This is a genomic window from Priestia sp. 10L35, from assembly GCF_056395685.1.
This window is the reverse complement of record NZ_JBFTKA010000002.1, coordinates 919894-977564: the sequence shown is the minus strand read 5'-3', so window position 1 is coordinate 977564 and position 57671 is coordinate 919894. Positions and strand designations below refer to the sequence as shown.

58 protein-coding genes and 1 pseudogene (2 of these 59 only partly in view) are annotated in these 57671 nt (G+C 35.4%); 46 read left to right on the top strand and 13 right to left on the bottom strand.

Translation table 11 applies throughout. From position 1 onward, the window contains the following. The 14 genes from AC1DEF_RS10940 to yfmH all read left to right on the top strand — a co-directional run. Positions 1-122, top strand: partial view of an HMA2 domain-containing protein gene (locus tag AC1DEF_RS10940; RefSeq protein ID WP_097823732.1) — the 3' end only. The gene continues 163 nt to the left of window position 1, outside the view; the window shows 122 of its 285 coding nt (coding positions 164-285); its start codon lies off the left edge, out of view; the stop codon is at positions 120-122. 18 nt (positions 123-140) lie between these two features. Then, positions 141-674: an HMA2 domain-containing protein gene (locus AC1DEF_RS10935; protein ID WP_097823731.1), complete on the top strand. Its 534-nt coding sequence runs from the start codon at positions 141-143 to the stop codon at positions 672-674. Further along, positions 674-2788, top strand: a complete 2115-nt coding sequence (locus AC1DEF_RS10930) for a heavy metal translocating P-type ATPase (protein ID WP_230184778.1) — start codon at positions 674-676, stop codon at positions 2786-2788. Before AC1DEF_RS10935 ends, AC1DEF_RS10930 begins: the two co-directional genes overlap by 1 nt. Beyond that, complete coding sequence (locus AC1DEF_RS10925; protein WP_029714746.1) at positions 2760-3350, top strand: HMA2 domain-containing protein; 591 nt, start codon at positions 2760-2762, stop codon at positions 3348-3350. The genes AC1DEF_RS10930 and AC1DEF_RS10925 overlap by 29 nt, the downstream gene beginning before the upstream one ends. Before the next feature lie 65 nt (positions 3351-3415). Then, positions 3416-3640: a hypothetical protein gene (locus AC1DEF_RS10920; RefSeq protein WP_011106165.1), complete on the top strand. Its 225-nt coding sequence runs from the start codon at positions 3416-3418 to the stop codon at positions 3638-3640. A 694-nt stretch (positions 3641-4334) separates the two neighbouring features. After that, entirely contained in the window at positions 4335-5102 is a 768-nt protein-coding gene (locus AC1DEF_RS10915) for a hypothetical protein (RefSeq protein ID WP_097823729.1), read from the top strand. A 13-nt stretch (positions 5103-5115) separates the two neighbouring features. Next, positions 5116-5904 (top strand): hypothetical protein, encoded by a 789-nt coding sequence (locus AC1DEF_RS10910; RefSeq protein WP_097823728.1) that lies wholly within the window; start codon positions 5116-5118, stop codon positions 5902-5904. Between the two features lie 50 nt (positions 5905-5954). After that, on the top strand, positions 5955-6098 hold the full coding sequence (locus tag AC1DEF_RS10905; protein ID WP_176521239.1) for a hypothetical protein: 144 nt from the start codon (positions 5955-5957) through the stop codon (positions 6096-6098). A gap of 114 nt (positions 6099-6212) precedes the next feature. Beyond that, positions 6213-7967, top strand: a complete 1755-nt coding sequence (asnB, locus tag AC1DEF_RS10900; RefSeq protein WP_176521237.1) for an asparagine synthase (glutamine-hydrolyzing) — start codon at positions 6213-6215, stop codon at positions 7965-7967. 27 nt (positions 7968-7994) lie between these two features. Continuing rightward, complete coding sequence (locus tag AC1DEF_RS10895; RefSeq protein WP_097823726.1) at positions 7995-8807, top strand: multinuclear nonheme iron-dependent oxidase; 813 nt, start codon at positions 7995-7997, stop codon at positions 8805-8807. 18 nt (positions 8808-8825) lie between these two features. Next, entirely contained in the window at positions 8826-10007 is a 1182-nt protein-coding gene (locus tag AC1DEF_RS10890) for an aKG-HExxH-type peptide beta-hydroxylase (protein WP_097823725.1), read from the top strand. Between the two features lie 49 nt (positions 10008-10056). Continuing rightward, entirely contained in the window at positions 10057-11337 is a 1281-nt protein-coding gene (locus AC1DEF_RS10885) for an MFS transporter (RefSeq protein WP_176521235.1), read from the top strand. Continuing rightward, positions 11334-12635 carry an EF-P 5-aminopentanol modification-associated protein YfmF gene (gene yfmF / locus AC1DEF_RS10880; protein ID WP_097823723.1) on the top strand — a complete coding sequence of 434 codons (1302 nt, stop codon included), beginning with the start codon at positions 11334-11336 and terminating at the stop codon, positions 12633-12635. Before AC1DEF_RS10885 ends, yfmF begins: the two co-directional genes overlap by 4 nt. Next, positions 12613-13875: an EF-P 5-aminopentanol modification-associated protein YfmH gene (gene yfmH / locus AC1DEF_RS10875; protein ID WP_097823722.1), complete on the top strand. Its 1263-nt coding sequence runs from the start codon at positions 12613-12615 to the stop codon at positions 13873-13875. Before yfmF ends, yfmH begins: the two co-directional genes overlap by 23 nt. Positions 13876-13922: 47 nt before the next feature. Here yfmH and AC1DEF_RS10870 read toward each other — a convergent pair whose 3' ends face one another. Beyond that, entirely contained in the window at positions 13923-14039 is a 117-nt protein-coding gene (locus AC1DEF_RS10870; RefSeq protein WP_176521233.1) for a DUF5412 family protein, read from the bottom strand. A gap of 299 nt (positions 14040-14338) precedes the next feature. Here AC1DEF_RS10870 and AC1DEF_RS10865 point away from each other — a divergent pair, with 299 nt between their 5' ends. Further along, a complete protein-coding gene (locus AC1DEF_RS10865; RefSeq protein WP_097823721.1) occupies positions 14339-14818 on the top strand; it encodes a hypothetical protein in 480 nt (159 codons plus the stop codon). A gap of 770 nt (positions 14819-15588) precedes the next feature. Here the strand turns inward: AC1DEF_RS10865 and AC1DEF_RS10860 are convergent. Then, positions 15589-16617, bottom strand: coding sequence for a PocR ligand-binding domain-containing protein (locus tag AC1DEF_RS10860; RefSeq protein WP_176521280.1), 1029 nt, complete (start codon positions 16615-16617; stop codon positions 15589-15591). Positions 16618-16943: 326 nt separating this feature from the next. Between AC1DEF_RS10860 and AC1DEF_RS10855 the strand changes: the two genes are divergently transcribed. The 3 genes from AC1DEF_RS10855 (at position 16944) to AC1DEF_RS10845 (ending at position 20358) form a co-directional block, all read left to right on the top strand. After that, complete coding sequence (locus AC1DEF_RS10855; protein WP_097823719.1) at positions 16944-18077, top strand: glycerol dehydrogenase; 1134 nt, start codon at positions 16944-16946, stop codon at positions 18075-18077. 1 nt (position 18078) lies between these two features. Beyond that, positions 18079-19842, top strand: a complete 1764-nt coding sequence (gene dhaK / locus AC1DEF_RS10850; RefSeq protein ID WP_097823718.1) for a dihydroxyacetone kinase subunit DhaK — start codon at positions 18079-18081, stop codon at positions 19840-19842. Between the two features lie 240 nt (positions 19843-20082). Continuing rightward, entirely contained in the window at positions 20083-20358 is a 276-nt protein-coding gene (locus tag AC1DEF_RS10845; protein WP_097823717.1) for a hypothetical protein, read from the top strand. A 611-nt stretch (positions 20359-20969) separates the two neighbouring features. Here AC1DEF_RS10845 and AC1DEF_RS10840 read toward each other — a convergent pair. Then, positions 20970-21203 (bottom strand): hypothetical protein, encoded by a 234-nt coding sequence (locus AC1DEF_RS10840; RefSeq protein ID WP_097823715.1) that lies wholly within the window; start codon positions 21201-21203, stop codon positions 20970-20972. A 614-nt stretch (positions 21204-21817) separates the two neighbouring features. Between AC1DEF_RS10840 and AC1DEF_RS10835 the strand changes: the two genes are divergently transcribed. Then, positions 21818-22402: a DUF4030 domain-containing protein gene (locus AC1DEF_RS10835; protein ID WP_097823714.1), complete on the top strand. Its 585-nt coding sequence runs from the start codon at positions 21818-21820 to the stop codon at positions 22400-22402. A 608-nt stretch (positions 22403-23010) separates the two neighbouring features. On the opposite strand, the gene brnQ is transcribed toward AC1DEF_RS10835, so the two are convergent. Continuing rightward, positions 23011-24363, bottom strand: coding sequence for a branched-chain amino acid transport system II carrier protein (gene brnQ / locus AC1DEF_RS10830; protein WP_029321146.1), 1353 nt, complete (start codon positions 24361-24363; stop codon positions 23011-23013). A gap of 770 nt (positions 24364-25133) precedes the next feature. After that, positions 25134-25376 (bottom strand): hypothetical protein, encoded by a 243-nt coding sequence (locus AC1DEF_RS10825; RefSeq protein ID WP_097823713.1) that lies wholly within the window; start codon positions 25374-25376, stop codon positions 25134-25136. Positions 25377-25531: 155 nt separating this feature from the next. Here AC1DEF_RS10825 and AC1DEF_RS10820 point away from each other — a divergent pair. The 11 genes and pseudogenes from AC1DEF_RS10820 (at position 25532) to ppsA (ending at position 34785) form a co-directional block, all read left to right on the top strand. After that, positions 25532-26777 (top strand): annotated as a pseudogene (locus AC1DEF_RS10820) (Y-family DNA polymerase). A 14-nt stretch (positions 26778-26791) separates the two neighbouring features. Then, the gene (locus AC1DEF_RS10815; protein WP_097823712.1) at positions 26792-27124 is read left to right on the top strand and encodes a YolD-like family protein; all 333 of its coding nucleotides are present in this window, start codon (positions 26792-26794) and stop codon (positions 27122-27124) included. 121 nt (positions 27125-27245) lie between these two features. Next, positions 27246-27395 (top strand): SMI1/KNR4 family protein, encoded by a 150-nt coding sequence (locus AC1DEF_RS10810; protein ID WP_255255722.1) that lies wholly within the window; start codon positions 27246-27248, stop codon positions 27393-27395. A 47-nt stretch (positions 27396-27442) separates the two neighbouring features. Then, positions 27443-27805 (top strand): SMI1/KNR4 family protein, encoded by a 363-nt coding sequence (locus tag AC1DEF_RS10805; RefSeq protein WP_255255721.1) that lies wholly within the window; start codon positions 27443-27445, stop codon positions 27803-27805. 13 nt (positions 27806-27818) lie between these two features. After that, entirely contained in the window at positions 27819-28196 is a 378-nt protein-coding gene (locus AC1DEF_RS10800) for an SMI1/KNR4 family protein (protein ID WP_097823711.1), read from the top strand. 132 nt (positions 28197-28328) lie between these two features. After that, positions 28329-28661 carry a hypothetical protein gene (locus tag AC1DEF_RS10795; RefSeq protein WP_097823710.1) on the top strand — a complete coding sequence of 111 codons (333 nt, stop codon included), beginning with the start codon at positions 28329-28331 and terminating at the stop codon, positions 28659-28661. Positions 28662-28741: 80 nt separating this feature from the next. Next, positions 28742-29242, top strand: coding sequence for a hypothetical protein (locus AC1DEF_RS10790; protein WP_097823709.1), 501 nt, complete (start codon positions 28742-28744; stop codon positions 29240-29242). A gap of 243 nt (positions 29243-29485) precedes the next feature. Beyond that, positions 29486-29806 carry a hypothetical protein gene (locus AC1DEF_RS10785; protein WP_477727364.1) on the top strand — a complete coding sequence of 107 codons (321 nt, stop codon included), beginning with the start codon at positions 29486-29488 and terminating at the stop codon, positions 29804-29806. Between the two features lie 172 nt (positions 29807-29978). After that, positions 29979-31199: an NO-inducible flavohemoprotein gene (gene hmpA / locus AC1DEF_RS10780; protein WP_097823707.1), complete on the top strand. Its 1221-nt coding sequence runs from the start codon at positions 29979-29981 to the stop codon at positions 31197-31199. Positions 31200-31556: 357 nt separating this feature from the next. Continuing rightward, a complete protein-coding gene (locus tag AC1DEF_RS10775; protein ID WP_251461857.1) occupies positions 31557-31832 on the top strand; it encodes a hypothetical protein in 276 nt (91 codons plus the stop codon). Positions 31833-32178: 346 nt separating this feature from the next. Further along, a complete protein-coding gene (ppsA, locus tag AC1DEF_RS10770) occupies positions 32179-34785 on the top strand; it encodes a phosphoenolpyruvate synthase (RefSeq protein WP_097823706.1) in 2607 nt (868 codons plus the stop codon). A 145-nt stretch (positions 34786-34930) separates the two neighbouring features. On the opposite strand, the gene AC1DEF_RS10765 is transcribed toward ppsA, so the two are convergent. Next, complete coding sequence (locus AC1DEF_RS10765; RefSeq protein WP_097823705.1) at positions 34931-35677, bottom strand: gamma-glutamyl-gamma-aminobutyrate hydrolase family protein; 747 nt, start codon at positions 35675-35677, stop codon at positions 34931-34933. A gap of 290 nt (positions 35678-35967) precedes the next feature. Here AC1DEF_RS10765 and AC1DEF_RS10760 point away from each other — a divergent pair, with 290 nt between their 5' ends. From AC1DEF_RS10760 to AC1DEF_RS10720, 9 genes are all read left to right on the top strand, one after another. Next, positions 35968-37506 (top strand): ABC transporter substrate-binding protein, encoded by a 1539-nt coding sequence (locus tag AC1DEF_RS10760; RefSeq protein WP_097823704.1) that lies wholly within the window; start codon positions 35968-35970, stop codon positions 37504-37506. A gap of 59 nt (positions 37507-37565) precedes the next feature. Beyond that, on the top strand, positions 37566-38519 hold the full coding sequence (locus AC1DEF_RS10755) for an ABC transporter permease (RefSeq protein WP_097823703.1): 954 nt from the start codon (positions 37566-37568) through the stop codon (positions 38517-38519). 9 nt (positions 38520-38528) lie between these two features. Next, positions 38529-39437: an ABC transporter permease gene (locus AC1DEF_RS10750; RefSeq protein ID WP_097823702.1), complete on the top strand. Its 909-nt coding sequence runs from the start codon at positions 38529-38531 to the stop codon at positions 39435-39437. After that, positions 39434-40432: an ABC transporter ATP-binding protein gene (locus tag AC1DEF_RS10745; RefSeq protein WP_097823701.1), complete on the top strand. Its 999-nt coding sequence runs from the start codon at positions 39434-39436 to the stop codon at positions 40430-40432. Before AC1DEF_RS10750 ends, AC1DEF_RS10745 begins: the two co-directional genes overlap by 4 nt. Further along, positions 40425-41414, top strand: a complete 990-nt coding sequence (locus tag AC1DEF_RS10740; RefSeq protein WP_047751176.1) for an ABC transporter ATP-binding protein — start codon at positions 40425-40427, stop codon at positions 41412-41414. The genes AC1DEF_RS10745 and AC1DEF_RS10740 overlap by 8 nt, the downstream gene beginning before the upstream one ends. Positions 41415-41673: 259 nt before the next feature. After that, on the top strand, positions 41674-42156 hold the full coding sequence (ybaK, locus tag AC1DEF_RS10735; RefSeq protein ID WP_097824367.1) for a Cys-tRNA(Pro) deacylase: 483 nt from the start codon (positions 41674-41676) through the stop codon (positions 42154-42156). Positions 42157-42331: 175 nt separating this feature from the next. Next, a complete protein-coding gene (locus tag AC1DEF_RS10730) occupies positions 42332-42616 on the top strand; it encodes a DUF5316 family protein (protein WP_097823700.1) in 285 nt (94 codons plus the stop codon). A 656-nt stretch (positions 42617-43272) separates the two neighbouring features. Next, positions 43273-44619 (top strand): MFS transporter, encoded by a 1347-nt coding sequence (locus AC1DEF_RS10725; protein WP_097823699.1) that lies wholly within the window; start codon positions 43273-43275, stop codon positions 44617-44619. A gap of 472 nt (positions 44620-45091) precedes the next feature. Further along, a complete protein-coding gene (locus tag AC1DEF_RS10720) occupies positions 45092-46060 on the top strand; it encodes an extracellular catalytic domain type 1 short-chain-length polyhydroxyalkanoate depolymerase (RefSeq protein WP_097823698.1) in 969 nt (322 codons plus the stop codon). Positions 46061-46195: 135 nt separating this feature from the next. Here AC1DEF_RS10720 and AC1DEF_RS10715 read toward each other — a convergent pair whose 3' ends face one another. Together AC1DEF_RS10715 and AC1DEF_RS10710 are read right to left on the bottom strand one after the other, a co-directional pair. Further along, positions 46196-46351, bottom strand: coding sequence for an aspartyl-phosphate phosphatase Spo0E family protein (locus AC1DEF_RS10715; protein WP_016763750.1), 156 nt, complete (start codon positions 46349-46351; stop codon positions 46196-46198). A 492-nt stretch (positions 46352-46843) separates the two neighbouring features. Beyond that, positions 46844-46984 carry a hypothetical protein gene (locus AC1DEF_RS10710; RefSeq protein ID WP_013082747.1) on the bottom strand — a complete coding sequence of 47 codons (141 nt, stop codon included), beginning with the start codon at positions 46982-46984 and terminating at the stop codon, positions 46844-46846. A gap of 512 nt (positions 46985-47496) precedes the next feature. Between AC1DEF_RS10710 and AC1DEF_RS10705 the strand changes: the two genes are divergently transcribed. Further along, on the top strand, positions 47497-48948 hold the full coding sequence (locus tag AC1DEF_RS10705) for an NADP-dependent glyceraldehyde-3-phosphate dehydrogenase (RefSeq protein ID WP_097823697.1): 1452 nt from the start codon (positions 47497-47499) through the stop codon (positions 48946-48948). Between the two features lie 106 nt (positions 48949-49054). Here AC1DEF_RS10705 and AC1DEF_RS10700 read toward each other — a convergent pair whose 3' ends face one another. After that, a complete protein-coding gene (locus AC1DEF_RS10700; RefSeq protein ID WP_013082749.1) occupies positions 49055-49351 on the bottom strand; it encodes a hypothetical protein in 297 nt (98 codons plus the stop codon). Between the two features lie 492 nt (positions 49352-49843). Here AC1DEF_RS10700 and AC1DEF_RS10695 point away from each other — a divergent pair, with 492 nt between their 5' ends. After that, complete coding sequence (locus tag AC1DEF_RS10695) at positions 49844-50353, top strand: hypothetical protein (RefSeq protein ID WP_097823696.1); 510 nt, start codon at positions 49844-49846, stop codon at positions 50351-50353. A 60-nt stretch (positions 50354-50413) separates the two neighbouring features. Next, positions 50414-51082, top strand: a complete 669-nt coding sequence (fsa, locus tag AC1DEF_RS10690; RefSeq protein ID WP_013082751.1) for a fructose-6-phosphate aldolase — start codon at positions 50414-50416, stop codon at positions 51080-51082. Positions 51083-51145: 63 nt separating this feature from the next. Here fsa and AC1DEF_RS10685 read toward each other — a convergent pair whose 3' ends face one another. Continuing rightward, positions 51146-52039, bottom strand: a complete 894-nt coding sequence (locus AC1DEF_RS10685; RefSeq protein WP_097823695.1) for a hypothetical protein — start codon at positions 52037-52039, stop codon at positions 51146-51148. Between the two features lie 300 nt (positions 52040-52339). On the opposite strand from AC1DEF_RS10685, the gene AC1DEF_RS10680 reads away from it, so the two are divergent. Together AC1DEF_RS10680 and AC1DEF_RS10675 are read left to right on the top strand one after the other, a co-directional pair. Next, positions 52340-52864, top strand: a complete 525-nt coding sequence (locus AC1DEF_RS10680; protein WP_097823694.1) for a DinB family protein — start codon at positions 52340-52342, stop codon at positions 52862-52864. A gap of 189 nt (positions 52865-53053) precedes the next feature. Beyond that, the gene (locus AC1DEF_RS10675) at positions 53054-54109 is read left to right on the top strand and encodes an aldose epimerase family protein (RefSeq protein ID WP_097823693.1); all 1056 of its coding nucleotides are present in this window, start codon (positions 53054-53056) and stop codon (positions 54107-54109) included. 62 nt (positions 54110-54171) lie between these two features. On the opposite strand, the gene AC1DEF_RS10670 is transcribed toward AC1DEF_RS10675, so the two are convergent. Beyond that, positions 54172-54297 (bottom strand): hypothetical protein, encoded by a 126-nt coding sequence (locus AC1DEF_RS10670; RefSeq protein ID WP_013056562.1) that lies wholly within the window; start codon positions 54295-54297, stop codon positions 54172-54174. 65 nt (positions 54298-54362) lie between these two features. Next, on the bottom strand, positions 54363-54785 hold the full coding sequence (locus tag AC1DEF_RS10665; RefSeq protein WP_013056563.1) for a CBS domain-containing protein: 423 nt from the start codon (positions 54783-54785) through the stop codon (positions 54363-54365). Between the two features lie 246 nt (positions 54786-55031). Between AC1DEF_RS10665 and AC1DEF_RS10660 the strand changes: the two genes are divergently transcribed. Next, a complete protein-coding gene (locus AC1DEF_RS10660) occupies positions 55032-55496 on the top strand; it encodes a hypothetical protein (protein WP_097823692.1) in 465 nt (154 codons plus the stop codon). A gap of 178 nt (positions 55497-55674) precedes the next feature. Here the strand turns inward: AC1DEF_RS10660 and AC1DEF_RS10655 are convergent, their stop codons facing one another. After that, a complete protein-coding gene (locus AC1DEF_RS10655) occupies positions 55675-56907 on the bottom strand; it encodes a cytochrome P450 (RefSeq protein WP_318331269.1) in 1233 nt (410 codons plus the stop codon). 267 nt (positions 56908-57174) lie between these two features. Here AC1DEF_RS10655 and AC1DEF_RS10650 point away from each other — a divergent pair, with 267 nt between their 5' ends. Beyond that, positions 57175-57671, top strand: the 5' portion of a protein-coding gene (locus tag AC1DEF_RS10650; protein ID WP_318331270.1) for a TetR/AcrR family transcriptional regulator. It continues 400 nt past the right edge of the window; the window shows 497 of its 897 coding nt (coding positions 1-497); it begins with the start codon at positions 57175-57177; its stop codon lies beyond the right edge, outside the window.

Sequence of the window (57671 nt, the reverse complement as noted above, 5' to 3'; positions counted from 1 at the left end):
TTACACCAGATACCGGGAGTTTAATTATTACATATAAGGGTTCTCATATGACAAATAACAAAGAACTTGAAGAATGGTTTCAACTTATTGAACAAATATACCAAGAAGAATATAGAGCCTAAGGAAAGGGAGGAATGGGCATGCTTCCTACTGTAATTGGTTTAGGGGCCTCTTTTATTGCTCCAAAAATTATGTCTCAATTTCGTGATCAAAAAATAAAAGTATTGCATGCGATGCCGGGGCGACTGCGTATACAATGTGACAGTTGGAAGCACCGTATCATTGCACATGCTCTAACGGAAGAAGTAAAAAAACATCCTCTTATTTTAACGTCGGAAGCTTCAGAACTAACCGGAAGTTTGCTGCTTCAATTTGTTGTACCTCATATTAACCAGGAAGAGCTAGATGAGCTGATGAGTTATATCGTACAAATAGCAGCTAATGCCACTTTAAACAAAGATGCTACATTGATGAATGGCATGACTAACACACTTAGATTTATAGATAAAGGAATTAAAAAGCAAACTAATGGCTTTGCTGACTTTGATAGTTTATTTGTTCTCTTTTTATTAGGAAAAGGGATTCAGACGTTTGGAAGTGCGCCTGCTTTTTCTGCAAGCTTACTTTATTGGTCATACAACATCATTAAAGAGAAGGGGGAAAAGAACAGGTGATGATGTTTGGGGTAAAGGTAGCTCATTCTCTTCCTGGAAGAACCCGATTTTATATACCTAAACGATTAGAAATAAGTCGTATTGAAGCTTGGCTACGCTCTTTCCCAGGCGTATATTCTGCAAACTATAATCAAGTAACCGGAAGTCTACTCATTTATCATTATATTAACCTTTCTTTGGATAAACTAAAGTCTTTTACCCAGAAATATAGACATACAATCAGTCAAGTAACATCTTCATGGAAAAACTTCGTCCCTGTTATAGCTTGTGGAACCGTATTTTTAATTAACTGGTACCTGCAACGTTCTTCATACTCTCCTATAGTAAAGGCAGTTTCTTATTGGATTAGCTCTCTTACTGCTATTAGTACTTCCTATGATGTAATTAAAGATGGTGTTGTTCATGTCCTAAAAGAACGCAAAGGGAATGCTAATACATTAACAGCTGCTTCTATATTCGCTTCTTTGTATATGAAGAATCCAGGATCGGCTTTAATTATCACTTTGATGTCTACTATTAGTGAGCTATTAACAGACTATACGTCTGAACAAACCAAGCATTATATTCACTCCGTTCTAAAATTAGATGTCTCATATGCCTGGAGAGTAAAAGAAAAGGGTGTTGAAGAAAAGGTTTTAGTCGAGGATATTCAAGTTGGTGATAAGGTTGTAGTTTTTACTGGAGAAAAGATCCCCGTGGATGGAATCATAATAGAGGGGAACGGTACAGCAGATGAAGCTTCAATTACTGGGGAGTATATGCCACGAGAGGTAAGTGGTGGAGATAATGTGTACGCTGGAAGTGTTTTGCAGAGTGGACATGTTACTGTAACAGTTGAAAAAGTAGGAGAAGATACATCCCTCTCTAAAATTGTGAAACTGTTGGAGGAAGCACAAGATAAACGCGCTCCTATTCAAAATATAGCCGATACAGTAGCTGAAAAAATGGTTCCTGTTTCTTTTGGTTTGGCACTGCTTACATTTTTCTTCACTCGAAACCTTAACAGAGCGATGAGTATGTTAGTTATTGATTTTATTTGCGGAATTAAATTATCAACGGCCACAGCTTTATACGCATCCATTGGACGTGCTGCAAAAGAAGGGGCTATTGTTAAAGGCAGTGATCATATTGAAAAGATGTCTAAACTAAATACAGTTATTCTTGATAAGACCGGAACTATTACAGAAGGAATGCCTGTGGTTCAGCAAGTAATTGCTGCTGAAGGCTTTAATCAAGAAGATGTCATTCGTTTAGCTGCAGCAGCTGAGAAAAATTCTACCCATCCTATTGCTGATGCAATTATGAAGCAAGCGAAAGAATGGAACATTTTAATTCCTATTAGAGACAATAATGCTCAAGTAGAAACAACGGTAGGAAAAGGAATTTCCACTTGGCTAAATGGTAAAAGAGTTGTTGTTGGAAGTTTACGCTTTATGAATGAATTAAAAGTCAAAACAACCAACTTACTTCAACACATGCAAAACGACGAAAATGTGATTTATGTAGCTTATGATCAAACACTTGTAGGAGTAGTTAGCATTTTTGACAAAATACGTTCTGGTATGCACCGCGCAGTGAATAATCTTCGACATCAAGGTATCAACGACATCATTATGCTTACTGGAGACAAGAGAACGGTTGCAAGAGAGATGGCGCGTCGCTTAAAACTGAACTGGTATCATGCAGAGGCTTTGCCAGATGATAAAGCCTTTTATGTGAAGAAGTATGGGAGCACAGGAGCTGTCATGATGGTAGGTGACGGCATTAACGATGCACCAGCTTTAGCTCATGCTCATGTAGGTGTAACGATGGGTGCTAAACGAACAGACATTGCTTCAGAAGCCAGTGACGTTATTATTACGTCTGATAACCCAGAAATGCTTTCTGAGTTAGTTGGACTATCTAAAAAGACCATGAACATTATTAAACAAAACTTTATTGCCACGTTTACTATTAATGGTATTGCAATTTTATTCGGTGCTTTAGGTATCTTCTCTCCAATTGTGGGAGCAGCTATTCATAATGCGGCTACTATTGGTGTAGTAATAAATAGTGCAAGAATTTTATGGTTAGGGAGGGAAACTAATGAATCCCAAATTCTACGTTCTGCATGATATACCAGGTCGTATTCGATTTCATATCCCAGCATTGAGAGATAAGAAAAATCATGTGGAAATAGAGCATATGTTTTCTGCTTTAAAAGGTATAACGAGTGTGAGAATAGAACCCACCATTCAAACTATGCTTATTTACTATGATGTTTCACAACTTTCTCGCAATACCATTTTTCGTTATGTATCTATCTTTTTTCAGCAAACGCGTTTAGATCCATTAGATGATATTATGATTCAAATGGATCCTGCCACACGAAATGATTGGCTACGTACATTGTTTTCTGGAGGATTACTTCTACTGGCAGGTATTCGAAAATCATCTTTTTATAAACCAGATGCACTCGTATATGGAGCAGTAGTTGCAACAGGCTATACGGTCTTATCCCATGGTACGAGCAATAAAATGAGGCACCCAGATATTTTAACCGGCATTGTTACGATGTTATCTCTAGGGCCATCAAATATGCTATATGTAGCGATGATTACATGGATTGTGAATGTGTTGGAATTGTTACATGAAAAGCAGAAAGTGCAATCACAAAAGCTATCTACAATTACGTAAGATATTCATTCATACCTTTTGTATGAATTGATATAAAAAACTTAGGATTATGGGGGAGTTTTATAATGATTAATCGCGATTTTCTAATGGGATTTGTATCAGGAACAGTGGTAGGCGCAGTAGGCTACCGTTTATATGAACAAAACGGTGGGCAATTACAACGTTTGGTTCAACCTAAACAGGCATATGGTGGACAACAAACTATTTCATCTTATCAACCTTCTATGGAAGAGCTTCAAGCACAGAAAGAGCGTCTAGAAGATATGATTGCTGAATTACAAGTAAAATAATGATAAAAAGAGTGAGGGATAGTTCCAGGCTAACTCTCACTCTTTTTATTCATAATGAGGGAATCATTTTTAAATGATGAAACGCTTATTTACCGTACGCTAAAAAGTTTCCTGTGGTAAACTCTTGTTATTATTATATTCTGCAATTTAAAAATTATCAATAATTATAGAGGGAAATGTTCTAATTTTACAAATGATCAGAAGGAGTAATTTACTTTTTATTTATACAGCGTTAAAAAGTTACAAATAAAATTCTAGACTTTACCTCTATAACTTTTGAAGAAAATTGAACGTACCGACCGTAAAAGTATACCTTTAAGGACTTTTCTTTTTCTTAAGAAATCTATCATCTTTATCGTTCGCTTAAGTTATAAAAAAAATTACGAACGTCTTCTGAAATTCGTGCACTTTTACAAACGTTTTTAGTTATACATCTATGGACATTTCTTTTAGATAAAAAACTTCTCTCTTTATCATTCATTTAAATTCTTTAAATATTTTTGTTTGCCCCTGAAAAATATAGTATATAAGTTTATTTTTTTACATTTAATAACAAATAACAGGTATATATTCCTTATTTATACAAAAAAGATAAAAAATACAAAAAACTTTTGAAATAAAAGGAAACTTATAATATACTGAAAAATGTGAAAATTTAAAAAAATTGACCCTTTGATGATTCGGAGGAATCTAGTTGAAAAAAGCAAAAGAAAAGATTGTCTATTTGGAAGATTCTTCAGTGATCTTGGAGCAAGCTAGATTAATTGCAAATTACGATATTGATTCAGTTTTACTTAGTAATACGTTTACAAGTCGTGCAAAGGAAGCAATTGAAGTTTTGAATGAAGAGTTTGGAATACAAACAAATTTACTTCTTCCAGTGTCCTCTAATCAAGCTTTTACGGATGATTATTTAAAGGAAATAGAGAAGATCCAAGCTAAAAGTATAATTTTAAAACTAGGTTATTGGGGGATATCAAATAATTATATGGACCCTGGAGGGGTTCAATATAATTGGAATTCAGCTGTTGATGAGTTAAAAGAATGGTTGTCTGTAAACCACAAAAATATAAATGTCCCAATTGCTCTTCACCCGGTAAGGCAATTAGGACTGCCCCCAATGACATTTTATGATGAACTAATTGGAGCTCTTTCTTCTTTTGATATCCCAATTTCAATAGATCTAGGAATTCTAGCATCTGATATTCATAATTGGGGAGATGTTTATAAAACGGAAATATTAAATAAGTTAGATGGAAATATTTCTATCGATTTATGTTGGGCTAGTGCCATAAGAAATTCAAAAAATGCAACGATTCCTTGTGCTTGTGAACAAGTTGATGGGGTGGTATGGGATCTTTGGGATAGACTACAAGATCCTGAAAGAAGATTACTAGTGATGACTGATAGACTTTCTAGTAATGAACAAATAGAGAAGGATCTATTATTATTAACGACTTAAAGGAAGTGATTAAATGAATACCCTATTAAAGCCTATAGCGAAGCAAGATTTGCTTATTAGAATGAGTATTGATCCTTGTTGGAGTCCAGAGATAAAAAATGGACCTTTTCAACAAATGGTTAAATTAATCGGAGATGAAAGCCTACTTGATGTAAATATAGCAGCTCTTCATGCTGAACGTCGAGGTCGCTGGCTACAAATTTTAGCACAAGTAAAACCGATATACCAAAAAACATTTTTGTATTTAGGAGATAATGAGGAGTTTGTAGACGATGTAATTTTTCAAACGTTCCTTTCAAGTAATTTTCTTTGGGAGGCGGAATATAGTTTACCACATCCATTAGGTTATGGACGTGGTATTGAAAAAGCAACACCATTTATTTATTTTTTACGTTCACAAAGTGAAGTGTTATTAAAAAAAGTTCTTGAGCTTGCGGAATTGGAATACGCAATTTTTAAAGCTGCATACCATCTACCTAGTAAACAACCATCTGGTATGGAAGATAAATTATATATATCCCCTGCGGCTACCTTAATGTCTGTAAAAAACGATGTACTTAATATTTGGGAGGGGAAAGAAATACTGGAATCCCCATCTGACGTCTATTACATGATTTCTCCTACTGGACGTAATTTCCGTCTAACAGAAGAGATTTTTATGTTTCTTCAATCCTTTTCTAATGGACGTGAAATAGGAAGTCTTACGGAGAGGGAAAGAAAAATATTAAATACAGCTTTAGGACTTAGAGCCCTATGTGAGGATCCAAGTGAGCTGGAGAGTAGGCTTCTAAAACATCCGTGAGTACTGCATAACGCGCCTGTAGTGAAATACATTAAGAGGGAGTGTTAAACATGGAAAAAGATAAAAACGAAAAAGAACTAACGTTAAATGAATTACAGGAGCTAGTAGCTCCTGGATTTTTTGAAGCAGATACAAACGGTGGCTTATCAGATGCAATTATAGGACCGTTATTGGGACCACGAGTAGATAATTAAAGTTACTAATTTATATTGTCTTAAAAACCTGAAAATGGAATAGGAGTCACTTCACTACAAGCGCGTTATGCATTGCTCATGTGTAAATTAATAACAGATAGGATGGGTTATTTCATGTGTGGAATCGCTGGGTTTTTAGGAAATGAAAGAGAAGGGCTTCCAGTTGTACTGGAAGCTTTACATAAAATGATACACAGGGGTCCAGATAATCTAGAAACTAAGGAGGATGGAGAAGCTGTTTTAGGGGCCGTACGTTTGTCTATACGTGATAAACGTGAAAAAGCCCACCAGCCATTTGTATCCTTCACTGGAAGATGGATTATAACTTTCAATGGAGAATTGAATAATCACGATTCCTTGAGAACAATGCTGGGTGAGGATTACTCTTGGCGAACTGAGAGTGATACAGAAACAATAGCAACAGCTCTGGATGCAAAAGGTTGGGGTGTCTTAACAAAATTACAGGGAATGTTTGCGATAGCTGCATGGGATACTTTAACAAAAACATTGTATTTAACCAGGGATTTCCCTGGTATCAAGCCACTGTATTGGGCAGAAACAAAAGCTGGATCATTTATCTACGCCTCTGAGTTCCAAACAATTTGTGGAATGCTTCGTAATTTAAAAGACCCACTTACTATTTCATCGCATAAAGTGGTGGAGTATATGATGTATCGGGACACTTTACTTGAACCAGAAACTTTAATTAATTCTATAAAAAAAATATCCCCTGGTGAGGTTCTTGCACTTAATGCAAGAATGAAACCAAAATGCCTACATCTTTTTGAACATATTCCTAATCCGTCAGGTTCGCTTGATGAACTTGAGGAAAAGTTTATAACCACAATAAAAAGTAATATAGAATTCAATCAAAAAATGGGGATGTTTTTATCTGGGGGAGTGGATTCAAGTACAGTTTTAGCAGAATTAGTACATCAAGGAGCAAACATAGAAGCATTTTCATTGAGATATGAACAAACAGGAGCATACTCTTACTCAGAAATACCATTTAGTAGACATGTTTGTAAAAAACTATCTGTGCCACTACATGAATTAGAGCTAACTGAAAAACGTTTCATGGAAGTATTACCTACAGCTCTTTCTCGACAAGACGGTTTTTCGATGGATCCTACAATTGTCGCATACCATGAGCTAGGGGAAGCAGCAGCCAGAGAAAATATTAGAATAGTGGTAACAGGTACTGGAAGTGATGAAATATTTGGGAGTTATGAGTGGTTGCACTCTGAAACAATAAATCATTTTGATCAATGGATGCGTCCAGCAACAATGCCCCACTTTATTCAAATTGATCCGTTGCTTTGGGATAAAGTTCAACTTAAGAGTTTTTTAAAACGTAAAGATTTGATAGAAAATTTTCAACAGCAAGGGTTTAGTCTTCCTGAATCAATTAGGTTGTTTGGTTTATTTCACTTGGAGGCTGATGCATTACCGAGGGTGGATTTAGGAACAATGGCTTCCTCAGTAGAGTGTAGAGTGCCCTTATTAGATCAAGAGTTTATAAATACTGCCTTATCTGCCCCACCTGATACAGAGAAAAATGTTTTTCGGAGCCTTGGTATTAATCGAATACCAACTGAAATACTAAATCGTCCAAAGTGTGGCTTTCCACATCCAGTATTTGTGTGGGCTAAACATGGTGAGTTAGCGAATAGTATATATAATTTGCTATCTGAAGGACAATTTAGAGAATTTATTAATCAGGATCATCTAAAAGGCTTTTTTCAGGATGAATCATCACTATTAGTAGATAAACCTTCGGCTTATTTGTATGATTCAGCAAGCTCACTATGGTATTTATTTTCATTCGCACTCTGGTGTGACATAAACAGATTGAAAGTTGACATTTGAAACTTTATAAAAAAGGGGCTAAATTCTATGAAACTCGAAAATAATCTTAAAATTGAGGATAAATTTCTGGGGGTTGGGGTTGCTTGGGTAGATAGTCCAGAATATATTGATTTTATCAAGAACGAATTGGATCCCAATCATAATTATTTAGAAGTACATTTACCAACATCGATTAAGAATGTACCAGAGGATTTCCCTAAAATTGCCCATTGCAGTACACTACCACTTGCAGACCTTTGTTCGCCTACAAGCAAACTTATTAAGGATGTATTTTATCAAGCTAAAACACTCAATGCCAAATGGATTGGTGAGCACTTGTCTATTTTAGGCACTACCACCGGAGTACAATTTGGTTATATACTAGCCCCTATTCATGAAGATGGACTACAAGCGAGGATCGTAGAAAGAATTAGGAATTATCAAGAAGAATTTGGTGTACCTTTTGTAATTGAGCTAGGTCCCCGTTATCACGCATGGGGTGGGCAAGACGTATTTGAAGATTATAAATTATTGAGAAATATTTCAATGGAAGCTGGTGTACCAATCATTCTTGACATTCCACATACATTTGCAACCGCAAATGCCTTTAATGTTTCTTTCGAAAAAATTCTAGATTTTCTGGATGGAGCACAGGTATGTGAACTCCATATCGGAGCAGATGGTGTATCAAAAAGGCTTAACATTACTTTCGACGACCGTTGGGAGCAGTTAAAAACTTGTTTGGAACGATTCACTGGAATAAGAGGAATCACTGTGGAACTGGGAAAGAATACACCATTAGATGCTTATTGCAATACAGTAAAAAAAGTTACTGAACGTTTAAAAGCTTTATCTGTTTAATATTTGGGAGGGGAAAAAGTGATTAACCTTGAGCAATCTCAATATTTAGAACCTCAATCAAAACAAGTAACAGAAGACTTGCATCGGCAGCTTTTAGCATTGAGAAATTATAAAGCATTGGAGTTAATTAACCAATCCAATGAAAAATATGACGTACCTTGGTTATCCAATGCACTTAAATCTTTGACCAATCTTGATACAAGAGGTAGAGATATTATTTTAAACCATCCATCAGTATATCTATGGATTGAGAATGCAAAAACAGTATTAGAAAAAAATTGTGAAAAGCAAGATGAATGGAGATTTAAAGGATTCATTTATCTATGCATAAATATTTGGTTGAAATTCAATATAGTTCCTGAAATTCCTCCTTTCACTTGCTTAATAAGTAACGAACTGGTTAACAATTTAAACTTGAATAATAAGAAAAAACTTAATGTCGATTTTTCAGGATTATCAGCAGTTAACATATCTATTAAAGAAGATACTCTCTTTATAACAAATGATACGTTCTATAAGTCATGGAAAAGTAGGGAATTAGGGAATACGATAGATTATTATCCTTTTTTTTGTAATCAAACTTTATGGACTAGCAGTTACCTAGATATAATTACACCGTCTGAGTTGCGGATGGATAAAATGGAATTAATCGAGGAAATATCAGAGGATATTTCTGTACTTTTTACTGAAGCATTAGAGTTGGTAGAAACTTGTTGGCCAGAAATGCATACTGAAATAAAAGAAAATGTAAAACATATTGTATTTTTTAAACCACCAGGGTTGCCTTTCTTTTCAGATTTTCGTGTACATGGTGTTATTTTTGCCTCCCATTTGAAACGACCTTTGATTAATGCTGCAGAATGGCTTATTCATGAAGCAAGTCATATCAGGCTAAATACTTTGATGTGTGCTCGTCCACATTTAATTGATGATATGAAGGCTATCTATCCTTCACCGTGGCGTGACGAATTGAGGCCCCTTTATGGTATTTATCATGGATGCTTCGTACATTCTCGTCTTTTAAAGTTTTATCGTTTTTTAACTAAGGACAATAGTCCTTTTAAAACTATTGCATTAAAAGAAATAGATAGAATAACTAAAGAATTAGAAAAGGGACTATTAATTATAACTGAAAATGCTAATCTAACTTCCGAAGGTATTTCATTAGTAAAAGAGATGGAACAAAATCTTACTAGTTAACATTTCTCAAATATGAAATGAACTATTAGTTTTTTTAGGGGGTTTTTTGTTGTCGCTTAAATTACCATTCACTAAATTTAAACCTCTTTTCAAGCAAAGAAACTTTGCGTTAGTCAGCGTTTCGGAAGCTATTTCTTCACTCGGAAATATGGCTCAAGGAATAGCTTTGGCTGCTTATGTCTTTACATTAACTCAATCAATAATAGTTTATAGCGCATTTCTACTTATTCGCTTTGCACCTCAATTTGTTTTGTTTTCACTTGCTGGTAGTATTGCTGATCGTTATTCTCGTCGATATATTACCACTATAATTAACATTCTTCTGGCTATATTTAGTTCTTTAATGGCCATAAATTCTGAAAATACATCAATAATTTTAATCATGTCTCTTTTAATGGGAATTGTAGATTTACCGTATCGTCCAGCTCTATCAGCTAGTATACCAGGACTTGTTAAAAAGGATCAATTACCACTTGCCAACGGATTTATGGGGGTTTTAAATAGTTTGGCAAGAGTAATTGGAGCTCTTTTTGCTGCAGTCGGTTTGCTAACTGGTGGAGTCGTGTGGCTACTAGCATTCAATGCACTTACCTTTTTCATTGCGGGAATTATAGCTTGGATTTCATTGCCAACAGAAAATGTGGACGAAGATAATTCAGAAGGGGAGCCTTCTTCTAATGAAGAACAGAGATTACTGAATAAAAAAGGATTAGCTGCAAGTTTTTCTTATTTATGGGGTCATCAAACACTGAAATATTTAGTTTTTGGGTCGTTTTTGGTTTGGGGATGTTTAAGTCTTACCGATGTTCTACTTGTACCACTTTTAAATGCAACTGTGGAGAATGGAGAAAAGTATTATGGACTTTATAGATTAATTGCATCAATAGGAATGTTATTGGGCTCTTACTTTACGGTTTCCTGGAGGGATAGATTTATTAGGTTACAACGAGTACCTTATGGTTATGCGATACCGTTATTAATAATGTCTTTATGTACTATAGGACTTTCACTATCACCTATTATATTCGGACCAATATGCTATTTAATGATTTGGGTCGCTCTATTTTTACCTTCTAACCTTTTAGAAGTAGAATTACAACTTACTTCTAGTATTAATCGTGGAAAGGTCATAGCTTTGGCAGATGCATTAGATGGAATTTTATTTATTACCTTAACGGGTATTTTACCTCAGCTTAACCATTTTGTGAATGTTCGAAGTCTTTTATGGTTATCTGCATTACCTTTTACAATCCTAAGTATTGTTTGGATTATAGGATGGTTTGTTAATGGTCGTCGACTTAAGCTAAATGAGAAGGAGACCATGTCATGAAACAGTTTCAGACTTTTGAGAAGGGCCCAATGGCGATACATGTTCTACCAACTGAAAAATACGTATTAACTACAATTGCTGTACGTGTATATTTGGATCTTGATAAGGAAGTAGTTACAGGGGCTGCTATGATACCTCATATTTTGTTACAGGGATCTAATAGTTATCTAAACAATCAAAGCCTACAGTTGATCCTAGATAGGTTATACGGTGCTAAGCTACAAGCATCAGTTGAAAAGAAAGGGGAAAAGCAAATACTGGGTCTTTCAGTCACCTTCCCAAACCCATTTAACGTTTATCATGAAAAATCAGTGGTAAGTGAGGTTATTACTATCTTATCTGACGTTTTATTTAAGCCGACTTTTTCAGTGGATTCTGTTGAGAATGAAAAACAACAGCATTTTAGTCGTATAATTAACAGATTAAATAATAAAGTTACTTATTCAATCGAACGGTGCCTAAGCAAGATGACAGAGGGACAATTGTACAGTATTCCACATTTAGGTTACCTAAAGGATATCGATAGATGGACGTCAAAAACATTATTTGAGCTCTATAACCAAATTATTCAAAGCTCACCTTTACATATTTATGTTGTGGGTAATATAGAACCAAACTGTATAGTAGATGAATTAATATCAAGGTTTGGAAAAGAGATTAGCAAACTAAATGAGTCAAATAAAAAGTATAAACTGGAACCTCCTTCTCCTTTGCGGATATCTGCAAAGAATCACACTTACGAAAAGTTCTCCTTAAGTCAATTATTAGTGAATGTTGGATATAGTACAGGAGGGGTAATGTTTTCAAGCGATGATTATCCTTCACTTGTTCTCTGTAATAGAATTTTGGGTGGGTTTCCCCATTCAAAACTTTTTGTTAATTTAAGAAAAGAATATGGACTTGCGTATTTTGTATCAAGCTCATTAGATGCACTAAAAGGAATAATGTATATACAATCTAGCATTAAGCCGGATACATTAGAGAAGTCAAATATGATTATTACGGAACAAATAGAGTTAATTAAAAAGGGTGTAGTATCAGAAGAAGAGATAGAGCTCACGATTAAAGGGTTGTGTAACATATATAAGTTATCATTAGATTCTGTTGCAAGTTTAATAGACTTTCATCAAAATGGTATAGTAAGTGGACGAGTTCGTACTATGGAAGAAATGCTTTTAGCTGTACAGGAAGTTACTCTGACTGAAATTATAAGTGCAGCTCAAAAGTTAGAAGGTTGTACATTATATCTATTAGGTAATAAGGGAGAGAGTAAAGATGATAATTACACCTTCTGTTAAATCAATTAATATTAATAATTTAGATATCAATGTAATTCAAAAACCAGGATTTAATGAAGTGTATATGATGTTGTTAGTGAAATGTGGTTCATTTAACAGTGACTTACAATTACAAACGGGTTCTAAAGTTCAGATTGTTCCTAAGGGAATAGCGCATTTTTTAGAACACATTATGTTTTACAAAAAGGATGGAAAAGATATCTTAAATCAATTTGCTGCGGGTGGAGCCTCTATTAATGCATTTACCACATTTGATATAACTTCTTATACGGTTTCTTGTACTGAAGAAATACCTAGAAATTTAAAGACGTTACTTGAATTTGTCAATAATTTATCTTTTTCGAAAAAAATTATAGATAAGGAAAGAAAGGTTATTGAACAAGAAATTCGAATGTCCACTGATAACGCACGTAACAATGGTTTTTTTAATTTGTTAAAACTGTTTTATGGCGAACATCATTCTCTGGGCACCCCGGTGTTAGGTACAATATCGAGTATCGCCCAAATAAATGAAGCTAACCTTGAGTTATTTTATAAAGCATATTATAGAACTGAAAATATGAAACTGGTAGTAATTGGAGATATAGAGCCCGAAGTTATTTTTAATGTAGTTCAAAATGTAAATATTCATCAGGATAAAAAATCAGTAACTATAAAAGAAATAGATAATAAAATTACTATAGGAAGTCCTTTTTTAGAAACAAAGATGCCTATTTCACAGCCTCAACTTTTTTGGGGATACAGGGACAGTACAGAATTTTTAACGAAAAGCAAATTGTTAAAACATGATTACCTAACTAAGGTAGGTTTGGAATCGATTTCAGGAAAAAGCTCTCTTCTATACCAAAAACTATATAATGAAGAGTTAATTGGAAAATACTTTTTTTGGTCGTATGAAGCTAGCCTTTCTTATGCCTACTCAGCATTAGGTGGCGTTTCTAAAAGATCTGATCTAATAATTAATGAGTGGGATAAAACTGTCCAGAAAATCAAGAACTATGGGTTAGAGGAGTTAAATTTTCAAAGAGCCCGTTATAAGATTATTGGTAGAGTACTAGAATTATTTGATTCACCAAGTAAACTCTGTCGAAATGTAGCTGGTTATTTAGTTAACGATTTAGATTTTTTTGATATTATTCCAATTTTAGAAGCAATAGATATTAACGAAGTTCAAAATAGGCTTTTAGAACATTTAACAGAAGAAAAAAAATGTTCTTTTATATATCCTATAAAATATTAATTATGTGTTTCCGTTATATGTTAAAAACTAAATAGAAATAGAGGTGTTTAATTTTTATTATTACTGACTTCTCCTCTAAGAGTATAACTCATAGTAGCACCATCATTGGCTCTGTAAAGCTCTACTTTATATGTATTATTTGGTGAATTAAATGAATAGAACAAAAGAACGAAAGCGCTTTATTTATATTTTTATCATGTTAAAATACTTAAATTTTTTAAACCAGATTAACGTATGTAATTTTTTTCTTGAGTAGAGCAAGCTACCTTTTTCTATTTGGAGGTAGCTCTTTTTATTGTAAAGAAGGTCCGGTTTAATTATTTAGTTAACCTAATAGAAACATAAACACAAAACATAGAAACGCACCGTTCTCTTATATAGCCCTCATAAAAATACCGGTTTTGATAGACGAAAATGTGGAATATCAAATGTAAGATTATTTTAGCATGAAGGGGAGACAGGTATGTTTGGATGGAGTGATATGCCGAAATTATTATTTTCTTTTTTAATTGTCATTCCACTTGTGTCTGTTATTCACCAGCTGGGCCACTCACTTATGGCTATTATTTTAGGAGGAAATGTCGATTTTACCATTGGACAAGGGAGAACGATTTTTAGGTGGAAAAAAATTAAAATAAAATCTATTTATTTTTTGCACTCCTTTTGTATTTACGAAAAATTAAAGTATGATAATCGGTTTACTCATGCTTGTGTTTATGCTGGAGGTACCATAGCTAATTTAGCGTCTATACTTCTTGTGTATGGTTTAATTATGTGGGGTGTTCTCTCAAAGAATCTCTTCTCTTACCAATTTGTTTATTTCTCTATTTATTATATTGTTTTCTCGCTCTTACCCTTTGAATATTCAGAAACGAGTTTAAGTGATGGGCGAGCTATCTATGATGCATTGAGATATGGAAAGATAACGTGTAATCCGGATTAACAAAGGAAAAGTGGCTAATTAAAACTGTACATCCACAACGTATATTAACGCGGCAACGGTACTGAAATAGACACTGATTAGTAATCAATTTGTAATTCTTTAGATACTATGATTGCAGCTACTGCAGTAAACTTACCTGTCTACTCAAAAAATAACAAGGAGCTCTTACTGCAGTAGGTAAGGGGTAGATGGTTATATAGGAGGTGCTCGTGATTTATTTTTTTATGAAATAGACAAAAAATCGCAAGATGTCCTCCATCTGAAAGTGAAGATAAACAGGATAGCTTTAATTGAAGTACAGATTTCGTAATCTTATTTTCTTGGATAAATGATTATTATGTTTCATATAAAAAAGGGAACACCTGCTAACCAGGAAGTTCCCTTTTTATTTCATCAGATAAAACTACATCAAAACAAAAATTAAAGAAATAGGATATGGTAGGGGCGAAATTTTTTTTCAACCGACCACTGTTACATGATCTATAGTATTTGCATTGAATAAATAAGGGCTAGCTATTAGCATCTACACGTAATAAACGTTATTGTTAATGAGAAGTAAATGATTAAACTACTTTATTAAAACTATGGAGTAAATAAAAAATTTGTTTATTTAATATGCTGCTTGTTTATTTCTTATTTTACTCAGATAAAAATCAATCGTGTTTCCACTTAAAGAGATTTTGCTTTTCCATACTGAGAGTATCCCTTTTTAGAGTAATAGTATCAGTATGGAAAAGTTATATATATTTCTTACATCAGGACTGAAAATTCTACAGCTTTTCTTGATAATATTTCCGATAGACGTTAGGAGTTATATTTTCATATTTTTTAAATGTCTTGATGTAATACCCGGGATCGTTAAAACCCAATTCATCGCTAATCTGTGCAATAGACAAATCCGTTTCTTCTAATAATTGTTTAGACCACTCTATTTTTTTGAGAGAAATAAAAACAGAAAAATTCATACCCGTTTCTTTGGTAAATACACGGCTGAAATAACCTGTACTAATGTGACATAAATCAGCCATCTTTTGTTGAGATATTTTTTCTCTTTTATGCTTATAAATGTAGTCAAAGGCTGGCTGTAATACTTTGTTTTTACAAACTAAGTGATCGTTAATAGACGTTTTTACGTAAGCATTAGTAACTGTGTTGGCTAATTCCTTTTTTATATTTTGAATATTATCTAGAGAATAACCGTAAGAAATGTCTTCAGTAGAAAGGTCCTCTTTTACTGGAGCCATCTTTTCATATACTTCTAAAATTAAGTTTTTATTCATAGCTTCCTCTACAATGTAGTTACAAAGCCTATATAACATTTGAGCAGCGTCGTTAATTTCTGTATAGGATAGAGTAGGAATAGAATCATATAGACGCTGTATTTCCTCATTATTATTTAAATTTTGTTCAAATCCCTTTGATGGAACAGTAAGCATTTGTTCCAAGGGAGGATGTTTGTCACTGTCCTTAATTTTCACTTCTCCCGCCATGATGGCACCTACATATTTATCATCAATTATAATGGGAATGGCAATATCGATAATATTCCAGTGACATAAATAGATATAAGGAGCATTGGTTCTGACTGCCTCTAATCCTCCCCGCGCATCGCACTTTTCACAAAGCTTTGCTGTATTAGGATCTTTACGCATAGTCTCACAAAACGGACGTACACCACTGTGTTGAGAAATGGGCACTCCTTTATAGTTAACCGTGACAATCGCTAATTTTGTAACAAGCGCAAGCGAATCTTGAAGGTTTCGCCATTTCTTTAAATCTAGTATTTTATCTAAATTCATGTAAGTAGTTTTCAATGATGTTTTATCTCCCTTGCTTCTACTTTCCGTGCGGTAGTTTGGATTACCTATTTGAGAATATCTTTATTTTATTCCTGAGTTCGTAAAATAAAAGATTGTTCAGCGATAAAGGTAACCTCTTTTCAACGTGAACTTAGTAGTATTTTTACCTGAAATAATGTCATAATAATACCATATTAAATGAAGAGAGCAAAAAAATACGATAAAAAGTTGTAAAAACTCGTCACTTAAGACTAATGTAATCTTATACAAAAGATAGTAAAATTCCGATTGTAAGGGATTACAAAGTTAATTAGGAGGTTTTATTTATGAGAAAAGCATTTATTAGTCCTTCAAAATATATTCAAGGTGAAGATGAAATTTTAAATTTAGGTTATTTTGTGAAAACATTTGGTACTTCTGCACTTTTAATAGCACATCCTGAAGATATTAAACGTGTACAAGACAAATTAGATGCAACAGCAGAAAAATATGGTATTACATTTTTTGAAGGCGGATTCAATGGCGAATGTTCAAGACCAGAAATTTCTAGATTGCAGGAAATAGCGAAAGAAAACAACTGTGATTGTACAATTGGTTTAGGTGGCGGTAAGGCAATTGATACAGCAAAATGTGTGGCTGAGGGAGAGGGATTAATTATCGTCCCAACAATCGCTGCTACGGATGCACCTACAAGTCATTCCGCAGTTATCTATACACCAGAGGGTGCTTTCGATGATTACGCATACTTTAAGCAAAGCCCAAGTGTTGTATTAATTGATACAACAGTCATTGCTAATGCACCTACTAGATTCTTAGTATCTGGTATGGGGGATGCGTTATCCACTTATTTCGAAGCAAGAGCAACAGCACGTTCTTTCTCTAATGTAAATGCTGGATTACCTTGTGGAGTACGTGAGGACTTATGTTCACCAGCAAAAGGTACAAATGCAGCATTAGTGTTAGCAGAACATTGCTACAACACTCTATTAGAGGACGGGGTTAAAGCAAAAGCTGCAAGCGATCATAATGTTGTTACTCCAGCCTTAGAAAACATTATTGAAGCCAATATCTTATTATCAGGATTAGGGTTTGAAAGTGGTGGATTAGCTGGAGCACATGCGATTCATGATGGGCTTACTCTTTTAGAAAGTGCGCACCATTACTTCCACGGTGAAAAAGTAGCTTTTGGTACATTAGCACAATTGGTATTGGAAAATGCGCCAACTGAGGAAATAGAAGAAGTGTTAGATTTCTGTTTAGCAGTAGGACTTCCAGTTTGTCTCGCTGATATTGGAGTGGAACAAATTACACAAGAAGAGTTAATGGAAGTAGCTAATAAAGCTTGTATTCCAGAGGAATCTATCTATTCTATGCCATTCCCTGTTAATCCAGAGTCAGTAGCTGCAGCTATTCTTGCAGCAGATCAAATTGGAAATGATTATAAGAAGAGGTTGATATAAAATGAAAAAAATTATTAATAAACCGGAAGATGTTGTACTTGAGATGTGTAAAGGGATGGTTCTAGCACATCCTGAACTGAATTTAATTGAAAAATATAAAGTCATTAAAAAAGACCAAATTAATAAAAGTAAAGTAAGTATAATTAGCGGGGGCGGAAGTGGACATGAACCTGCTCACGCTGGATATGTAGGAAAGGGCATGTTAGATGCAGCAGTTTGTGGTGATGTATTTGCTTCACCTTCTCAAATACAGATTTATCAAGCCATTAAAGAAACAGCTAGCGATAAGGGAACTTTACTAGTGATTAAGAACTACAGTGGTGACATGATGAATTTCAAGAATGCTGCTTATCTAGCAGAAGAAGATGGAATTCAAGTGGATTATGTAAAAGTAGATGATGATATTGCTGTACAGGACAGTTTATATACAGTTGGAAGACGCGGAGTAGCTGGTACTGTTCTTGTTCATAAAATAGCAGGTGCTGCAGCAGAACGCGGCTATGATCTACCAAAAGTGAAAGAGGCAGCAGAAAACGCTATTGCGAATGTTAAAAGCATTGGCTTTGGACTAACTTCCTGCACAGTTCCTGCTAAAGGAACTCCTACTTTCGAGATTGCAGAAGATGAGATGGAGTTTGGCGTTGGTATTCATGGAGAACCTGGTATCCGTCGTGAAAAAATTATTTCAGCAGACGAACTCGCAGAGCGTACGGTAACTTCATTATTAAAAGAAGTAGGGATAGAAGATGGAAAAGGAGAAGTGGCTGTCCTAATTAATGGATTTGGAAGCACACCTCTTCAAGAACTATATTTATTAAATCATTCTGTCATTCGTGAATTGTCACGTAGAAACGTAACGATTGCAAGAACGTTTGTCGGAAACTATATGACAGCCATCGATATGGCCGGTGCTTCTATTTCAATTATGAAATTAGATGAACACTTAAAGAGTCTCCTATCTGAAGAGTGCGATACTCCTGCGCTAAAAATCAAAGGTGAAGTACCAGCTGTCACTTATAATGAAATCATCGGTACCGCGGAGGCCCCGAAAGTGTCCTATGAGGTGCAAACCAACAAAGAATATTCCGTAGTAACCGAAAATCGATTGACGTTGAATAATATTATTTTTATGGTTGACCAAATGAGTGAATGTATTATTAGAAATGAAATACCATTCTGTGAATTAGATTCCCATGCTGGTGACGGAGACTTTGGTATGAGTGTTGCTAAAGGGTTCAAACAGCTGAAAGCTGAATGGCACGAAATTCTCGAAAATAAATCAAATGATATTGGAAACTTCTTAGAGGCGTGTTCTATTGTTATCATGGAGCACTGTGGCGGAGCATCAGGCCCTATTTGGGGATCAGCATTTCGCGCGGCTGGAAAGAACGCCGAATCTAAAACCGAACTGAATTTAACAGAATTTGCTGAAATGATCCAAGCGTCTGTAAAAGGAATTCAAGCAACAGGAGAACGTTCTTTTGGACGTGGAGCTGTTGTGGGAGATAAAACTTTAATCGATGCCTTAGTACCTTATGCAGATACGTTAACATCAAGTGCTGCTGAAGGTGAAAGCATGAAACATGCTCTTGTCAAAGCAGCAGAAGCTGCTGTTGAAGGAGCAAAATCAACCGAACAGATTGTTGCACGTATGGGACGTGCTGGTACGGTTGGAGAAAGAAGTCTTGGTTATCCGGACGCAGGTGCACATGGCTTAGGCGTAATTTTTACTGAAGTAGCTCAAGTAATGCGAGAAAATAAGTAAAATTTGGTATTACCCCTCTAAATATAGTGTGAAAAAATTACTCTTTAAGAGTGAGGATGACACTGTACGTGGAGGGGAATTTTTTATGGGTCACTAAGGACGATCTTTTACAATCTCGTTAACCAATGGTATTTCAAAGATAAAAATGTAAATAACAAATGGTTTTTAGCTAAGTATGAGCCAGCATCCAAAGTAGGGGCTTATAAGTGGGACTACAAATTTGATAATAGTATTGAAGCAATGCGGTTAGTAAATAGATATCTAATTGAAAGTTTAGATACAGTTATTTTATTTTCTGAAGAAGACATTTCTAAAAATTTAATAGTTGATTATTTAAAAAATGAGGAATTACATCTTTGGAGAAATAAAGAAGCAGGTGGAATACTTAATTTTTTAAGCGAGAAAAGGATAGGTTTAGTATATAAACATGGTTACTTTTTTCATGAAGAAGCTACTGCACGACCAGAATTAGAAGAAACGGTATTTATATGTTACGTTCCTTGGATATTGACTTAGTTAATACAAGTAAAAGCTGAAAGACCAACGATGGGGCTCTTTCAGCTTTTTATTTTCTAGAAAACGACATTATGGTAGCTAGAATTGAATGCTTTATAGATTTAAAATACATGTATCTAAGCATTTTGAAAGGAGTTATTTACTTAATGCATTTTCCTAATGGATTAACTGGTTTTTATAGTTCAATAGATAACAAACCAAATGAAATAGATGAGAACTATTTTAAAAGTATATGCTTCGATTTAGTCAGAAGAAACCAAGGGAAGTTATTAAAGATTGATAAGATAAATTTAATCAAAAATACAGTAAAAACTTATTTCGCATGAAAGAGTAAATATATAAACTTTATTCTAAAAAACATAGTTTTACTATTTACTCTAGGTGACGACAAATAGACGTTTTCTCATTCGTTTTTCTTGCGTCCAAAAGGCTGTACCCTTTTGAACTATCTATATCAGACAATATCAATATTGAATTAAAACATGTTGGAGATATTCAAAAGCACGATAAACGCAAGGAACAAGAGTTGGAAAGATCAAACAGAACGAAGACTTCTTAATTTATAAGAAGTCTTCGTTCTGTTTTTATTATTATTTTTTAGTAAGTATTAGTTAGAGAAAAACAATTCCAAGTATAAATAAATATAGAGTAATAATGTTTATAACATTCTTAGCTTTGTCATCTTCTTTTATTGAAGTTACAAGTTCAAAGATTATGACAAGAGTAAGTATAGATAAAGCTATCTGTAGAGGTAAATTAAATGCATATACAAATATTACAATTAGACCATATATAATACCTAAAATTATATTTTTTTTATTCTTAGTTTTTTTGTGATTACTCATTTGAAAAACTCCTCAATAGACTGAAAATATTTAGATCTTCTGCTCTTTTTAAGTGAAGGTTTTTGTAAATAGAAGCATAATAAAGAAGATAATAGCGAATGACAAACTCATTGTAATATAACTTATGTCCTTGTTAGCGGTCTTTTTTTTCATAAATAATTTTGTTGACAAAGGAAAAAGAATACCTCCAATAATTGCTGTAACCAGCGTTTTTAATAACATCAAATACTCCTTTCGAAGAATTGTAGCAAAAATAAAAAGCTCCCCCGGCATTGGCAAGCGAGGTAGCTTTTTATCAGAATTCACAATTATAAAGTACCAAAATATAACCGTATGTAAACAATATCATATTTTTCCTAAAAATACTATTTTAAGAGAGGAGAGAATATGTATAAAAGGTGTTTTGATCCCTGTCTCAAAAACGGGGTGAAGTCCTCTGTCCTGTATCAAGAGTTCTTTTTTATTATGGGTTCTGGAAGAGTGTTTATATAAACTAGCGATGTATATGATATTCACTTATAAACAAAAATTTTATTTTTATTTTTTTCTATTTTATGAAATAATTGTATGGTTCGTTTAAGACAGAACAATCAAATCTATAAGGAGAGAAAAGAATGAAATTAATAAAAAATATTGTATTTCTTAGTTGTTTCGCATTATTACTTGGAGCTTGTCAGAACGCTGATACAACTTCAAACACCAAAGATAAGGATTTAGATGCTATTCTTAGGGATGTATCTGATAAATATGCCGTTCTAAGTGTTGGTTCAGACTCAAAAGATGTAAAAGTCGAGGTAGAGGATACTGAAGATGTAAACAAGGTAAAAGCAGATATTAAACGTCAATTAAAAGAGAACGGTTTGAACGCCTATAAAGTTAACGTTCGTGAGAGAAATGTTAAACAAGTAGAAAAAGAGAAGCGCTGGCTGGATATTGAAAGTGAAGCTCTTGCACATTTACAAGAAAATAAAGAATACAAAGATGTAACATATAAAAAGACTGAGGTTACGTTAAAACAACCTGTTACAGTTGCTATTGTTACTCCTATCAGTAAATCTGATGACAGCTCTCAAGAGTATAGTGAAAAAATTAAAAGAGAAGTAAATACTTTTCTTCAAACTAAAGAAATAAAGGAACGTTCTAAAGGTGATTCTTACAAAATCGTTATCTATGACCAAGATGACCAAGTAATAAGTTAAAGAATACATAACTACAATAAAGCCTCAAGAAGTATGTAACACTTCTTGAGGCTTTATTTATTCCTATAAAATCGTTTTATGTTAATCAGTTTTAGATATTGTATATGTTATTAAAATCAAAAAAGAGCTAACTATAGCCCTTTTTTGATTTTAATAGATAGTTCTACATTATCTTCTGGGTTTTATCGGGGTATATATTAACCTTTAATATGTATTTTTTTGCAGTTATAAGTTACAAAAAAGGGAAATATAGAAGTTTTTTATATCTAAGAACAGGAATCTAATAATATTTTATTAAAAACATATATAACAAGAGAAACGCGTAAAAAGAGGCTTTTACTTTGTGTAAGTAAAAGCCTCTTTTTACATTTGCTTTATTATTTAAGAGAATTTTTAAGCAATTCATCTTCTTCCATTAAATCTTCTTTAATCTTATCTAAATACTAACTCCAATACAGCTATAAGCTTGTGACGTTTTCTCCATAGTTATATTCCTTATTTAGAAGTTAATTGAAGCTTCATTTTATACTAAGTACCAAATAGTAATAAAAGTAGGCTTCAAAGTGTTCATCTAAATGCTTTAATTTATCCAGAGAATTAAAGTAAATTTATTTATTTAACCTTGTTGATTTAGAAGTAAATTGCTCTTTATTTTTAAACAAGTTAACTCCATAACCTGCAAGACCTCCAATAATTGCAGGGAATATCCAACCTAATCCAATATGGTAAAGAGGAAGATAGTAAGTAAATAATTGGTCAATACCAGGGATGTGTAAGCCAAAATCATTTAATCCATCTACCAGGCTTACAACAAATGTTAAGAATAGGCTACCTTGGTATACCTCAGCACATCCTTTAAATAAAGAATGAAGGAAAGTCAAAAAGATTAGAACAATTGCTAATGGATAGAGAACTGTTAAAACAGGTACTGAAAAAGAAATTAAATGATTTAATCCAACATTTGCGATGATTGCGCTAAACACGGATAAGCTAATCGCAATTTTCTTATAAGAAATAGAAGGTAATAATTTATGGAAATAAGAAGAGCATGAAGTAATAAGCCCTACGCTAGTTGTCAGACAAGCTACTGTGATCATTAAGCCTAATAGTAATCCTCCATATTCTCCAAAATAATAATCAGAAACTTTCGCTAACACCGTACCACCATTATCTAAATGCCCAAGCTTTTCTACACTTGAAGCGCCCATGTATGAAAGGGCAGAATAGATAGTTGCAAGAATAATAGCAGCAATTCCCGTAGCTTTTAGGCAAACAGTTATAATTTGCTTCTTTGTTTTAGCGCCTTTCTCTTTAATTGCATTGATAATAATGATTCCGAAAACGAAAGATGCAAGAGTATCCATTGTGAGATATCCTTCTTGGAACCCATTAAAAAAAGAGTTTGTTACATATTTTTCTGTGGGTGCTTGAAATTTTCCAATAGGATGAATAAAAGCAACTAGAACTAAAATTCCAATGAATGTTAATTTAATTGGCGTTAAGAATTTTCCAACAATATCGACAATTTTCGCAGGATTGAGAGAAAAAAAGCATGTAATACTGAAAAATATAATAGTAAATACGAGTAAAGCTATAGAACTAGAGCTTTCAGAAATGAAAGGTTTAAGTCCGATTTCAAAAGAGACGTTACCTGTTCGTGGGATAGCAAATAAAGGTCCAATAGCTAGATAAAGAACAGTTGTAAATACTAAACCAAAGATAGGATGTACGCGACTTGCTAATGATTGTAAATCTTCCTTTCCGGAGAATCCAAAAGCTAGTACACCAAGTAAAGGCAAGCCTACTCCAGTAACTAAAAAACCCGCATTTGCTGACCAGATATTTGCTCCCGCTGACTGGCCAAGCATAGCAGGGAATATTAAATTTCCAGCTCCAAAAAATAATGCAAATAACATTAAACCAATGATTACTATAAAAGAAAACGGTACTTTGTTTGACAAGGTGAAACCCCCATTAATAATATTCTTCATAAAAAATTAAATTTTCAGATAACTTAAATTACAAATAACTTATCTTTTTTGTATTATAAACAGTCAAATTACATATTTCAATATAAAAAATAAACTTTTTTGATAAAATTTAAAAAATTATCAATTTTCCGTTCATTATTCATTATTAAAATAAAAATAATATTAAAAACCCAGATTTTTATTCAAAATGCGTACGTTAAGTAGGTTAATAACGGTATTATTTTTAAAAAATTATAAATCATATTCAAATCGCGTATATTATCCTTTTAATTAATTTGATTGAATGATATGCAATTAAGTCAAGAAAGTTTGTAAATATAGTACTACGAAACTTATAAAACTTTTTAATATGAGCTAAACATCTAAAAGGAAAAAGTAGTTGATTTATTACTTCAAGAAATGGAGCGTTCTAAGTCTTATAAAGAACGCTTACTTTTATCTCCTGAGCTAGTGATTTGACAATCAACAGCTTATCTCTAAACAAAGTACTTTTCTAATGTAAAATTACTGTCTAGAATCAAAAATGTTTCTGTTTCCTTTGAATCATTATCTTATGGTACTCCACTCAAGCAGTCAGAGGATAAGTAATAATGACCATTTTTTCTTTTTTAAAATATGTCATAAATTTTATATATACTGAAAAGACCTTATTAACAAATTAATTAAGGTCTGTTTATCTTTATTGCTTATTACGATTAAATTGAATGATATATATTACCTTAAAAGCACTTTATTTAACCTTATCTTTTTCTTTTGAGGCCAAAACTCCCCATATAAGCTATTACTAAGCAGATAACAGCAGCAATACTAACCTTTATGTAAGGAAGTTCTAAGGCCCACGGACCGTATTTATGTGGATTCAAACGATACATAGACCACCACTGTCCATTTACACCTTCAAAGAATGAAATGACGATCCATAAAAGAACCAAAACTAAAAACCATGAAAAAAAGATAATATAATTAGAGCGTTTTTTAACCATTGCTCAATCCTTCGTCTTCTCAATTCATCTACAATATTCTTCTCTCTTATTATAGTAACAATAATCGGGAAAACTTTAGAGTTTTTATTGAATAAAGAACATTTGTTCGTATATAATATAGAGAACAAACGTTCTTTATTTGAGGAGTTATTCCAATGGATTATGAATATCTACCAAACAGAGTCATTATTTGTATTGATATGAAAGCATTCTTTGCTTCTGTTTCATGCGTGATACGTAGGCTAGATCCATTAAAAACAAAGTTGGCAGTTGTAGGAGATACAAAGCGGTCGGGATCAGTTGTGTTAGCTGCCACACCCTTATTAAAGAAAGAAGGAATCAAAACAGGCAGCCGTCTTTTCGACATTCCTAGAAGGAAGATATCCACGTCGTAAACCCATCCATGGAAAGGTATGTCAAGGCTTCGAACTATGTTTCTAGTTTGGTATTACAGTATGTGGCTCCTGAGGATTTTCATGCGTATAGCATTGATGAGTTGTTTATTGATGCCACAGCTTCTTTGCATTTATTCGCTCGCACACCAGAAGAATTAGCCCATAAAATCATCAACGAGATTTATCGTAAAACACGGCTGACAGCTACTGCAGGCATAGGTCCGAATCTCTTACTGGCTAAGGTGAGCTTAGATCATGAGGCCAAGAATAGCCCAACAGGGGTAGCTTATTGGCGATACGAAGATATTCCTTTTAAATTATGGTCGATTCACCCAATGAAGGATTTCTGGGGAATCTCATCCGCTACGGAAAGGCGCTTAAATCGTTTGGGCGTTCACTCCATCAAAGAACTCGCTCTTTCTTCAAAAGAGATGTTACAAAAAGAGTTTGGCATCTTGGGAGAAGAACTCCACCAACATGCAAATGGAATTGATTTTAGTCGCATTTCTGACGTGTATATTCCGAGCTCTCGATCATTCGGGAAGAGTCAAATTCTGTTTCGAGACTATACAAATCGAAAAGAAGTGGAATTGCTGCTATTAGAACTGTTAGACGATGTGTGCTTTCGTTTACGTATGCATCAAGTCGTGGCACATACTATTCATTTATCCATTGGCTACAGCAAACAAACAGGTGGAGGTTTCTCGAGGCAAAAGAAAATGGAGCGAGCTTCGAATTTAAGTCAAGATATCTTCCCTTATTGTTTAACCATCCTACACACATTCGATCGATTGGAATTTCTTTATCGAACACCCTTATTCAAGAAGAAGAGCAAATGAGTTTATTTGAAGATATTGATCAGCGTGAAAGAGCCTATGCCCTTGCTAAAACGATTGATGAAATTCGTATGCGTTATGGGAAGAATAGCGTTCTGCGAGCTTCAAGCCATCTCGAGCATTCAACAGCTCGTTATCGAAACGGCCTTTTAGGAGGTCATAAAGCATAAAGGAGGAAGATGACATGCAAAACAGAGGAATGAAAAAATGGCGACCGTTTGCCACTATGCCCGAGCAATACAAAGGATTACAAGAAGTTATAAAAAAGCAATCAGAAATACCTCAACCTTTTTTAACAGAAGATCAAATGGAACAAATTAATTTTACCTTGATCGAAGCTCTCCATACACATAAAAAAGTATACCTTACGTATTACAAGCATGGGCAATGTATAACGGAAACAGGAGTTATTCAATTTGTAGATTCCCTTGGAGGGTTATTTGTATTTATAGATGAAGGATGTAAGCAAACGAACAAAATGAGGTTAAGCGAGCTAATTGATGTTCGTTTCATGTAATAGAAAATAATAAAACAGTTTATTTACATAAGATTTCCATACATAATTAGTATAAGTTTAAAAAATATCTAATCATTTTTCCTAGATTCATTTAATGACGTTATATAAGGAGGCTCCTAATATGAAGCAGGTTTGGAATGAGTTTGAGCAGTGGTTAAAAATAAATCGACCAGAAGCAGCAGGAACGCTTAAAGAAGCAGCTACTGAATTAGAAATTGCAGAGGTTGAACAAAAGATGGGACTAACATTCCCCCAAAACCTTAAAGACTGATTAAAGACTGATTAAAGACTGATTAAAGACTGATTAAAGACTGATTAATGATACATAATGGACAGCGTGATGAATATATAGCAGTTATTGAAAATTATACTCTATTATCTTTAGAGGAGATTCTGTATACGTGGCAAACATTAAAAGAGCTTTTAGACGGAGGAGAATTTGAAGATTTTTCAGAAATTGAACCTATTGGGCCAGTAAAAAAAGAATTTTGGTGGAACCCACGTTGGATTTCGATTGCCACGAATGGGGGAGGAGATGATATTTGTATAGACTTGGATCCTGATGAAGGAGGGAAAATTGGCAAAATTATCACTTTTTGGCACGATTGGGAACAGCGTGAAGTAATAGCAGACAGCTTAGAAGAATGGATAACAGCCACGATAAGTCATACAGATCATTAAAGGGGAGAAGCAAATGATAAAACCTGATATAGAGAAAATCTATAAAATTCTTAAAGAACTTCCAGGTACGTCAGTGAAAGTAGAATTTGAAGATGAAGTGGGAGAAATTCTTTCTGCTCCTTATTATATCTACCTCAAAAGCGAGTTTTTAGATGAACAATTAGGCTACAGAGAAGATTTAGAAGCAAATTCCCTTATAGGAAATCAAGAAGGAGATTGGCAAGAAAACTGGTTTGTCATAGGGTATGACGAAGAAATAGGCGGTGACCCGCTCTTTATTGATATAGGGAATGTAGATTACCCAGTTTTCACAGCTGAACATGGCATGGGGGAATGGGACGCTTTAGAAATGTATGATTCTCTAAAAGAGTTTGTAGAAGATGTTACTTAATTATTGCTTCGTTAAAAGATTTTGATAAAAGTACGGCCAGAAGAGGACAGATAGTAGTTTAGTATATACCTAGCTGCCCTCTTTTTTAGTACCTATTAAACTTAGAAAGAATGTAGAGGAAGGAAGGGACTGATGGTAGGAATCGATTTCTGTATTGCCGATAATAAGAAAGAATCAGCTTATTCTACTAAATGTGTAAAATTTGAGGAAAGAGTACACGACTACCTGTTAACGAGAGAATTCAGAAATTTGTTTGAATTATTGACAGAATTAGATCAATATGGTGACAAGTTGTTTTCTGTACAAGAAATAAATCAATTAATCAAGGTATGTGAAGCATTACAGACTATCTGTAGACAACCAACGGAGGTAGATCTGAAGACGAAAACATTTGCTGAAGCATTAAAGGGCCTTTGCTTAGAGGCACTGAAACTAAATAAATTAGTATTTGCCTCTGGCGATTAATGTAAAATTAAAACTGAAATCAATGTTGTAGTTCCATCGCTTCGATAATATGAATTAATAAATTCAAGGGAGAAAACGTCTTGAAAAAAACATTTCTAAATAAAAATAAAACACTTATAGGGTTAGGATATGAATTTCTAGTCGTTTGCCCACAATGCGCCTCTTGTGCAAAAGTCATAGCTTTAGATGATTCAAGTCCCTACGTCGCTAACGTCAGAAGAAGGTTTGTTTGTACTACTTGCGGAACCACAAAAGACAAAGTTATAAAAGCAAACGGTTACGGACAAGCAAGAGTATCGTATGAACCTAAAGCTGATTATGAAGTAATTTTAATTGCAGATCCCTGCGACTGGTATTTTCAACTTCCTCTCTATTTACAAATTGAATGTAGTGGAAACACCTTATGGGCATTAAACCTGGAACATTTAAATTATATCGAAAGCTATATAGAAGCTGAACTCAGGGAATCACATCCCTATTATTTAAGTGTCGAGAGTCGACTGCCAAAGTGGATGAAGTTTGCTAAGAATAGAGAAGATGTATTAAAAGCTATTCAGAAACTAAAGGTGAAGACTTATTAGGTGCTTTCGCTGATTCGTTATAATTGCCCGTATATCTTTCTAATCATCTTATAAATTAAGCTAAAGAATTCTGCAACTGAAGGTAACTGTTAAATAGCCTAAGTATGGGAAGTGAAGAGTTTGTATCAAACCATAAAAATTAATGATTGGATTTTAGAAATTGATGTTGAAGAAACAAAAACACAGTATTTGAAAAAATGGGATTTGTGCGATTGTCTATATTGTCTAAACTTTTATGAAGCTATGAAGTCACGATCAGAGATAGAGCTTCAGTTTTTTAACCGACTAGGTATTAATCCTTCTCAATGTAATCACTTATCACATTTTGATTCTCAAGAAAATGGACGGCACTTCTATATTGGCTGCTATCGCATGGTAGGTAAGGTATCTAACAAAACACCTCTTGAAATTATGAATTCAGATGGTGCAATTGAAATAAGCAATAACTTACATATTGGCTTTTCCAACGATTTAGAATTTGTCCCTGGCGGATTTACCAGACCCGTACTTCAACTTGATTTTGAGATAGAAGTCCCTTGGATACTTGTTGAAGATTCAAATTAAAGTAATGTCAAATCTAATAAAGTTGTTTCTTAAAAAACCTATTCATTATTCATTACGGTAACTAGAGTTAGTATTTTCATTCCAGTATAGGATAATCCAAATTTAGCCATATTAAATTGTAGTATTAAAAAAGATTAATACATATGAAAAATTCTTAAAAGGTGGATATTATATGCTTGATTCTAAAACGATTGAAATTGTCCAATCAACAGTGCCAGTTTTGAAAGAACATAGTAAACAAATAGGAAAGAGATTTTATGAATTGTTATTTGAAAAAGCGCCAGATTTATATAATATGTTCAATCAAATAAATCAAAAAAGAGGAATTCAACAGGAAGCATTAGGATATGCCGTGTATGCTGCAGGAGAACATATTACAAACTTAGAAGCCATTAAACCTGTAATTGAACGGATTTCACAAAAGCATCGTGCGATAGGGGTAAAGGCAGAACAATATCCAGTCGTTGGTGAAACTTTACTTCAAGCAGTAAAGGATGTTTTGGGAGATACAGCTTCAGATGAGATTATTGAAGCATGGGGAAAAGCGTACGGATATATTGCCAATGCTTTTATTGAGCTAGAAGAAGCTCTCTACGAAGAGACAGAGAGTCAACCTGGAGGTTGGGAAGGATATCAAAGCTTTTATATAGATAAGAAAGTAGAAGAAAGTGATAATGTAACGTCTTTTTATTTAAAAGCTAAAAATGAGAAAGAAATTGCCTCTTATAAAGCAGGACAATACCTTACATTAGCAGCAAATGTTCCGGGAGAGAAATACACGCATATTCGCCACTATAGTCTTTCTGAAGCCCCTGGAAAGGATTATTATCGAATCAGTGTAAAACGAGAAGAAGGGCATGACGGTGCGCCAGCAGGAATCGTGTCAAACTATTTACATAAACAAGTTCAGACAGGAGATACTCTTAAGTTCTCAGCTCCAGCTGGAGATTTTGTACTTGATCACAGTGAACTTCCCGTTGTGCTAATTAGTGGAGGTATAGGTATTACACCTTTGCTTAGTATGCTGAATACCATTGTAGAAAAACAACCTACACGTAAGGTTACCTTTCTTCATGCAAGTATTAATGGGAAAACGCATGCTTTTAAAGAACATGTGGCTCAACTAAATAGAAATAACGAAAATGTTACCTCCTTCATCTGTTATAGCTCGCCTAATGAAGGGGATGGACTTGGCACTGATTTTGATAAAGAGGGTTATATTGATTTAGAATTGTTACAATCCGTTGTTCCTTCAAAAGAAGCTGTCTTTTATTTCTGCGGATCGATTCCGTTTATGGAAGCTATTCTTAAAGCACTACATAGATGGGATATACCAAACGAACGTATTCATTACGAGGTATTTAGCCCTGTAGCCATTTTAGGAGAAAAATAAAGAAGTAATTGTTACCAGTAAACGGAAAATGTTCGATTAAAACACACGTCCTGTTTAAATAAATATGCTGTAAAAAAGCACTCATAAGCGTGCTTTTTTACTTTGCCCTAAGGAATGATTCTACAAACGATCATGATACATATAAGTATTTCTACACTCTCTGCGTACAAAAAACTGGAAAAAATTCTCTTCGGTAATTTATAATAATAGAAAACTATGTCGAACCCCAAATATTGGAGAGATTACTATATGAGAAGACTACTCCCTTTTATAATTTTTACCATTTACTGCATTCCATATGTTTATTTATCTATGCGAAAAGATTTTGAGGATGATTCAAAGGTAAGCTATATAATCATGGCCATAGTTACAGTAGCACTGTCTTATCTAAGTGGGCTTATTAGAGCGGATTTATCACTTATTTTAGGAAATATAATTTCTTTTAGTACCTCATATTTTTATAACGCATTAAGGCTTCCTGATTCTAAATGGGAGAAATATTTTTCGCCCTTTAATTCTGTCGAACAAGTAGTACTGATAAGCCTTGCGGCGCTTGTGCTGCAGGTGATTATTTATACACTTGCTAGAAAACGAGCGAAGAGATACATTCGTAATACTATGGTTTCGGAATAGTTCAAAAAAAGAGAGTTAATCATCTAATGAGCCAGACTCTTCAGGTGACCAAATGAAAGAAGGGTTAAAATGAGGAGAGATGTTGAAATTTTATTCTCTAAAAAGAAAGTGTTAAATGAGGAAGAACAACAAATCCTTCAAACGTGTACTTACCTGCTTTAAAAAGGATACGAATCAATTAGATAAGTTAGTTATACAACTTTTAAATATGTAACCGCAAACAAAAAGGTATGTATTTCTCTTCCTACTTTAATTATACCACATAAAAAAACGCCGATATAGACTGTTTATTCTCATTTACTGCTGGTAAAATCAATAAAACATTACCGGTTAGGAGAGATGTTGAATGAACTCTTTAGTTCTTAGCTTTCAAGAAATAAAAGATACACAGCTTTCACTTGTTGGAGGAAAAGCCTTAAATTTAGGCGCGTTATCAAAAATTCAAGGAATACAAGTACCGGAAGGATTTTGTGTGACAGCGGCCGGGTATCAAAAAGCCCTTGAACAAAATGAAACGTTTCAAGCGTTACTGAACCAGCTGACGATGCTAAAAGCTGATAACCGAGATCAAATTGGTGAAATTAGCGAAAAAATCCGCCAAATCATTCTGGAAATAAAAATTCCTTCTGACGTTGTAAAAGCAGTGATTCATTCTCTCTCTCAGTTTGGGGAAGAGCATGCTTATGCCGTTCGTTCAAGTGCGACTGCTGAAGATTTGCCACATGCTTCTTTTGCTGGTCAGCATGACACCTATTTAAACATCAGAGGCAAAGAAGCTATTCTGCAGCACATTAGCAAATGCTGGGCTTCCCTGTTTACAAATCGTGCGGTAACCTACCGTATTAAAAATGGATTTGACCATAGTCAAGTGCACGTATCGGTTATTGTTCAACGAATGGTTTTTCCGCAGGCTTCAGGTATTTTATTTTCCGCTGACCCAATTACTTCTAACCGAAAGCTGTTATCAATCGATGCGGGATTTGGACTTGGAGAAGCGCTAGTGTCAGGTTTGGTCTCTGCCGATTGCTATAAAGTAAAAGAAGGCGAAATCGTCGATAAAAAAATAGCAGCTAAAAAGGTAGCTATTTACGGATTAAAAGAAGGCGGAACAGAAACAAAGGAAGTTCATTTCGATTTGCAAAAAACGCAAGCGCTCACTGACTCTCAAATTTTACAGCTAGAACGCGTTGGAAGACAGCTTGAAGTTTACTTCGGTTGTCCTCAAGATATTGAATGGTGCTTGGCTGAGGATACATTTTATATTGTTCAAAGTCGTCCAATCACTACTTTATATCCAATTCCTGAAGCACATGATCAGGAAAATCGCGTTTATGTATCTGTTGGACATCAACAAATGATGACCGATGCCATGAAACCACTGGGATTGTCTTTTTTTCTGTTAACGACTAATGCACCTATGCGTACAGCCGGTGGAAGGCTGTTTGTTGATGTCACCCCTATGCTGGCTTCATCTGACAGCAGAAAAATGATGTTAGGCGCCATGGGACAACATGATCCCCTCATGAAAGACGCACTTACAAGCATAATAGAGCGAGGAGACTTTATAAAACCTTTACCAAATGATCAAAGTTCTGATAAAAGCAATAAAAGCATGCCGCCTACGAAGCCTAAGACACAAATCGAAAACGACTCGACCATAGTTTCTGACTTGATCAAGAAGAATCAAGCATCAATAGAAGAGCTAAAGCAAACCATCCAAACGAAATCTGGGTCGGAATTAGTCGATTTTATTTCAGAAGATATCGGGACATTAAAGAAGATTTTATTTGACCCACAAAGTACAGCTGTGTTTATGGCTGCTATGGATGCTTCATCATGGATCAATGAAAAAATGGAGACGTGGCTAGGTGAAAAAAACGCAGCAGACGTGATTTCTCAATCTGTACCAAACAATATTACATCAGAAATGGGTCTGGCGCTATTGGATGTCGCAGATGTGATTCGTCCTTATCCAGAAGTCATCCATTATTTACAACACGTAAAAGATGATAACTTTTTGGAGAAACTGGTTAAGTTTGAAGGCGGAGAGAAAACTCAAGACGCTATCTATGATTATCTCAGCAAATACGGAATGCGATGCCCCGGCGAAATCGATATTACGAAAAATCGCTGGAGCGAAAAGCCGGCTGCACTTATCCCTGTGATTCTTGGTAATATTAAAAACTTTGAGGCTAACGCTAGCAAGCAAAAATTTGAAAAAGGCCTGCAGGAAGCCTTAAAAAAAGAGCAAGAGCTATTAAACCGCTTGAAGCAATTGCCGGCTGGTGAACAAAAAGCAAAAGAAACAAAAGAAAAGATTGATCTCATGCGGAATTTTATCGGTTATCGTGAATATCCCAAATACGGCATGATTAATCGCTATTTTGTTTATAAACAGGCTCTGCTGAAAGAAGCCGCTCAGCTTGTAAAAGCCGGTGTTATTTCTGAAACAGAAAATATATACTATCTGACGTTTGACGAACTTCAAGAAGTCGTGCGCACACATAAAGTGAATGATCAAATCATTACCAAGCGAAAAGAAGAATACCGATTATACACAAAGCTAACACCTCCGCGTGTAATCACGTCTCATGGCGAAATTGTTACAGGTGCGTACAAACGAGAAAATCTTCCGTCCCAAGCAATTGTAGGTTTACCGGTTTCTTCAGGAGTGGTAGAAGGGCGAGCGCGCGTCATTTCAAACATGGAAAATGCTAATCTATCAGAGGGAGATATACTAGTCACTTCCTTTACTGATCCTAGCTGGACCCCGTTATTTGTAGGGGTAAAGGGGCTTGTTACGGAAGTTGGCGGACTGATGACTCATGGAGCAGTCATTGCACGTGAATACGGATTGCCAGCGGTTGTCGGCGTAGAAAATGCTACTCGGCTGATAAAAGACGGACAGCAAATTCGCGTACATGGAACAGAAGGGTATATTGAAATATTGTAAAAGCTAAAGATGCTTGCGCTGTTTTTCTTCTTTATTAATAGATGAAAATTTGTCTAGATTTCTATGCGTATCTTCAGGTAATACAAAAAGGCAGGCCATTATAATGGCCTGCCTTTTTGTATTGGTGACGCAGTAGATTAAAACGTCAAATGCTGACTTTTTTTACAGCCGACTGCTGCACATGCTCCATAAACAGTTTGAACAAGTTTAGCATTGAAGTATGTTCTTTTGCCATCATTTCTGGATGCCACTGGACGCCGACTACAAATTGTTCTCCTTGTTTTTCAATGGCTTCAATAACTCCATCTTTTGCCCATGCAGAAACTTCAAAACCTGGCGCTACGTCTTTAATAGCTTGATGGTGAAATGAATTAATAAGAGCTTGATTACCGTAAAGGTCATGCAGGCGTGTTCCGTCTTTAATCATGATGGAATGAGAAGGGTCGCTTGTATTGTTGTATTGATCATGTTTGATAAATGACTCTTTAATGTCTGACATGTCTTGATAAAGAGTGCCGCCGTAAGCAACGTTCAAAATTTGTAAGCCGCGGCAAATCGCTAACACCGGCTTTCCTTGATCGATCACATGCTTTAACAATAGCTGTTCAGACTGATCTCGTGCTAAAAAAGGTGAACCCGTTTTGGTTGTCGGTTCTTCTCCGTATAAAAGGGGATTAACGTCTTGACCACCTGATAAAATCAACCCGTCTATACTTTCTGCCTGCGCTTTAATCATTTCTTCATCTTTTAGCACTGGCAAGATAAAAGGAATTCCGCCGCTGAGCGCTGTTGATTCGATATAGTCATTATTCACATACGCTCGCTTATAGCCTGGAAAGCGTCCTCCTTGATCCACAATAATGCTTCCTGATATGCCAATTAAAAATCCCACTGTTGTTTTCTCCTTTTTGTTAAATTACCATTTCTTGAGATGTTCTTTCTTTTTTACTGCGTTGATAAAGTGTGTTCAATCTCTTGCTTTATAAGAAATAAATGGTTCTTTTGTTCAACTATTATACATATATACCATATTTACTTAATAGAAAATGGTATAATAGCCTCTGTATGTTAAAAATACTAATTGCCAAAGGTAGAAGGTAGTGCTACAATTGTTCACATTCCTACTATTCTTCTTATTATAGTCGGATTAAAATTTTATACAAGGAAATAGGAGTGATTTTAGTGAAAAGGACTTATTTACTTTTCATCTCTCTTTTAACCATTGTCCTCATGGTAGCAGGGTGCAGTGGTAATGCAAGCAAAAATTCTTCAAGTGAAAAAGAAAGAAAAGAAGGCGGAACGCTAAACGTCGCGTCTCAAAGTGAGCCAGCAACGCTAGATGCTCAAATTACTGGGGACTCAGATGTGAAAGACGCAACGCGCAGTATCTACGAAGGACTAATGATTTTAGACGAAAAAGGAAATCCTAAGCCTGACTTAGCGTCTAAAGTAGATATTAGCGATGATAATAAAACATACACGTTCCAATTAAGAAGAGGGGTTAAATTCCATAACGGTAAAGAAATGACTGCAGATGACGTTGTCGCTTCTATTAATCGCTGGATTAAGCTATCGTCTCTTGGAAAAACAAACTTCTCTGGTGCTGAAATGACCAAAACCGGTGATTATACGGTAGAGCTTCATTTACCATCACCAAACGTTAACACGCTTTCTTTATTAGCTGATCCAATCCCCGCAGCAGCTATTTTACCAAAAGAAGTCGTTGACAATGCATCTGATGAAGGGATCAAAGACTACATAGGAACAGGTCCATATAAAGTAAAAGAGTGGAAGAAAAATCAATATCTTTTATTAGAGAAATTTAAAGATTATTCTTCGAAAGGCCGCGAAGTTAAGAAAACTCCTCACGTCGATGAAATTAAGATTAGTTTCGTAAGCGATGAGTCAACTAGGATTTCTGGTATTACAACCGGACAATTTGACGTTGCGCTATCTGTATCAAGCGATAATGCCAAACAAGTTGAAGGCAGTCAAAATGCAAAAGTAGAAACATCACCAGGCGGATTTATGGGACTTTTCTACAACGCAGATAAAGGCGTCTTTAAAGACATCAATGCACGAAAAGCAGTTAACGCAGCTCTTAACTCAAAAGACATCTTAGACAGTTCTTACGGAAACTCGGATTATTACAAGCTTTCTTCATCCATTGTGAACAAAGAGTATCCAAATTACTACAGTACAGCTGGAAAAGAAGAATATAACCAGCATGATAAGAAAAAAGCAAAAGAATATTTGAAGAAATCTGGTTATAACGGAGAAGAAATTCGCTTAATGGCGTCTCGTGATTACCAAGATCAATACAATACAGCTGTTGTGGTTCAACAAGAGTTAAAAGACATTGGTATGAATGTAAAATTAGAAGTATACGACTGGGCGACATTCAGCGATAAAATGAGTGATACAAGCCAATGGGACATCTATCCTGTTGACTGGAACGCTCGTTCTACCATCTTCCAAGGATTCTGGACTACAAAAGGTACATCAGTTGAAAAATCAATGGACTACTTAAACAAAATTAAAGCTGCTCCTTCTGTTAAAGAAGCTCGCGGTGACATTGATGCAATTCAGCAATACGTATGGGACGAGCTTCCGTTTACGCTTATTGGTCATAAAGTGAACATCAATGCCGTTTCTAACAATGCAAAAGGCTATGAGTATAATTTAGGTCCAATTTTCTACAATATGAGTTTAACAAAATAATATCTTATTATTCTAATAAACAGAGGGCTTACGCTCTCTGTTTTAGAAAGGAGTTTACGATGGGAGCTTATACACTTAAGAGACTTTTTGCACTAATTCCTGTTTTATTCATTGTATCTATTGTTGTGTTCTTAATTACGCGCTTAACGCCTGGGAGTCCCGCAGCAATCATTTTAGGACAAGGCGCAAGTCCGGAACAAATTACAGCGCTGAGCAAAGAAATGGGATTGGATGAGCCTGTGGTAAATCAATACTTTATCTGGCTATCTAACATTTTCCACGGAGATTTTGGCTATTCTTACTTTTTAAATAAACCTGTGCTCGGGGCAATTTGGGATAATGTAGGCCCTACGGTTTCTCTAGCTATACTCGCGCAAATTTTTGGTGTGGCGTTTGCTTTACTATTTGGTATATATGCAGCTAAACATAAAGGAACGATTCGTGATGAAAGCATTATGGGAGCTAGCCTTTTAGGTATTTCCATTCCTAGCTTTCTTCTCGGTTCATTCCTTATTTTGCTTTTTGCGGTACAGCTTCGAATTTTTCCTGTTTCAGGATACGTTCCGTTAAATGCTGGATTATTTGAGTATTTAAAGTACTTAGTTTTACCAACGATTACGCTTGGAGCGATTCAAGCTGCATTAATTACGCGTATGACGCGTTCATCTTTACTCGATACCATTTCTGAGAACTTTGTTAAAACGGCAAAAGCAAAAGGATTAAATGAACGCACAATTATGCTTAAGCATACGCTGCGCGTGAGTTTTTTACCGATTTTAACAGTTATCGGAGAATCATTTGCGGGACTTGTGACCGGAGCGGCGGTAACAGAATCATTATTTAACATTCCAGGGCTAGGTCAGCTGATTGTTTCATCAATTGAACGACGGGATTACGCGCTTATTCAAGGAGCCGTACTTTTAATTACGGTTGCTTATGTGGTCATCAATTTAGTTGTTGATTTGCTGTATGCCGTGATCGATCCGCGTGTACGCAATTCTTATCATGATTAAAGGAGGGTGATGAATGTGAACGCACAACAAAATACAGAGACCATTTCAGTAACTGTAAAGAAAAAAAGAAACCCAGCGGTAGTGCGCTTTTTCTCAAATCGTTTGCTAGTAAGAGGAGCGATACTTATTTTATTATCTATTTTGATTGCTGTTTTTGCTCCGCTCATTTCTCCTTTTGGCAGTTTACAAATCGACCCTGCAAATCGATTAGCACCGCCGTCAAGCACGCACTGGTTTGGAACGGATAACTTTGGACGAGATGTATTTAGCCGGACAATGTACGGCGTCAGAATATCATTAATGATTGGAGCCGCAGTAACGATTATTGCTACTGTACTTGGTTTAATCGTTGGACTTTTATCTTCTTATTATAAAATTCTTGATTATATTTTAATGAGAATTTGTGACGGCTTGTTTGCTTTTCCATCTATTTTACTAGCAATTGCTATTATGTCTGCTTTAGGACCTAAAACAAGCAACGTTATTATCGCACTGAGCCTTGTATTTATTCCTTCGATTGCGAGAATTGTTCGTTCAGCTGCGCTTGTTGTAAAAGAAAAAACGTTTATTGAAGCGCTAAAAGCTCAAGGAGCAAGCTCACTTCGAATCATTTGTTTTCATATGGCGCCAAACGTCTTATCGCCTTTAATCGTTCAAGTAACATACGTGTTTGCCGTAACGATTTTAACTGAGGCTTCGCTAAGCTTTTTAGGAGCCGGGATTCCTGCGCCGACACCGAGCTTAGGAAATATGCTGTATGACGGAAAGCTTGCGATTTACAACGCATGGTGGATGACCGTGTTTCCGGGTGTATTAATCATTTTAATTGTACTTGGCCTTAATTTATTTGGTGACGGTCTGCGCGATTGGTTAAATCCGAAAAACGTAATGCTGAAGAAAAGGAGGAAAAAACGTTGAGTAACGCCCTTTTAAAATTAGAAGACTTACAAGTAACTTTTACAACGTATAGCGGAGAAGTAAGGGCTGTTGACAATGTATCTCTTCAATTAAATAAAGGAGAAGTATTAGGGATTGTCGGTGAATCAGGGTCTGGAAAAAGCGTAACGTCCGAATCTATTCTTCAGCTATTAGATGAAGACCTAACAAGCTACGATGGCAAGATTTTGTTTGAGGGAAAAAACTTATTAGAGATGTCTTCAAAGCAAATTCAAAAGCTAAGAGGAAACGAAATCTCAATGATTTTCCAAGACCCAATGTCGTCATTAAATCCCGTTATGCCCATTGGGAAACAAATTGCTGAAGTGATTCGTCTGCATCAGAAAGTCTCCAAAAAAGAAGCGCAAAAGAAAGTCGTAGAGCTTTTGAGACTAACAGGCATTCCGTCTCCAGAACAGCGAGCAAAAGAGTATCCGCATGAAATTTCCGGTGGAATGAGGCAGCGCATTATGATTGCGATGGCTTTAGCCTGTGAGCCAAAGCTTCTTATTGCCGATGAGCCAACAACAGCTTTAGACGTAACCATTCAAGCGCAAATTCTTGACCTCATGATGGATTTAAAAGACAAGCTCAACATGGGCGTGCTTTTCATTACCCATGATTTAGGCGTTGTAGCTAATATTTGTACAAAAGTAGCCGTGATGTATTTAGGACAAGTGATGGAAGAAACGGACGTTAAAACGCTGTTTTCAAAGCCGCTTCATCCTTATACAATGGGCCTAATTAAGTCGGTTCCTCACTTAGATGGCGACAGAACACAAGAGCTTTCGTCCATTCCGGGAACGGTTCCGCCGCTTTCAAACGTGCCAGACGGCTGTCGTTTTGCACCAAGATGCCCGTTTGCAACGGAAAAATGCCATAAAGAAGTACCTATTTTAGAGCATGCCGATGATACGCATCGCATTCGGTGCTGGCACTATGAAAAAATTCAAGAAGGAGAGGTTGCGTATGTCTAGTGAAGCAAAGCAGCAAAGCGCCAAGCCCTTGCTTGAAGTTCGCAACCTGCAAAAATATTATCCGGTTCGTTCTGCTTTAGGGAAAGCAAAAGGCCAAATCAAAGCAGTTCAAGATTTATCCTTTGATATTTATGAAGGCGAAACGTACGGACTAGTAGGTGAATCTGGCTGCGGGAAAAGTACAGCGGGGCGCACGCTTTTAAAATTAGTAGAACCAACGGGCGGAGAAGCACAGTTTAATGGAGAAAGTATTTTCGAATCTAAAGCATCACGCTTACGAACAATTCGTAAAGATTTACAAATGATTTTCCAAGATCCACATACTTCCCTTAATCCAAGAAAAAAGATTGGTGCTTCCATTCAAGAAACATTAACAATTCATAATGTAGGCGCAAAAAGCGAACGAAAGCAGCTTGTCATTGAGTTATTAAAAAAGCTTGGATTTAACGAAGAAGATTACAACCGCTATCCGCACGAATTTTCAGGAGGTCAGCGCCAGCGCATAGGCATTGCGCGTTCATTGATTTTAAACCCCAAGCTTATCATTTGTGATGAGCCGGTTTCAGCACTGGACGTATCCATTCAAGCACAAATCTTAAACTTACTGCGCAGTTTGCAAAGAGAAATGAAGCTTTCATATCTTTTTATCTCCCACGATTTAAGCGTCGTAAGACATATTGCAGACCGCGTTGGTGTGATGTATTTAGGAAGATTAGTAGAAGAAGGGCCAACAGATGAGATTTTTTCAAATCCTCGTCATCCTTACACAAAACTTCTTTTGTCATCTGTCCCGGCAATTCACGAACATGAAAAACGAGAAAAAATTGAGGTTAAAGGTGAAATTCCTTCTCCTCTTAATCCACCTTCAGGCTGTGCGTTTCATAAAAGATGCCCGTTCGCATTTGACCGCTGCATGAAAGAAACACCTGAAGATACAGTGATTGACAGCAAGCATAAAGTAAAATGTCATCTTTATAGTTAAGGTGAAAAGCTGTAGCGATAGAGAAAACAAACGTATTGATGCAGCAGCACAATCGAATAGATAGAAATGGAAAAAGTCACTAGTGCCTCTAGTGGCTTTTTTGTGTGAAAATAGCGGATTTAAAGGGTGGTGAAAAGTCATTATTCAGCGTATTAGATTCATTTTTATATAAAAGATATAAATAATCCTTACTAACCTATCTATCCTAATATATGGAGATATGAAAACAAAACGTGTTATGATGGTATCGGTGATAATTATGGGTAAAAAAGCAGATAAAACGAATGTCATGCGAATTTTAGATCAGAAAAAAATTGAGTACAACTATTATTCTTATGACACTAAAAAGCTGAGTGGGGTACAGGTAGCTACTTCGCTCGGAGAGGATCTTGCTAAAGTCTTTAAGACACTGGTGACCGTAGGGAAATCAAAAGAACATTATGTCTTCATGGTACCGGTTGAAAAGGAGCTTGATTTAAAGAAAGCGGCAAAAGCGGCTGGTGAAAAGTCCTTAGAAATGATTCCTCAAAGAGAGCTGTTACCTCTTACAGGATATGTTCACGGCGGGTGTTCTCCTATCGGAATGAAAAAGCAGTTCGAAACCTTCATTGACTCTACAGCAGAAAACTGTGAAACGATTTACTTTTCAGGTGGACGTGTAGGTCACCAAATACAGTTAACGTTAAGTGACTTATCAAAAGTAATTCGCTTAGGTTTAGCAGACATCACAAAAGATAGTTAAAATGTAGTTCCCTTGAGCGAAACGTACTCAGACATGAGCGTTTCGCTTTTTTAGTTCCCTTAATTACTGTCTTTTTATCTGTTAAAACAACAAAATAAAAGTAAAAATATAGAGAAAATGATATTATATAGTTAATATGTGGAAAATTTATAAAAAGGCTGGGAGGAAGACAAAAATGATTAAATCAATTATTGGTGGGTTCATTTTATCTTTTATTCTTTTATTAGGATGTACAATAGCAAACGTAAATTCAGAAACAGTATTTTTTGTAGCGTTCATTATACTATTAGGGCTAGCCATTATTATATCTGGAGCAGCTGTAAGCGGTGATCGAATGAGAGCTAATCTTTCCACAGAATCAAAAACAGACAAGAAGTGGAGAGTTACAAATTCTATAAACCTTATGTTAGCTGCTACTCCAGTTCTCGGGGTATTTCTTCTCATTCATTATTTTATATAGTTTGGTTTCCAAACAACAAGCTTAGGTGAAAAATATCTCGGGATAGAACGTTTTTTATGTGAATTTAAAATCAAATGAGCCAAATTAAGGTCGCCAATGCAACAAAATTATAGAGCATCCATGGCTGTATATATAATAAGAGATAAGATTAAAATGCGATAATTATCTTAAATTTAGGTTAGAGCTTAGTACAAGTTATGTTTATTCTACATATTATGTAAATGTAAGCAGCTTACACTCACAAGTTGATAAGAGTATTTTTTTAACCATGTTCTCACTTAAAGAACATGGCTTTTTTCTGTTTGTCATATAAATTAGAAAGCCGAACTTTGTAAAATTTTTGTATAAATAATTAGAAAATATTATATTTTCTAATAAATCAATAGTACAATATATAAATGGAAGGGAGGATTAACACTACATATGTAATAGACAGCCGCCGCTTTTAAAACCGCTTATTTTATTATCTATAGATGATACTGAAATGAATTATCCAACCTTTTTTTAAGCGCTCTCATTATATAAGTAATTGGTTGAACAGGTTTTATAGAAAGCAATACAATCTAGCTGTTTAAAAAGATTTGCTGGTAAATTACTTGCTACTTCATGTTACAGGAGAACCAACATTAAACACTCAAAGAAAAGAGGGATCACTCATGACTCATACCAGTGAAGCTGCAAACAACAGGCGTGTTACAAGTAATATTTTTAAAGGATCTGTTGGGAACTTAATTGAATGGTACGATTGGTACGTTTACTCTGCTTTTGCCGTCTATTTTTCATCGCAATTCTTCCCGGAAGGTGATTCAACAAGTCAGTTGCTTAACACAGCGGCAATCTTTGCCGTCGGTTTCTTAATGCGTCCAATCGGAAGTTTATTAATGGGACGCTATGCGGATCGATATGGTCGTCGGGCTGCGCTTACCTTATCTATTACCATTATGGCGAGCGGTTCTTTTATTATCGCCTGTACTCCTAGCTATGGCACAATAGGGTTATTATCTCCTATTATTCTAGTACTAGCGCGTTTGCTGCAAGGAATCTCCTTAGGAGGAGAATACGGAACTTCTGCAACTTACCTTTCTGAAATGGCAAGCAGGGGGCGAAGAGGATTTTATTCAAGCTTTCAGTATGTGACGCTTGTTGCTGGTCAGCTGGTAGCATTAGGTGTTCAAATTATTCTGCAAAACGTTCTTAGTGAAGCAGATATGATTTCATGGGGCTGGCGTATTCCCTTTGTCATTGGAGCCATCGGAGCGCTAAGCGTTTTATGGCTGCGCCGTACAATGGATGAGTCAGAGCAATTTTCTAAAATGGACTCTGAAAGCCGTGAAAATGCCGGAACTATTAAAGCACTTATGAAGCATCCTAAAGCAGTGTTGACCGTTATTGGTTTAACACTAGGAGGAACGGTCGCTTTTTATACGTATACGACGTATTTGCAAAAATTTATGGTAAACAGTGTAGGACTAGATAAAGGGGTCGTAAGCTGGATTAACTTCTGTGCACTGCTTGTATTTGTTGTCATTCAGCCAATAGCAGGTATGCTATCAGATAAAATTGGACGCAGACCGCTGTTAATGAGCTTTGGTATTTTAGGAACATTATTGACTGTACCGCTGTTTCTTTTTATGAAACAAGCACATAACCCAGTCATGGCTTTTTTATTAATGACAGTTGGACTTATCATTGTAACAGGCTATACATCTATTAACGCTATTGTAAAAGCTGAGCTTTTCCCAACAGAAATTCGAGCTCTTGGTGTAGGATTACCGTATGGACTTACAGTTGCCATATTTGGAGGCACAGCAGAATTTATCGCCCTATGGCTAAAAAGTATTGGACATGAATCAATTTTCTTTTTCTATGTAGCAGGGTGTATTGCCATCAGCTTTCTTGTTTATTGGCGTATGGGAGAATCCTCTAAAGATTCATATATAGAATCTGAGCTCAAGAAAGAGGACAAAGGAGACAATGTACCGCCAAATAATATCAGTTTTTAATTTTGGTTAAATAAATAATTGTTTGATAACATAAAAAAGGACGGGCTTTTATAGCCAGTCCTTTTCTAGTATTCCGCGCGTATACATGTATTAAACGTACTAAGTGACTGTTCTTGCTATAGAATTCTTTTTTCTATAGTTTTGCATTATGAATTTGTACACTATTTGGTGATAATAAGTCCTCGTATAATCTCATTCCAGTAATGTTTAAAACTAGGCTTTGCTTTCGTCATTATGAACACTCCTTTTTTAAATTTTTTGATTGGCTAGTTGTTATACTAAGTTTAATAAAATTACCTAAAGCTGTTATCCAACGCAGAGCGTAACTTAGTATATGAATTTGTACGACTAAAGAATGAAGAACAAAATAATTAGAGGCATATAAAAAGATCAGCTACATAATAAAAGGATTATTTTGTGATATAACGAAATAAAGAGTATATACATCAGAAATAGAGAGAGGGTAAACTCCGTGAATACTTTATATTCCTTTTTTACGAACCCAGTTTTAACTGCTTCTACGTTTTTAATAGAATTACAGAGCGTGTTCTTTCAACCTATTTGGAAAGAGTATAATTATGATGATTATTTTACCTACAAGGTGTATGTTCCAAGTACATATACTGGGTTAAGCAAAGTACCATTAATCGTTATGCTTCATGGATGTCAACAAGATGCAGATGATTTTGCGGCGGGTACGGAGATGAATAAACTAGCGGAAGAAAAAGGCTTTATTGTTCTCTATCCTCAAATGAATTACTTTGCTAATTCCAACGGGTGCTGGAATTGGTTTTATGAGTATAACCAGTTTCGCGGTAATGGAGAGCCAGACATAATAAAAGATATGATTGATCACATAACCGCTAAATACGCGATTGATTCTACTAATATATATCTTGCTGGTATGTCAGCTGGAGGCTTTATGGCAAATGTGATGGCTATTGCTTATCCTGATGTATTTAAAGCGGTAGGCATTCATTCAGCAGGCAGTAATGCGTATGCTGTAGACCTCATCACAGCTGGAGAAGTCATGCTATACGGCTCTTTAAATCCTGAACTTGACGGTGATGAAGCTTATAAAAAAATGGGACCTTATGCACGGCCTGTTCCCGTCATTACGTTTCATGGTCAATCAGATACAACAGTCAATCCAATTAATGCGTCTACATTAATTCAGCAGTGGATTTATACATATAAGAATTTCGGTATAAACCTACATGAAAATGCTGCTTTTTATACGTCACAAGACAACGAAAATCATTATAGCTACATAATGTCTGACTACATAGATGCAGAAAAAAAAATCTGGATGAAAAAAATTATGGTAGAGGATATGGGGCATGCATGGTCAGGAGGAAACGACAATGGATCAGATACTGATTCAAAAGGTCCTAATGCTTCAAAAATGATGTGGGACTTTTTTGAAGCACAGAATGATTAAATAGAGTATGAACGCGCGATCAAGATGTACTGCTAAATAACATCAGCCTTCATTTTTTTGAAACAAATAATTGTCTACCAACAGCAAAAAAGGATCTTATCGAAAGATCCTTTTTCTGTTATCAACGAACATTTTTTAACAAGTAGCTTCAAACCGATTTAACAATACATCTAGATCCTGACTAATTTTAATCGTATTACTACTTGTAAACCCTTCTTCTAGGGCAATCATCATCATCATTTTTCGTATAAATTCTATCTTTATCAGCAGTAGTCTACATTTGAAACACATTAAGTTTCCTCCACTTGCCACGTCATTTTAAAGGCTTAAATTATTGAATTATTTATGTAAAAATGGTTCCAATCTAAAAATAGAACCTAAAAAATATAGTAACAAATAGATAGTGTCGAAGTCTGTCGTATTTTGAATTCAGATATTTTCATTTAAAAAGAATTAGCTCTTAAACGTTTTGCTGGAAGCTATGCTATGTCTTAATTGTGATTGTTCCACCGGTTGTAAATAACTCACAGAGCAATATAGCTTATCCGTTTTTTTGGATATAGGCATAATCCGATTATATTTAGGCATGTTAACATAAGATTGGACTTATTTAAGTTAGTTAACTTTAAGCCAAAACATATCTTTTTTTCGTTTATTAGTTTCTGCTTCACTATTTATGGCTATCAGGTACTGACAAATAAAGATAAATGATAGGTGAAGGCCGTTTTTAACCGCTATAGACTTTGTAAAAAGCGCAACAAAAAAAGCGTCTGTTAAGACGCTTTATATATAATACATATACTGCTCTTCTTTATTAACATTTGTGGTTTCATGGATTATTTCTTCCGGGATATTGGACGTCCGATTAGTAAAAAGCATAAACAAAGCAATAATTGATGCCGCAAAACCTAAAGTAACAATCACAATAAATCCCTCCCTTTAGAATATATATTCTACTTTTATCTTCATTTTCCTATATTTATTATATACCCTTATTTTATTTTCTCAACACATAGAACAAAAAGAGTAGTGCATCTCCTCAATATCTCCCTCAAAATAAATATAATCAAGGGAACTTAAAACTCCCATTTTCCCTAAAAAAGTAGGAAGCCATAAATTTTTTTTGTATGGGGGACATAAATCATTAACATTATTAATCGTTGAGATAACTTTTTTGTATTGTACGAATGAAAGAAATTTATATATATTAAAAATACAAAATATTCATTAAATTATATGATGCTTTGGTTTTGAGTCGAAAAGAGAAAAGCTGCTGCTTTAAAGGCAACAAGTTTAAGGAAGTTACAAGCGATATAAAAAGTTATAGAAATGGATGTATCTAGAATTCTTTTTGCTCAGATATTCACAGAGTTTTCATTCGTAAAAAAGACTGAAAATTTTGATAATAATTTCACTTTTATTAAGGGGGACTTTTTATGACAACAACGGTATTAAATGTATCAACTTATTCTTTTTATCTTAACGGTGAGTGGAAAGAAAGTAAATCAGGGCAGACAATTGACATTGTTTCTCCATACCGTCATGACGTGATTGGAAAAGTGCAGGCTATCACAAAAGAAGAGGTCGATGAAGCAGTACATGCCGCGCAAAAAGCTCAGAAAGGGTGGACAGAAATTTCTCTGCAAGAACGTGCCAAGTATTTATACAACTGGGCGGATGAGCTGGTAAGAATGCAGAGTGAAATTGCCGAAATTATTATGAAGGAAGTTGGAAAAAGCTTAAAAGATGCAAGGAATGAAGTAGTGCGCACAGCAGATTTCATTCGCTATACAGTTGAAGAAGCCCTTCATATGAACGGAGAAAGCATGAAGGGAGATAGTTTTCCTGGCGGTTCTAAGTCTAAAGTTGCTATTGTTGAACGCGTGCCTTTAGGGGTTGTACTCGCAATTCCTCCTTTTAATTATCCGGTAAATTTAGCAGCTGCTAAACTGGCGCCTGCGCTTATTTCAGGAAATGCAGTTATCTTCAAACCTGCAACGCAAGGAGCGATCAGCGGTATTAAGATGATTGAAGCTCTTCATCAAGCAGGTATTCCACAAGGTCTTGTAAACGTCGTAACGGGCCGCGGATCTGTGATTGGGGATTATTTAGTTGAACATAAAGGCATTAACATGATTTCATTTACCGGGGGAACAAATACGGGTACTCAATTAGCTAAAAAGGCAGGCATGATTCCTCTTGTACTAGAACTTGGAGGAAAAGACCCGGGTATTGTATGTGAAGATGCAGATTTACAAGAAGCAGCAAAACATATTATAAGCGGAGCATTTTCTTATTCCGGTCAGCGCTGTACAGCTATTAAACGTGTACTTGTGCATGAAAAAGTGGCAAACAAGCTCGTAAATATTTTAAAAGAAGAAGTACATAAACTATCAGTCGGTTCTCCTGAAGATGGATGTACGATCGTTCCATTAATTGATAGCAAAGCAGCGGACTTTATTCAGATTTTAATTGCAGATGCACTAGGAAAAGGTGCAACAGTTGTGACTGGAAACCAGCGTGAAGGAAACCTTATCTATCCTACGCTTTTAGATGACGTGAATGATACTATGCGCGTGGCATGGGAAGAACCATTCGGTCCTGTGTTACCAATTATCCGCGTCGCTTCTGATCAAGAAGCCGTTGATATAGCAAACGAATCAGAATTTGGCTTACAAGCAAGCGTTTTTACAAAAGATATTAATAAAGCCTTCTCAATTGCAAATAAAATTGAAGTCGGATCCGTTCAAATCAACGGCCGCACGGAACGCGGTCCTGATCATTTTCCTTTTATCGGCGTAAAAGGATCCGGTATGGGTGCTCAAGGCATTCGTAAAAGTATTGAATCCATGACCCGTGAAAAAGTAACGGTATTAAATCTTCAATGATTGAATTCCAAGAGCTCTCCAAATCAAGCCAGTAGAGTGTAGAGAATCTCATGGGAAAAAGCCTGTGCTCCAAAAAGCACAGGCTTTTAAACGTTTTATTTACCTATCACTCGATTCCATCTTTATAGTTCTTATGCCAGTTTTTATCACCTTTATGCTCGATATCCTCAACGGTTTTTTCAAGCTCTGACATAATGAGTGTTTTCACTTGATAAATGGTATCAAAAAAAGCTTTCTCTTCATCCGGATTCGGCTTTATTTTGGCTGCTGCCGAAATATCAACATATCTGCGATGTTCAGTTGTTAATTTATCAAGCGCATCAAAAATATGAGAGGTCAGAACAGCAACCTCCTTATGATTATCAGGCAGCTTTTCTTTTAGTGTTTCAATTCTCTTATCCATGTTAAAGTCCCCCTATAACGTATTGTATTTATGTAACTTTCCCACTAATAAAAATGAATAACCTTAAATAGCAAAAATTCATGGGAATTAGCACGTGAAACAAAAGTATACTACAGGATATCATGTTAAAGTGAAAAAACGGTGAAACGAATGAGTATATTTTTCCAGAGAGGGTATGTAATAAAAGTCGTTTTTTTGGAAAAGGTAATTCCCTTAAGAAACATTGAAGCACGCAATTAACATAAAAGTACATCTATTTTTAATGAATAATGACCTTTTTTGACTATTTTTTACGATTTTATGACTTTTTTTGAATGAATTTGATTGTTTTTGGTGATTTTTCGAATAATCTGATATATAATGAAAGCGTAAACAGTAAAACATGTCGGTTGGTTAAGAAAAACATCCACAAAAACTGGATTCGTTATTACATAAAATCAGACCTCTGTTTTTTTATAAAAATAAATAGAACTTGAGAAAAGGAGAATGAGGATGGACATATTGGATGCAAAAGTAGTGAATACAAAGTACGGTTTAGAAACCTATCTGGATGTATCAGAAAGCGTAGAAATAAAAGAAATTCATATGCCGAGTTCAGAGAACCAATCTCATAAAATTAAATTTGGAATCAAGTATTTTCTTTTAAGAGAAGGAAAGTATTACGATAGCCAAAAAGGTTATTTTTGGCTTTGTATGAATCACGATTTTAACAGCCTTATGCTGAGTGAAACGGAAACAGAGAGTTTGTTTGCAGTTAAAAGTGAAGAAGAAAGAGAAGCAACAAAAACGCTGTTAGCAGAATGGTTTATCCAAACGAATGCGTACAAAGAAGTCATCAACGAATGTATCCATCAGATTAAAACGGAGAATATTCGTACAGAAGAAGATATTGAAGACCGAGTGGACGCTATACAATTTTTAGAAAAATTAAAGGTATTAACTGCAAAAGAGATTGAAAACGCTTCTATAGAAAATCTATATGCCCTTCAGCAAATTGGCTAGACTATAGTTCTCGCAAGTTGAAATGCAGATTGATGTATAACAATAAGGAGGAATAGTGAGATGAAATTTTTTATTGATACAGCAAACCTTGAGGATATTAAGAAAGCATACAAAGTAGGTGTTCTAGCTGGTGTGACAACCAATCCATCTTTGGTAGCAAAAGAAGGCGTAAGATTTGAAGACCGCATCGAAGAAATTCTTCAAATGGTACCGGAAGTTGAATCCGTTTCCGCTGAGGTAACGCCTGACGCACTTTCTGCTGAAGACATGATTGCTCAAGCTGAAGAACTGATTAAAATTAACGACGGAGATAAAAACATTACGATTAAGCTGCCTATGACATTAGCTGGTTTGGAAGCGACGCGCTACCTTGCTAAAAAAGGCGTAAAAACAAATGTAACCCTGATCTTTACAGTAAACCAAGCGCTTTTAGCAGCTCGTGCTGGAGCGACGTATGTTTCTCCATTTTTAGGACGTCTTGATGATATTTCAGAAGACGGAGTACAGCTGGTATCTAAAATTGCTGAGTTATTCCGCGTTCAAAACATCGACTCTCAAATTATTGCGGCATCTGTAAGACATCCGGATCATGTAACGCGTGTAGCACTTGCAGGAGCTCATATTGCCACAATTCCATACGCTGTTATTGAGCAATTAGCAAAACATCCGTTAACTGACCAAGGAATGGAAAAATTTGCAGCAGATTGGGAAAAAGCAGTTAAAGCTTAACAAAAAGTCATATCAATAAAAAAAGCTTGGAGTAAGCATAGCTTATTCCAAGCTTTTTATCGTTTAACTAACTAGTTTCTTTTTACGTAAACGCTCTAAGCGTCGCTGCACGCTATTTCTCGAACGCCCAAGCAGCTGTCCAATTTCTTGCTGATTGCGCTTTTCCTGATAAAACATACGCCACAATCTGGCATCTTCTTCTGCTGTCCACTTTTTATGCTCGTATTTAGGGCGCTTTACATAGTCTAGTTTTCTTTGTTCATTCACCCACGCTGGTTCTGGAATAAGCGTATTTTTAGGTATTTTAAAAAAGTTAAGGCACGATTTATTTTGTTCAGCCCACTTCCAAAAAGATTGAATGTCAATTCCCATAAATGTTCTGGTCTTGGCGATGATCATTTTGTACGATAGATTCTCTTTATGAATCCACTTGTAAATTGTATGAACATCTACTTCAAGGCAGGCTGCTAGTTCACACGCTGTAATATGTCCTACGTGTGCTTTGGCTCCATACACTTCTAAACGGTTCAACCTCGATTCTAGCGCTTGCACACTTCGCTGTAATTTAGCTGATATGTGTGAAAGAGGTTTTACCCCGTAATACCTTAGCAAATATTCGTCTTCTTGTACTGTCCATCTTCGCATCGCCGTTTTTCGTGTTAGTCCCAAAACTTTTATGCGCGTAGCAATAGAAGAAGGACTCCTGCCTAAGGAATGTGCCATTTCACGGTTATTCATGATATCAATGTTCTCCTGCAAAAAAGCATCTTGTTCAAGCGTCCATTTTTTACGTAAAGCTGTATCCGAAGCACGAAGATTTAATCGAGTAAGTCGTTTATTAACCGATTCCTTGCTTCTATGTAAATACTTACCCATCTCTTGAAGCGTCATAGCGCCATAGTGTTGGATAAGAAATCTATCTTCTTCTTTTGTCCATCGTTTTTGATTTTTACTCACTGTTGTCTCACTCCAATTCACGCGGAAAGCTCAAGATGAAAAGTTGCTAGCAATCTATTTTACGAATGAGCAGTGTCTATTCAGACTGATACTCACTGCGTTTTAGCCTATATATATTTTATCATATTTTTAGAGAAAAACCAAACGTATGTTCCTGTTTTATTTTAGTCATCATAAAAGGAATTAGAAAAATAGTTGGCTCCTTTAATAGAAGCGAATTATGGTAAAATTGACTATAATCTCTAAAGGATTTACATAACTGACAGCTCAGTATCATTACGTTGAGAAAGGGGAATTGATATGAATTTTAATTTAAAAGAAGCGATTGAAATACTTGAGAATACGCCACAAACGCTTGAAAAACTTTTGTCTGGTCTATCTGCAGGATGGCTGCAATGCAATGAAGGAGAAGGAACGTGGAATACCTCCGAAGTCATAGAACATTTAATAGAAGCAGAAAAAAACAATTGGATACCAAGGCTAGAATTTATCCTTCAAAAAGGAAAAGAGGGAGCTTTTCCTCCGTTTGACCGCTATGCCCATTTAAACAAGGAATCTGCTAATTCTATTGAAGAGAAGCTTCTTGAATTCAAAAAGGTAAGAATACAGAATTTACATCAACTAAAGCTGCTAGTTAAGCATGAAAAACACCTTGAAGTGAGAGGAGAACACCCTGAGTTTGGGGAAGTAAAAGTCAGAGAGCTGCTCTCGACTTGGGTTGCTCATGATTTAACCCATATTGCGCAAATTGTTCGAGTAATGGCAGAACGATATAGAGAAGATGTAGGACCTTGGGAAGAATACTTAGGAATACTAAAGAAATAGCAATGACACACAGTGGCCAGCCTTTATCATTCAAGCTTGAATTAAGAAATGTACACGATTACAATAAAATGAGAATAATGAAGATTCAGGAAGGATTGCAGAGGGAACTATAACAACATATCCGATGTTTATAACATGTAGGGTCCGTTAAGCAATTTACGAATAAAAAGAGGATTGGACTGATTAAAAGTGAAAGTGAACTCAGAGAAATTTGGCGAACTAAACAATCAAGCTGTACATGCTTATACCTTATTAAATGATGAAGGCCTTAAAATCACCTGCCTTGACTATGGGTGTGTGATATCAAATATTGAAATGCCGGATTCTGAAGGGAAGATTGAAAGTGTTGTATTGGGATTTGATTCAATAGAAGAATACCAAAAGTATTCTCCTTATTTCGGAGCTGTGGTCGGACGCGTAGCAGGGCGTATAGGCGGAGCAGCGTTTGAGCTTAATAATGAAACCTACCGTCTAGAGAAAAATGAAGGAAACAACCATCTGCATGGCGGATCAGAAGGATTCAGTCACAAAATATGGAATGCCAAAACTATTGAGACAACTGATCATGTAGGTGTTGAATTTACATATGTAAGTAGAGACGGAGAAGAAGGGTATCCCGGCAACCTTGAAGTGAAAGTTACGTATACATTAACGAATAAAAATGAGTTCTATATTTTTTATGAAGGAACAACAGATCAAGACACTCTTATCAATTTAACAAATCATACGTATTTCAATTTAAGCGGAAATCTAAAAGAAACGGTCTTGGATCATGTTTTGAAGCTGAAAAGTAACGAATTCTTAGAGTTGAATAATGATCTTTTACCTACTGGAGAAGTGTTAAACGTCACAGATACCCCATTTGATTTTAGAGAAGGACATAGTCTCAAGGAAGGAGTGGAATCCACACATCCGCAAAATATATTAGTGGGTAAAGGATACGATCATCCATTTCTTTTAGAAGCAGAAGCTGAAAATCAGATGTCATTATTTGATCCTGCAAGCGGCCGCAAAATAGAAGTCAAAACGGATCAGCCTTCAGTCGTTCTCTATACGGGAAATCATCTAGACGAAGAATTCGAAATTAGAGGAGTTCACTCAGAGAAATACCTCGGTGTTTGCCTAGAAACACAAGGTTTACCGGACGCTATTCATCATCAGCATTTTCCTTCTTGTGTATTAAAGCCAGGTGAGAAGTATGAAGCGCATACTCACTATACATTTATAACTGATCGCAGCCTGTAACAAAACGGGATGATAAAAAGGATTACAAACGAGCCTCTGCCGATTGTAATCCTTTTTTAGTGTTACTTTTTCTTTTGGCTTTTTGCACGATTAGCGTCAAGCTCAGCCGCATATTCTTCTTGAGACTTTCCTTGCTTTTGACTCTCAGACTGAATCTTTTTAAATTTGTTATCGTTTAAATTTGGCATATTAGCACCTCCTTGCAGACAGGGCTATTTTGTACAAGCATTAAGGATTTATATGCTGAAAAGTTTTAATGAACTTGATTAGAAATTTCGCTTAATGCTGCACCGGCTTCATCAACATATACGTTCACTGTCGCAAGGTCGCCGATTGCACAGATTCCAACCATATTATTATTCTCCACTACAATAATGCGGCGAATTTGATGGTCAGCCATCATACGTGCACACTCGTGAATATCCGTATCCGGAGAACACGTAATTACATCTTTAGTCATACAATCATGGCAATGCACAGTGTTGCAATCTTTTCCATCCGCCACGCAATTTAACACGATATCACGGTCTGTGATCATTCCCATTACTCGATTTTCTTGACACACCGGCACAGAACCACAATTAATATCACGCATTAATTTTGCAGCTGCTGTTACTGGGTCGTGCGGTGCACAAGCTTTCACATCTTTAGTCATAACTTCACGTACTGTAGTCATTTTTATTTCCTCCTTTTAAACATTCACTTCCGTATTTTCTCCATGCACATGCAGAATATGAGAATCAATAATTTCCTAAAAGCAAAAAAGTACAGGATTAAAATAAAGAAAGGAAAAAATTTTGTAACAAAAGGCGAATAAAAGAACTAACGCAGTGTAATAAGCACATAAAAAAGAGCCTATTACACAAACTAAAGAGGATATGATCTAGCTTACATTTTCGTAACGGCAGGAGTTGGGTACATAATGAAAGGAAAGTTAACGCTTTTGGCAGTACTTTTATTGCCTTGGCTGTCTATAGTAAAAGTTGATAAATTTGTCTTTAAAAGATACCTACCTGTTTTAACGTTTAGTTCATTGGTTATTGCTTTTATCAGTGAGTTATCTAAAAGCTTTACTTGGTGGAAAGTGAGAAAACCTCTTTTTCCTAAACTTGCAAGCGATATATCTTTTATCTTTGGCCCATTTTTTGTAGCTGATTTTTGGGTATTCAAGCTGACCTATGGAAATTTTAAAAAATATTTGCTGATTAACGTTCTATTTGATTATCTATTTGCTTATCCTTTGACGAGTCTGGCAGAAAAACTAAAGGTATACAAAATGGTCAACATGACGCGTTTTCAACTTTTTATCATCTCGATTGCGACTGCTCTTATTAATTATTTGTATCAGCATTTTATAGAAGATGCTTTAAGGCAGAGAAGGCAATAGCTGATATTTCGTTAACCAGCTCATCGCCACTTATATTTCGGTACTGTCAGCTTTAAATCGTATTAAAGCCCTCCTAAACTTCGTACATAAGTAGTTAAACGAGATAATAAAAGAAAAGAGAAACATGAGAGAAGATAAACCTCTTTCACGTTTCTCTGCTTTGTCATGCACATAAACTTTATCTGTACACCTTCATCGGCAAATACGTTAAAGATTGCCCCGTAGCTGAAGAAGTTAAATGCGATTCTAATTCAAAATTTTCAAATGGTTCGATATGAGAAAAGGCCTCTAAAAATGCTTCTAATATGATTTTCATTTCAAGTCGGGCAAGAGGGGCGCCCAAACAAAAATGAGGTCCGTTTCCAAACGTTAAGTGTTTTTTATTAGTTTGGCGGTGAATGTCTACAGAAAAAGGGTTTTCAAACATATTCTCATCCATATTACATGCACTCATCCACGCAATAACGACATCTCCTTTTTTTAGCTTAACGCCTAATAAATCGTTATCTTGTTTAACCGTCCGATCTCGTCTGGAGATGTGAAACCGATATCGAAGCATTTCTTCTACTGCTTTTGGAGCTAATTCTCTATTGTTTCTCAGCTCGCTGTATAACGACTCGTCGTCATATAAAAAAGAATAAAACATATTTGCAATGGCGTGACTTGTGGTTTCAACTCCTGCACCCAAAAGCAGCATGGTAGCGTGTACAATTTCTTCATCTGTGAATGTTTCACCATCAACTTCAGCTTGAATTAAGTCTGAGATAATATCATCAGAAAGGTTGGAGCGCTTTTCAATGACAATCGGGTAGAGGTATTGAAAATATTCAGCTCCTGCACGCTGCTTTTCTTGTTCAATCTCTTCTAATCTTTCTTGGTCATAAGGCTGAAACAGAATATCTACCCATTTTTTGAACTGATATTGGTCTTTTACCGGTACACCGAATAAATCTGCTATAACTAAACTAGGAAAAGGAGAAGATAAATCGTCAACAATATTAATAGTTGAATTCTTTTGTATGGCTTGTACCAGGTCTGCTGCAATTTGTTTGATTCGCGGTTCCCAGTTCTTTAAACTGCGAGGAGTAAAGGCTGCAGCAAGCAAAGATCGCGCTTTCCGGTGGTCAGGAGGATCTAAGTTTGTAAGATTGGTAATTGGAGATGTGCTTTTTTTCTTACTATTATCTCCAACAAAAATAGTGGTTCTTTGTCCATCGCTTGAAAAGAATTCGTAGTTGCTCAAGACTTGTTTAACATGGTCGTATTGGAATACATTCCATGTGTTTGTTTCTTCATGAAAATAAACAGGGTGGTTGTTCAGCATTTCTTTATACCATTGGATAGGGAAAAACTCTTCTGCACGTGATTGGAATTTTGGAATTTCTGTAACGGGAATGACTTCTTTGTTCATATGATCTTATTCCTCCTTCAGAATAGGTATAAATTTGGAATTTACTAGCTACATAGCGCTTAGTAGTTGTCACTTGCTAGATAAATAATTGCTTTGTTTAATTAACCTATACTATTAGTACATTTTTATACTATATGTATAAAAATGTACTAATAGTATATAATTATTTTTATTTGTTTATCAAGGAAAAAGGATAAAATTCACGTAGGAAAAGGCAGATAAGTTATACTAAATAAAAAGTAAATTGTAAACAGAGGAGTAGCAGCAATGAATCAAAAACAGCTCGATATTTTAGGGCATACGCACCAGCTTTTTATGGAAAAAGGATACGTAGACACTTCGGTACAAGATATATTAGAAAGAAGCGGTATTTCAAAAGGAACATTTTATAAATATTTTTCATCTAAAAGCGAACTGCTTCTCTCATTACTTTCGTCTTTACAAGAATCACTTATTCTACAAAGAGAAAAAGTAGCCATTGAATATAAAGGAGACAATCAGAAGGTATTTGAAGAACAGATAATTTTTATGCTGAACTTTGCAGAGCAAAACAAAATTCCTGAAATGATTGAAAGTACACTCGTTTTAAATGAGATCAAAACATTTCAATATATAGAGGAGTTAAAAACAGCAACATTCAACTGGATATATGAACGTTTGCAGCAGATTTTCCCGTCTAAGACTTTTCCTTATTTATTTGATGGAGCTGTGCTGCTAGAAGGAATGCTTAACAATATATTTAAAATGAATAAAGCACTAAACTA

What these genes read in the sequence shown, in the direction of transcription:
- AC1DEF_RS10655 (WP_318331269.1), bottom strand. Translation starts at nt 56,907, where the DNA reads ATGAACAAAGAAGTCATTCCCGTTACAGAAATTCCAAAATTCCAATCA.
- ybaK (WP_097824367.1), top strand. Translation starts at nt 41,674, where the DNA reads ATGGGTAAAAAAGCAGATAAAACGAATGTCATGCGAATTTTAGATCAG.
- AC1DEF_RS10860 (WP_176521280.1), bottom strand. Translation starts at nt 16,617, where the DNA reads ATGAATTTAGATAAAATACTAGATTTAAAGAAATGGCGAAACCTTCAA.
- AC1DEF_RS10660 (WP_097823692.1), top strand. Translation starts at nt 55,032, where the DNA reads ATGAAAGGAAAGTTAACGCTTTTGGCAGTACTTTTATTGCCTTGGCTG.
- AC1DEF_RS10930 (WP_230184778.1), top strand. Translation starts at nt 674, where the DNA reads ATGATGTTTGGGGTAAAGGTAGCTCATTCTCTTCCTGGAAGAACCCGA.
- yfmF (WP_097823723.1), top strand. Translation starts at nt 11,334, where the DNA reads ATGAAACAGTTTCAGACTTTTGAGAAGGGCCCAATGGCGATACATGTT.
- yfmH (WP_097823722.1), top strand. Translation starts at nt 12,613, where the DNA reads ATGATAATTACACCTTCTGTTAAATCAATTAATATTAATAATTTAGAT.
- AC1DEF_RS10700 (WP_013082749.1), bottom strand. Translation starts at nt 49,351, where the DNA reads ATGGATAAGAGAATTGAAACACTAAAAGAAAAGCTGCCTGATAATCAT.
- hmpA (WP_097823707.1), top strand. Translation starts at nt 29,979, where the DNA reads ATGCTTGATTCTAAAACGATTGAAATTGTCCAATCAACAGTGCCAGTT.
- AC1DEF_RS10715 (WP_016763750.1), bottom strand. Translation starts at nt 46,351, where the DNA reads ATGTGTTTCAAATGTAGACTACTGCTGATAAAGATAGAATTTATACGA.
- AC1DEF_RS10825 (WP_097823713.1), bottom strand. Translation starts at nt 25,376, where the DNA reads ATGGTTAAAAAACGCTCTAATTATATTATCTTTTTTTCATGGTTTTTA.
- AC1DEF_RS10680 (WP_097823694.1), top strand. Translation starts at nt 52,340, where the DNA reads ATGAATTTTAATTTAAAAGAAGCGATTGAAATACTTGAGAATACGCCA.
- AC1DEF_RS10695 (WP_097823696.1), top strand. Translation starts at nt 49,844, where the DNA reads ATGGACATATTGGATGCAAAAGTAGTGAATACAAAGTACGGTTTAGAA.
- AC1DEF_RS10855 (WP_097823719.1), top strand. Translation starts at nt 16,944, where the DNA reads ATGAGAAAAGCATTTATTAGTCCTTCAAAATATATTCAAGGTGAAGAT.
- AC1DEF_RS10750 (WP_097823702.1), top strand. Translation starts at nt 38,529, where the DNA reads ATGAATGTGAACGCACAACAAAATACAGAGACCATTTCAGTAACTGTA.
- dhaK (WP_097823718.1), top strand. Translation starts at nt 18,079, where the DNA reads ATGAAAAAAATTATTAATAAACCGGAAGATGTTGTACTTGAGATGTGT.
- AC1DEF_RS10775 (WP_251461857.1), top strand. Translation starts at nt 31,557, where the DNA reads ATGGCCATAGTTACAGTAGCACTGTCTTATCTAAGTGGGCTTATTAGA.
- AC1DEF_RS10725 (WP_097823699.1), top strand. Translation starts at nt 43,273, where the DNA reads ATGACTCATACCAGTGAAGCTGCAAACAACAGGCGTGTTACAAGTAAT.
- AC1DEF_RS10755 (WP_097823703.1), top strand. Translation starts at nt 37,566, where the DNA reads ATGGGAGCTTATACACTTAAGAGACTTTTTGCACTAATTCCTGTTTTA.
- AC1DEF_RS10800 (WP_097823711.1), top strand. Translation starts at nt 27,819, where the DNA reads ATGATAAAACCTGATATAGAGAAAATCTATAAAATTCTTAAAGAACTT.
- AC1DEF_RS10730 (WP_097823700.1), top strand. Translation starts at nt 42,332, where the DNA reads ATGATTAAATCAATTATTGGTGGGTTCATTTTATCTTTTATTCTTTTA.
- AC1DEF_RS10795 (WP_097823710.1), top strand. Translation starts at nt 28,329, where the DNA reads ATGGTAGGAATCGATTTCTGTATTGCCGATAATAAGAAAGAATCAGCT.
- AC1DEF_RS10935 (WP_097823731.1), top strand. Translation starts at nt 141, where the DNA reads ATGCTTCCTACTGTAATTGGTTTAGGGGCCTCTTTTATTGCTCCAAAA.
- AC1DEF_RS10895 (WP_097823726.1), top strand. Translation starts at nt 7,995, where the DNA reads ATGAAACTCGAAAATAATCTTAAAATTGAGGATAAATTTCTGGGGGTT.
- AC1DEF_RS10840 (WP_097823715.1), bottom strand. Translation starts at nt 21,203, where the DNA reads ATGAGTAATCACAAAAAAACTAAGAATAAAAAAAATATAATTTTAGGT.
- ppsA (WP_097823706.1), top strand. Translation starts at nt 32,179, where the DNA reads ATGAACTCTTTAGTTCTTAGCTTTCAAGAAATAAAAGATACACAGCTT.
- asnB (WP_176521237.1), top strand. Translation starts at nt 6,213, where the DNA reads ATGTGTGGAATCGCTGGGTTTTTAGGAAATGAAAGAGAAGGGCTTCCA.
- AC1DEF_RS10925 (WP_029714746.1), top strand. Translation starts at nt 2,760, where the DNA reads ATGAATCCCAAATTCTACGTTCTGCATGATATACCAGGTCGTATTCGA.
- AC1DEF_RS10835 (WP_097823714.1), top strand. Translation starts at nt 21,818, where the DNA reads ATGAAATTAATAAAAAATATTGTATTTCTTAGTTGTTTCGCATTATTA.
- AC1DEF_RS10920 (WP_011106165.1), top strand. Translation starts at nt 3,416, where the DNA reads ATGATTAATCGCGATTTTCTAATGGGATTTGTATCAGGAACAGTGGTA.
- AC1DEF_RS10845 (WP_097823717.1), top strand. Translation starts at nt 20,083, where the DNA reads ATGCGGTTAGTAAATAGATATCTAATTGAAAGTTTAGATACAGTTATT.
- AC1DEF_RS10905 (WP_176521239.1), top strand. Translation starts at nt 5,955, where the DNA reads ATGGAAAAAGATAAAAACGAAAAAGAACTAACGTTAAATGAATTACAG.
- AC1DEF_RS10740 (WP_047751176.1), top strand. Translation starts at nt 40,425, where the DNA reads ATGTCTAGTGAAGCAAAGCAGCAAAGCGCCAAGCCCTTGCTTGAAGTT.
- AC1DEF_RS10910 (WP_097823728.1), top strand. Translation starts at nt 5,116, where the DNA reads ATGAATACCCTATTAAAGCCTATAGCGAAGCAAGATTTGCTTATTAGA.
- AC1DEF_RS10865 (WP_097823721.1), top strand. Translation starts at nt 14,339, where the DNA reads ATGTTTGGATGGAGTGATATGCCGAAATTATTATTTTCTTTTTTAATT.
- AC1DEF_RS10670 (WP_013056562.1), bottom strand. Translation starts at nt 54,297, where the DNA reads ATGCCAAATTTAAACGATAACAAATTTAAAAAGATTCAGTCTGAGAGT.
- AC1DEF_RS10815 (WP_097823712.1), top strand. Translation starts at nt 26,792, where the DNA reads ATGCAAAACAGAGGAATGAAAAAATGGCGACCGTTTGCCACTATGCCC.
- AC1DEF_RS10665 (WP_013056563.1), bottom strand. Translation starts at nt 54,785, where the DNA reads ATGACTACAGTACGTGAAGTTATGACTAAAGATGTGAAAGCTTGTGCA.
- AC1DEF_RS10810 (WP_255255722.1), top strand. Translation starts at nt 27,246, where the DNA reads ATGAAGCAGGTTTGGAATGAGTTTGAGCAGTGGTTAAAAATAAATCGA.
- AC1DEF_RS10805 (WP_255255721.1), top strand. Translation starts at nt 27,443, where the DNA reads ATGATACATAATGGACAGCGTGATGAATATATAGCAGTTATTGAAAAT.
- fsa (WP_013082751.1), top strand. Translation starts at nt 50,414, where the DNA reads ATGAAATTTTTTATTGATACAGCAAACCTTGAGGATATTAAGAAAGCA.
- AC1DEF_RS10785 (WP_477727364.1), top strand. Translation starts at nt 29,486, where the DNA reads ATGAAGTCACGATCAGAGATAGAGCTTCAGTTTTTTAACCGACTAGGT.
- AC1DEF_RS10705 (WP_097823697.1), top strand. Translation starts at nt 47,497, where the DNA reads ATGACAACAACGGTATTAAATGTATCAACTTATTCTTTTTATCTTAAC.